62 protein-coding genes and 1 pseudogene (1 of these 63 running past the window's edge) are annotated in these 57,671 nt (G+C 32.9%); 35 read left to right on the top strand and 28 right to left on the bottom strand.

The window, feature by feature from the left end; translation table 11 throughout:
- Positions 1–531: the final stretch of an AAA family ATPase gene (locus tag ACW9W3_RS09905; RefSeq protein WP_457765983.1), read on the top strand. Its footprint begins 2,994 nt before the window's first position; only the last 531 of its 3,525 coding nucleotides appear in the window; its start codon lies off the left edge, out of view; it ends in the stop codon at positions 529–531.
- Here ACW9W3_RS09905 and ACW9W3_RS09900 read toward each other — a convergent pair.
- Positions 528–1,493: an ABC transporter ATP-binding protein gene (locus ACW9W3_RS09900; protein WP_457765982.1), complete on the bottom strand. Its 966-nt coding sequence runs from the start codon at positions 1,491–1,493 to the stop codon at positions 528–530. The two genes, ACW9W3_RS09905 and ACW9W3_RS09900, sit on opposite strands and share 4 nt — an antisense overlap.
- A gap of 95 nt (positions 1,494–1,588) precedes the next feature.
- On the opposite strand from ACW9W3_RS09900, the gene egtD reads away from it, so the two are divergent.
- Entirely contained in the window at positions 1,589–2,638 is a 1,050-nt protein-coding gene (egtD, locus tag ACW9W3_RS09895) for an L-histidine N(alpha)-methyltransferase (protein ID WP_457765981.1), read from the top strand.
- Here the strand turns inward: egtD and egtB are convergent.
- The 3 genes from egtB to ACW9W3_RS09880 all read right to left on the bottom strand — a co-directional run bounded on the left by egtB (position 2,609) and on the right by ACW9W3_RS09880 (position 5,927).
- The gene (egtB, locus tag ACW9W3_RS09890) at positions 2,609–3,916 is read right to left on the bottom strand and encodes an ergothioneine biosynthesis protein EgtB (RefSeq protein WP_457765980.1); all 1,308 of its coding nucleotides are present in this window, start codon (positions 3,914–3,916) and stop codon (positions 2,609–2,611) included. The two genes, egtD and egtB, sit on opposite strands and share 30 nt — an antisense overlap.
- A gap of 208 nt (positions 3,917–4,124) precedes the next feature.
- On the bottom strand, positions 4,125–5,567 hold the full coding sequence (gene proS, locus ACW9W3_RS09885) for a proline--tRNA ligase (RefSeq protein WP_457765979.1): 1,443 nt from the start codon (positions 5,565–5,567) through the stop codon (positions 4,125–4,127).
- A 75-nt stretch (positions 5,568–5,642) separates the two neighbouring features.
- Positions 5,643–5,927: a hypothetical protein gene (locus tag ACW9W3_RS09880; protein WP_457765978.1), complete on the bottom strand. Its 285-nt coding sequence runs from the start codon at positions 5,925–5,927 to the stop codon at positions 5,643–5,645.
- A 118-nt stretch (positions 5,928–6,045) separates the two neighbouring features.
- Between ACW9W3_RS09880 and ACW9W3_RS09875 the strand changes: the two genes are divergently transcribed.
- Positions 6,046–7,173 carry a tyrosine-type recombinase/integrase gene (locus tag ACW9W3_RS09875; RefSeq protein ID WP_457765977.1) on the top strand — a complete coding sequence of 376 codons (1,128 nt, stop codon included), beginning with the start codon at positions 6,046–6,048 and terminating at the stop codon, positions 7,171–7,173.
- Here the strand turns inward: ACW9W3_RS09875 and ACW9W3_RS09870 are convergent.
- On the bottom strand, positions 7,170–7,637 hold the full coding sequence (locus tag ACW9W3_RS09870) for a hypothetical protein (RefSeq protein ID WP_457765976.1): 468 nt from the start codon (positions 7,635–7,637) through the stop codon (positions 7,170–7,172). The genes ACW9W3_RS09875 and ACW9W3_RS09870 overlap by 4 nt on opposite strands.
- A gap of 201 nt (positions 7,638–7,838) precedes the next feature.
- Here ACW9W3_RS09870 and ACW9W3_RS09865 point away from each other — a divergent pair, with 201 nt between their 5' ends.
- The 3 genes from ACW9W3_RS09865 (at position 7,839) to ACW9W3_RS09855 (ending at position 9,976) form a co-directional block, all read left to right on the top strand.
- Entirely contained in the window at positions 7,839–8,027 is a 189-nt protein-coding gene (locus ACW9W3_RS09865; protein ID WP_457765975.1) for a hypothetical protein, read from the top strand.
- A gap of 12 nt (positions 8,028–8,039) precedes the next feature.
- Positions 8,040–8,915 carry a hypothetical protein gene (locus ACW9W3_RS09860; RefSeq protein ID WP_457765974.1) on the top strand — a complete coding sequence of 292 codons (876 nt, stop codon included), beginning with the start codon at positions 8,040–8,042 and terminating at the stop codon, positions 8,913–8,915.
- A gap of 626 nt (positions 8,916–9,541) precedes the next feature.
- Positions 9,542–9,976 (top strand): hypothetical protein, encoded by a 435-nt coding sequence (locus ACW9W3_RS09855; RefSeq protein WP_457765973.1) that lies wholly within the window; start codon positions 9,542–9,544, stop codon positions 9,974–9,976.
- A 351-nt stretch (positions 9,977–10,327) separates the two neighbouring features.
- Here ACW9W3_RS09855 and ACW9W3_RS09850 read toward each other — a convergent pair whose 3' ends face one another.
- Entirely contained in the window at positions 10,328–10,471 is a 144-nt protein-coding gene (locus ACW9W3_RS09850) for a hypothetical protein (protein WP_457765972.1), read from the bottom strand.
- A 135-nt stretch (positions 10,472–10,606) separates the two neighbouring features.
- Between ACW9W3_RS09850 and ACW9W3_RS09845 the strand changes: the two genes are divergently transcribed.
- The 10 genes from ACW9W3_RS09845 (at position 10,607) to ACW9W3_RS09800 (ending at position 19,227) form a co-directional block, all read left to right on the top strand.
- Positions 10,607–12,109, top strand: a complete 1,503-nt coding sequence (locus ACW9W3_RS09845) for an anti-phage dCTP deaminase (RefSeq protein ID WP_457765971.1) — start codon at positions 10,607–10,609, stop codon at positions 12,107–12,109.
- Positions 12,110–12,370: 261 nt separating this feature from the next.
- Positions 12,371–13,072 carry a matrixin family metalloprotease gene (locus tag ACW9W3_RS09840; RefSeq protein ID WP_457765970.1) on the top strand — a complete coding sequence of 234 codons (702 nt, stop codon included), beginning with the start codon at positions 12,371–12,373 and terminating at the stop codon, positions 13,070–13,072.
- Between the two features lie 73 nt (positions 13,073–13,145).
- Positions 13,146–13,583, top strand: a complete 438-nt coding sequence (locus ACW9W3_RS09835; RefSeq protein WP_457765969.1) for a hypothetical protein — start codon at positions 13,146–13,148, stop codon at positions 13,581–13,583.
- Positions 13,584–14,124: 541 nt separating this feature from the next.
- A complete protein-coding gene (locus ACW9W3_RS09830) occupies positions 14,125–14,418 on the top strand; it encodes a hypothetical protein (RefSeq protein WP_457765968.1) in 294 nt (97 codons plus the stop codon).
- Between the two features lie 41 nt (positions 14,419–14,459).
- On the top strand, positions 14,460–15,428 hold the full coding sequence (locus ACW9W3_RS09825; RefSeq protein WP_457765967.1) for a hypothetical protein: 969 nt from the start codon (positions 14,460–14,462) through the stop codon (positions 15,426–15,428).
- Between the two features lie 114 nt (positions 15,429–15,542).
- Positions 15,543–16,193, top strand: coding sequence for a phosphoserine phosphatase SerB (gene serB, locus ACW9W3_RS09820; protein WP_457765966.1), 651 nt, complete (start codon positions 15,543–15,545; stop codon positions 16,191–16,193).
- A gap of 34 nt (positions 16,194–16,227) precedes the next feature.
- Complete coding sequence (cofE, locus tag ACW9W3_RS09815) at positions 16,228–16,953, top strand: coenzyme F420-0:L-glutamate ligase (RefSeq protein ID WP_457765965.1); 726 nt, start codon at positions 16,228–16,230, stop codon at positions 16,951–16,953.
- A gap of 51 nt (positions 16,954–17,004) precedes the next feature.
- A complete protein-coding gene (locus tag ACW9W3_RS09810; RefSeq protein ID WP_457765964.1) occupies positions 17,005–17,919 on the top strand; it encodes a PHP-associated domain-containing protein in 915 nt (304 codons plus the stop codon).
- A 70-nt stretch (positions 17,920–17,989) separates the two neighbouring features.
- A complete protein-coding gene (locus ACW9W3_RS09805) occupies positions 17,990–18,226 on the top strand; it encodes a sulfurtransferase TusA family protein (RefSeq protein ID WP_048116584.1) in 237 nt (78 codons plus the stop codon).
- 8 nt (positions 18,227–18,234) lie between these two features.
- A complete protein-coding gene (locus ACW9W3_RS09800) occupies positions 18,235–19,227 on the top strand; it encodes a cysteine synthase family protein (protein ID WP_457765963.1) in 993 nt (330 codons plus the stop codon).
- On the opposite strand, the gene ACW9W3_RS09795 is transcribed toward ACW9W3_RS09800, so the two are convergent.
- The 3 genes from ACW9W3_RS09795 to ACW9W3_RS09785 form a co-directional block, all read right to left on the bottom strand.
- Positions 19,224–19,697 carry a hypothetical protein gene (locus ACW9W3_RS09795; protein ID WP_457765962.1) on the bottom strand — a complete coding sequence of 158 codons (474 nt, stop codon included), beginning with the start codon at positions 19,695–19,697 and terminating at the stop codon, positions 19,224–19,226. The genes ACW9W3_RS09800 and ACW9W3_RS09795 overlap by 4 nt on opposite strands.
- A 241-nt stretch (positions 19,698–19,938) precedes the next feature.
- On the bottom strand, positions 19,939–20,943 hold the full coding sequence (gene trxB / locus ACW9W3_RS09790; protein WP_457765961.1) for a thioredoxin-disulfide reductase: 1,005 nt from the start codon (positions 20,941–20,943) through the stop codon (positions 19,939–19,941).
- Between the two features lie 48 nt (positions 20,944–20,991).
- Positions 20,992–21,429, bottom strand: coding sequence for a CBS domain-containing protein (locus tag ACW9W3_RS09785; protein ID WP_457765960.1), 438 nt, complete (start codon positions 21,427–21,429; stop codon positions 20,992–20,994).
- A 111-nt stretch (positions 21,430–21,540) separates the two neighbouring features.
- Here ACW9W3_RS09785 and ACW9W3_RS09780 point away from each other — a divergent pair, with 111 nt between their 5' ends.
- Positions 21,541–21,972: a universal stress protein gene (locus tag ACW9W3_RS09780; RefSeq protein ID WP_457765959.1), complete on the top strand. Its 432-nt coding sequence runs from the start codon at positions 21,541–21,543 to the stop codon at positions 21,970–21,972.
- The gene (locus tag ACW9W3_RS09775) at positions 21,969–22,391 is read left to right on the top strand and encodes a universal stress protein (protein WP_457765958.1); all 423 of its coding nucleotides are present in this window, start codon (positions 21,969–21,971) and stop codon (positions 22,389–22,391) included. The genes ACW9W3_RS09780 and ACW9W3_RS09775 overlap by 4 nt, the downstream gene beginning before the upstream one ends.
- Positions 22,392–22,406: 15 nt before the next feature.
- Here ACW9W3_RS09775 and ACW9W3_RS09770 read toward each other — a convergent pair whose 3' ends face one another.
- Positions 22,407–23,264, bottom strand: a complete 858-nt coding sequence (locus ACW9W3_RS09770) for a CBS domain-containing protein (RefSeq protein ID WP_457765957.1) — start codon at positions 23,262–23,264, stop codon at positions 22,407–22,409.
- A 103-nt stretch (positions 23,265–23,367) separates the two neighbouring features.
- On the opposite strand from ACW9W3_RS09770, the gene ACW9W3_RS09765 reads away from it, so the two are divergent.
- Together ACW9W3_RS09765 and ACW9W3_RS09760 are read left to right on the top strand one after the other, a co-directional pair.
- A complete protein-coding gene (locus ACW9W3_RS09765) occupies positions 23,368–23,709 on the top strand; it encodes an HPF/RaiA family ribosome-associated protein (RefSeq protein ID WP_457765956.1) in 342 nt (113 codons plus the stop codon).
- 155 nt (positions 23,710–23,864) lie between these two features.
- Entirely contained in the window at positions 23,865–24,767 is a 903-nt protein-coding gene (locus ACW9W3_RS09760; RefSeq protein WP_457765955.1) for a lactate/malate family dehydrogenase, read from the top strand.
- Here ACW9W3_RS09760 and ACW9W3_RS09755 read toward each other — a convergent pair.
- Both ACW9W3_RS09755 and ACW9W3_RS09750 read right to left on the bottom strand, forming a co-directional pair.
- Entirely contained in the window at positions 24,754–25,524 is a 771-nt protein-coding gene (locus tag ACW9W3_RS09755; RefSeq protein ID WP_457765954.1) for a DUF6775 family putative metallopeptidase, read from the bottom strand. The two genes, ACW9W3_RS09760 and ACW9W3_RS09755, sit on opposite strands and share 14 nt — an antisense overlap.
- A 321-nt stretch (positions 25,525–25,845) precedes the next feature.
- Positions 25,846–26,181: pseudogene (locus tag ACW9W3_RS09750) on the bottom strand (metal-dependent transcriptional regulator); the annotation flags it as partial.
- Positions 26,182–26,799: 618 nt separating this feature from the next.
- Here ACW9W3_RS09750 and ACW9W3_RS09745 point away from each other — a divergent pair.
- A complete protein-coding gene (locus ACW9W3_RS09745; protein ID WP_457765953.1) occupies positions 26,800–27,678 on the top strand; it encodes a Fic family protein in 879 nt (292 codons plus the stop codon).
- A 66-nt stretch (positions 27,679–27,744) separates the two neighbouring features.
- On the opposite strand, the gene ACW9W3_RS09740 is transcribed toward ACW9W3_RS09745, so the two are convergent.
- Complete coding sequence (locus tag ACW9W3_RS09740; RefSeq protein ID WP_457765952.1) at positions 27,745–28,563, bottom strand: sulfide-dependent adenosine diphosphate thiazole synthase; 819 nt, start codon at positions 28,561–28,563, stop codon at positions 27,745–27,747.
- Between the two features lie 176 nt (positions 28,564–28,739).
- Between ACW9W3_RS09740 and ACW9W3_RS09735 the strand changes: the two genes are divergently transcribed.
- Together ACW9W3_RS09735 and ACW9W3_RS09730 are read left to right on the top strand one after the other, a co-directional pair.
- The gene (locus tag ACW9W3_RS09735; protein ID WP_457765951.1) at positions 28,740–30,548 is read left to right on the top strand and encodes a nitrite/sulfite reductase; all 1,809 of its coding nucleotides are present in this window, start codon (positions 28,740–28,742) and stop codon (positions 30,546–30,548) included.
- Positions 30,545–31,342: a sulfurtransferase gene (locus tag ACW9W3_RS09730; protein ID WP_457765950.1), complete on the top strand. Its 798-nt coding sequence runs from the start codon at positions 30,545–30,547 to the stop codon at positions 31,340–31,342. Before ACW9W3_RS09735 ends, ACW9W3_RS09730 begins: the two co-directional genes overlap by 4 nt.
- On the opposite strand, the gene ACW9W3_RS09725 is transcribed toward ACW9W3_RS09730, so the two are convergent.
- Entirely contained in the window at positions 31,318–32,460 is a 1,143-nt protein-coding gene (locus ACW9W3_RS09725) for a tetratricopeptide repeat protein (protein WP_457765949.1), read from the bottom strand. The two genes, ACW9W3_RS09730 and ACW9W3_RS09725, sit on opposite strands and share 25 nt — an antisense overlap.
- A 122-nt stretch (positions 32,461–32,582) precedes the next feature.
- On the opposite strand from ACW9W3_RS09725, the gene ACW9W3_RS09720 reads away from it, so the two are divergent.
- Positions 32,583–34,220 (top strand): collagen-like protein, encoded by a 1,638-nt coding sequence (locus ACW9W3_RS09720; protein ID WP_457765948.1) that lies wholly within the window; start codon positions 32,583–32,585, stop codon positions 34,218–34,220.
- 295 nt (positions 34,221–34,515) lie between these two features.
- Here ACW9W3_RS09720 and ACW9W3_RS09715 read toward each other — a convergent pair whose 3' ends face one another.
- The 3 genes from ACW9W3_RS09715 to ACW9W3_RS09705 form a co-directional block, all read right to left on the bottom strand.
- Positions 34,516–34,767 carry a hypothetical protein gene (locus ACW9W3_RS09715; protein WP_457765947.1) on the bottom strand — a complete coding sequence of 84 codons (252 nt, stop codon included), beginning with the start codon at positions 34,765–34,767 and terminating at the stop codon, positions 34,516–34,518.
- A 292-nt stretch (positions 34,768–35,059) separates the two neighbouring features.
- Entirely contained in the window at positions 35,060–36,163 is a 1,104-nt protein-coding gene (locus ACW9W3_RS09710; protein WP_457765946.1) for an OBG GTPase family GTP-binding protein, read from the bottom strand.
- Positions 36,164–36,174: 11 nt separating this feature from the next.
- Positions 36,175–36,381, bottom strand: coding sequence for a DUF504 domain-containing protein (locus ACW9W3_RS09705; protein WP_457765945.1), 207 nt, complete (start codon positions 36,379–36,381; stop codon positions 36,175–36,177).
- Between the two features lie 91 nt (positions 36,382–36,472).
- On the opposite strand from ACW9W3_RS09705, the gene ACW9W3_RS09700 reads away from it, so the two are divergent.
- The 4 genes from ACW9W3_RS09700 to ACW9W3_RS09685 are packed head-to-tail and all read left to right on the top strand — an operon-like array spanning position 36,473 to position 40,795.
- A complete protein-coding gene (locus ACW9W3_RS09700) occupies positions 36,473–37,054 on the top strand; it encodes a hypothetical protein (protein WP_457765944.1) in 582 nt (193 codons plus the stop codon).
- Between the two features lie 25 nt (positions 37,055–37,079).
- Entirely contained in the window at positions 37,080–38,165 is a 1,086-nt protein-coding gene (locus ACW9W3_RS09695; RefSeq protein ID WP_457765943.1) for a hypothetical protein, read from the top strand.
- 46 nt (positions 38,166–38,211) lie between these two features.
- The gene (locus ACW9W3_RS09690; protein WP_457765942.1) at positions 38,212–38,907 is read left to right on the top strand and encodes a phosphoglycolate phosphatase; all 696 of its coding nucleotides are present in this window, start codon (positions 38,212–38,214) and stop codon (positions 38,905–38,907) included.
- 1 nt (position 38,908) lies between these two features.
- Complete coding sequence (locus ACW9W3_RS09685) at positions 38,909–40,795, top strand: arginine--tRNA ligase (RefSeq protein ID WP_457765941.1); 1,887 nt, start codon at positions 38,909–38,911, stop codon at positions 40,793–40,795.
- Positions 40,796–40,917: 122 nt separating this feature from the next.
- On the opposite strand, the gene ACW9W3_RS09680 is transcribed toward ACW9W3_RS09685, so the two are convergent.
- Positions 40,918–42,078: an NAD(P)-dependent malic enzyme gene (locus tag ACW9W3_RS09680; RefSeq protein ID WP_457765940.1), complete on the bottom strand. Its 1,161-nt coding sequence runs from the start codon at positions 42,076–42,078 to the stop codon at positions 40,918–40,920.
- Between the two features lie 134 nt (positions 42,079–42,212).
- Between ACW9W3_RS09680 and ACW9W3_RS09675 the strand changes: the two genes are divergently transcribed.
- On the top strand, positions 42,213–44,360 hold the full coding sequence (locus ACW9W3_RS09675; protein ID WP_457765939.1) for a methyl-accepting chemotaxis protein: 2,148 nt from the start codon (positions 42,213–42,215) through the stop codon (positions 44,358–44,360).
- 303 nt (positions 44,361–44,663) lie between these two features.
- On the opposite strand, the gene ACW9W3_RS09670 is transcribed toward ACW9W3_RS09675, so the two are convergent.
- From ACW9W3_RS09670 to ACW9W3_RS09655, 4 genes are all read right to left on the bottom strand, one after another.
- Positions 44,664–45,350 carry a hypothetical protein gene (locus tag ACW9W3_RS09670; RefSeq protein ID WP_457765938.1) on the bottom strand — a complete coding sequence of 229 codons (687 nt, stop codon included), beginning with the start codon at positions 45,348–45,350 and terminating at the stop codon, positions 44,664–44,666.
- Between the two features lie 291 nt (positions 45,351–45,641).
- Positions 45,642–46,151, bottom strand: a complete 510-nt coding sequence (locus ACW9W3_RS09665; RefSeq protein ID WP_457765937.1) for a hypothetical protein — start codon at positions 46,149–46,151, stop codon at positions 45,642–45,644.
- A gap of 49 nt (positions 46,152–46,200) precedes the next feature.
- Positions 46,201–46,338, bottom strand: coding sequence for a hypothetical protein (locus tag ACW9W3_RS09660; protein ID WP_192828305.1), 138 nt, complete (start codon positions 46,336–46,338; stop codon positions 46,201–46,203).
- An 84-nt stretch (positions 46,339–46,422) separates the two neighbouring features.
- Positions 46,423–46,746: a hypothetical protein gene (locus ACW9W3_RS09655; RefSeq protein WP_457765936.1), complete on the bottom strand. Its 324-nt coding sequence runs from the start codon at positions 46,744–46,746 to the stop codon at positions 46,423–46,425.
- Positions 46,747–47,197: 451 nt separating this feature from the next.
- Between ACW9W3_RS09655 and ACW9W3_RS09650 the strand changes: the two genes are divergently transcribed.
- Genes ACW9W3_RS09650 through ACW9W3_RS09640 form a run of 3 tightly spaced genes read left to right on the top strand, consistent with a single transcriptional unit; the run spans position 47,198 to position 50,370 of the window.
- Positions 47,198–48,094, top strand: a complete 897-nt coding sequence (locus ACW9W3_RS09650; protein ID WP_457765935.1) for a tRNA (adenine-N1)-methyltransferase — start codon at positions 47,198–47,200, stop codon at positions 48,092–48,094.
- 54 nt (positions 48,095–48,148) lie between these two features.
- A complete protein-coding gene (locus ACW9W3_RS09645) occupies positions 48,149–49,012 on the top strand; it encodes an NAD(P)H-hydrate dehydratase (RefSeq protein WP_457765934.1) in 864 nt (287 codons plus the stop codon).
- 5 nt (positions 49,013–49,017) lie between these two features.
- A complete protein-coding gene (locus ACW9W3_RS09640; protein ID WP_457765933.1) occupies positions 49,018–50,370 on the top strand; it encodes a M20/M25/M40 family metallo-hydrolase in 1,353 nt (450 codons plus the stop codon).
- On the opposite strand, the gene ACW9W3_RS09635 is transcribed toward ACW9W3_RS09640, so the two are convergent.
- Entirely contained in the window at positions 50,367–50,783 is a 417-nt protein-coding gene (locus ACW9W3_RS09635) for a DoxX family protein (RefSeq protein WP_457765932.1), read from the bottom strand. The genes ACW9W3_RS09640 and ACW9W3_RS09635 overlap by 4 nt on opposite strands.
- Before the next feature lie 95 nt (positions 50,784–50,878).
- Here ACW9W3_RS09635 and ACW9W3_RS09630 point away from each other — a divergent pair, with 95 nt between their 5' ends.
- The gene (locus ACW9W3_RS09630) at positions 50,879–51,478 is read left to right on the top strand and encodes a proteasome subunit beta (RefSeq protein WP_457765931.1); all 600 of its coding nucleotides are present in this window, start codon (positions 50,879–50,881) and stop codon (positions 51,476–51,478) included.
- Between the two features lie 9 nt (positions 51,479–51,487).
- On the opposite strand, the gene ACW9W3_RS09625 is transcribed toward ACW9W3_RS09630, so the two are convergent.
- From ACW9W3_RS09625 to ACW9W3_RS09605, 5 genes are all read right to left on the bottom strand, one after another.
- The gene (locus ACW9W3_RS09625) at positions 51,488–51,964 is read right to left on the bottom strand and encodes a PUA domain-containing protein (RefSeq protein WP_457765930.1); all 477 of its coding nucleotides are present in this window, start codon (positions 51,962–51,964) and stop codon (positions 51,488–51,490) included.
- Complete coding sequence (locus tag ACW9W3_RS09620; protein WP_457765929.1) at positions 51,961–52,971, bottom strand: homoserine dehydrogenase; 1,011 nt, start codon at positions 52,969–52,971, stop codon at positions 51,961–51,963. The genes ACW9W3_RS09625 and ACW9W3_RS09620 overlap by 4 nt, the downstream gene beginning before the upstream one ends.
- Positions 52,972–53,309: 338 nt before the next feature.
- Positions 53,310–53,711 (bottom strand): peptide-methionine (R)-S-oxide reductase MsrB, encoded by a 402-nt coding sequence (gene msrB, locus ACW9W3_RS09615; RefSeq protein WP_457765928.1) that lies wholly within the window; start codon positions 53,709–53,711, stop codon positions 53,310–53,312.
- A gap of 36 nt (positions 53,712–53,747) precedes the next feature.
- The gene (locus ACW9W3_RS09610) at positions 53,748–55,367 is read right to left on the bottom strand and encodes an FAD-dependent thymidylate synthase (protein WP_457765927.1); all 1,620 of its coding nucleotides are present in this window, start codon (positions 55,365–55,367) and stop codon (positions 53,748–53,750) included.
- Between the two features lie 32 nt (positions 55,368–55,399).
- Positions 55,400–55,693, bottom strand: a complete 294-nt coding sequence (locus ACW9W3_RS09605) for a hypothetical protein (RefSeq protein ID WP_457765926.1) — start codon at positions 55,691–55,693, stop codon at positions 55,400–55,402.
- Between the two features lie 132 nt (positions 55,694–55,825).
- On the opposite strand from ACW9W3_RS09605, the gene ACW9W3_RS09600 reads away from it, so the two are divergent.
- Both ACW9W3_RS09600 and ACW9W3_RS09595 read left to right on the top strand, forming a co-directional pair.
- Complete coding sequence (locus ACW9W3_RS09600; RefSeq protein ID WP_457765925.1) at positions 55,826–56,704, top strand: CdvA-like protein; 879 nt, start codon at positions 55,826–55,828, stop codon at positions 56,702–56,704.
- A 54-nt stretch (positions 56,705–56,758) separates the two neighbouring features.
- On the top strand, positions 56,759–57,671 hold a 913-nt coding region (locus tag ACW9W3_RS09595), incomplete at its 3' end, for an AMP-binding protein (RefSeq protein ID WP_457765924.1).

Raw genomic sequence — 57,671 nt, 5'->3', positions numbered from 1 at the left:
TCTCTTGAGGAAGAAAGAAATTCTATTGTTAAATTTATTGAGGATATTGAGAAAGATAAACGACAAACATTCTTGGATGCATTTGATAAGGTCGATAAAGAAATCCGTTTAATTTTCAATAAAATGACTGAGGGCAATGCTTGGTTAGAATTACAAAATGAAGATGATATCTTCAATTCTGGAATTTCTTATCTAATCCAATTCCCTAACAAACCAAAAAGAGAATCAACATCGATTAGCGGTGGTGAAAAAACGTTGGCAGCTATTGTATTTGTTCTTGCATTACAAAAACTAAAACCATCTCCATTTTACTTATTTGATGAAGTTGATGCTCATCTTGATGCTCCAAACTCTGAAAGACTAGCAAAAATTTTAGAAGAAAGATCCAAAGAAAGCCAATTCATTATGGTTTCACTCAAAGATTCTGTGATTCAGAAAGCTAAATTGATCTACGGCGTATTTCCAAAGAACGGCGTTTCAAATGTTGTTACTTACAAAGACAAACGAATGCCATCTGTCCAAACTTCTTAGTCTAGCTTTATGTGACATGCAGAATATTGACCCTCACTAATTTCTAATAACTCTGGCTCTACAATACATTTTTCTATTACATATGGACATCTTGCTCTAAATCTACACCCTTGAAAAACATCTTCATCAGTGGCTTCTTTGATTCTGATCTTTTTCACTCTCTTTAAATTATCTGGATCCGGTTCTGAAATTGCGTCAATTAATGCTTGAGTGTATGGGTGCTTTGGTTTTAGCAAAACTTGGTTAATTGGACCTCTTTCTACAATTTTTCCATGATACAAGATTGCTATTTTTTGCCCAAAATATCTGGCAGTTGCCAAATCATGTGTAATATAGATAAATGAAATATTGTATTTTTTCTGTAATTCGTGCATCAATTCAAGCATTTCAGCTCTAATTGAAACATCTAACATTGAAACTGGCTCATCAGCAATGATGATCTTCGGTTTTAATGATAGTGCTCGTGCCAGAACTATTCTTTGTCTTTGTCCTCCAGATAACATATGGGGGTATTTTTTTATTATTTCATCAGCAGGTTCTAGTTTTACTTCCTGCAACACTTCGATTACTCTCTCCACTCTGTCTTGTTTATTGCCAATTTTGTGTATTTCTAAAGGCTCTGCTATAATATCTCCAATTTTCATTCTTGGATTAATGGAATCATATGGATCTTGATGAATCATTTGACAATTCATTCTGATTTTTTCCAAATTCTTTTTTCCATTATCTATCTCACGTTCTTCAAAAAAGATTTTTCCTGAATCTGGTTCAATTGATCTGAGAATTAATTTAGCTATGGTTGATTTTCCAGAGCCTGATTCCCCTGCTATTACTAGAACTTCTCCTTTTTGAAGTGAAAAAGAAATATCATCTGTCGCCCTAACTGTTACTGTTTTTCCACTAAACATACCTTTTTTAATAAAATATTTTTTTAAATGCTCTACTTTTAGAATTTCAGTCAATGATTATCTTTGAATAAAGAAGTATATCAAGAAATATAATTTAGGCGTAAAATTTATGATAACGAATTTATGTTAAATAATATCTGAATTAATACTTGAATAACACTTTACAAAAAAATCTAGATTATAAGAAATTCATAGTTGATGATAGACTACAATATTTCAAACCTCATGCAAGTAAAATAGAAAAAACCTTTGCTGAAGAGATTTCTTTTAGTTTGAATAGAAATGGTAAATTCATTTCTCCTAAATTCTTTTATGATAAAAAAGGCTCAGATTTGTTTGAAAAAATTTGTACTTTGCCTGAATACTATCCTACTAAGACTGAAATTATGATTTTAAATAAACTCAAAAATGAATTACCTTCATATCTCGATCAAACTTTTAGGGTTGTTGAATTAGGCAGTGGTGCTTCAATCAAGACACGAATAATTCTTGATATTTTTTCAAAATTATGTGAACATGTCGAATATTTTCCTATCGATATATCTGAGATTCTTGCAGAAAGCTCTGAGGATTTATTGAGAGATTATGAAAATTTGCATATTACTGGAATAATCGATACCTATGAGGGTGGTTTAGAATTTCTAAAAAATTATGATAATAAAAAAAATTTAATTTTATTTTTGGGTTCTAGTTTTGGAAATTTCTCGCCCAATGATGGTCATGAATTTTTACAAAAAATAAACTCTACAATGAAAAAAGGCGACCTCTTTCTAATTGGACTTGATTTGGTAAAGGATAAGCAGATTTTAGAATCTGCCTATGATGATTCACAGGGAGTCACTGCCGAATTTAACTTGAATGTTCTTTCGAGAATAAATGATGAACTAGATGCAGATTTTAACTTGAATAATTTTTCACATCATTCACTTTACAACGAAACTGATCAAAGAATTGAGATGTATCTAAAATCTCTAGTTGATCAATCTGTAGTGATCTCAAAATCCAATCTTTTATTAAATTTAGACAAAGATGAATTAATTCATACTGAATATTCTCACAAGTATAGGTTGTCTCAAATTCAAAAACTTCTTGATGATGTTGGATTTGAAATTAAACATACATGGTTAGATGATAAGAGCCACTTTTCACTAACTTTGGTATCTAAAACTTTAGATGTATTCTGCACATCTAAAACCTGAAAATAACCAACGTTCATCCAATCTGAAAAAATTCCTATAACTTCCTCTAATTGACATTTCTGGAGTGGCAAAAGACCCTCCTCGCAAAACTTTTTGATTTGTAAACCATTTGTCATTGTACTCATCGAATCCTGATTTGAATCCTGGATATCCTGTAAACTCTGATGAAGTCCACTCCCAGACATCTCCAATCATCTGTTGACATCCGTATTGACTTGCACTATTAGGATATGTGCCAATCTCTGAGCATCCCCAAATATACGATTCAAGTAAATTACATTTTCCATTTGTTGGTTTGTCGTTTCCCCAAGGATAGATTGTTTTTTGATTTTTCCCCTCATTCCAACATGCAGCTTTTTCCCATTCTGCCTCAGTAGGTAGTCTTTTACCTGCCCACTTACAATATGCATCTGCTTCATAATAACTGACATGGCATACAGGTTCATTTGGATTGATTTTTCTTATTCCTAAAAAGTCTCTGACATTCCATTCGTCATTAATTTTCTCCCAATACATTGGTGACTCCCAACCATTTTCCTTTACTTTCTCCCATCCATCTGATAGCCAAAATTTGTATGTCTTATATCCTCCATCCTCTACAAATTTTAGATATTCTTCATTTGTAATTGGAAAGATATCTATCTTGAAATCCTTTAGATACACTTTGTGTTCTGGAAGTTCAATATCATAACAGAAATCATTACCATTGTAGCCCATAGAGTACAGCCCTCCATCAATTCTAACTGATCTCTTATCCTGTTTGCTTTGTTTTGGTATTTTATTTTTCTTGACTGGATGATATTGTTCTGCTAACAGATGTTGCAAGTCATATACTAGAAGCTCTTGATGTTGACACTCATGATGAAATCCCATAATTATTAATCTCATTTCCTCAGAACTGAGATTTTTTGATTCGATAAAGCGCTCTACTCTTTGATTAACTGTGTTAAAGTATTGAAATATCTGATCAACTGTGGGTCTTGATACCACGCCCCTTAATCCTTTATCATGTGGAACTCCAAATTGTTGATAGTATGAATTAAGATATTCTGAAAATTCTTTTGAATAAAACTCATAATTTTTGTCCAATTTACTCATTATTGCCTCATAAATCCAACTTACATGACCAATGTGCCACTTTGGTGGGCTCATAAATGATGCAGTCTGAACTCCAAAATCATCTTTTTCTAAAGTTTTCACAAGTTCCAAAGTCCTACTTCTAATTTCTCGGAATTGATCTAGTGGCTGCTTTTCTTGTAATTCTTGATTACTGGTCAATATTTTTGATTTATTTTTTCTACTATTATACCTGACCCTGATTTCAATGATGAAAGTCTTGTAACTTATGCTGCTGCAAGAAGGAAATATGTTGTTATTTTGATTTTTTTCATGGATGACAAAGTCCTCTTTGTTTCAGTAGATCCTAATGTAGAAATTGACAAAACTCCTACAAACTTCTGGATATTTGTTCCTAAAGAAAAGTTGCCTAATATCCTCTTGCAAAAATTGGAATTGAAACACTCTGCTCTTGGCAATACATGCATTTTTCATTTGAATTTTCACTATCAAATGGAATTACTCGAATATCTGCCCCTGTCTCTTCTTTGATTTTCTCCTCACATTCTAATTTTCCACACCAAGGAGCATTGAAAAATCCACCCTTCTCAATTTTTGATTTAAATTTAGAATAATCTGAAATATCCATGGTATTTTTTTTCGCCTGTTCTTTGGCGTTTTTTAACATCTCATTTTGAATTTCCTTCAATATTGTGAAAACATTTTCAATTTCATTAAAACTCAAAGTTGATTTTTCCCTATTGTATCTTTTTGCAATTACAATGCTTTGTTTTTCAATATCTTTTGGTCCTATCTCAATTCTTAATGGAACTCCTTTTAATTCCCAATCATTAAATTTGTAACCCGGAGATAATTCGCTTCTATCATCTACATGTACTCTGATTTCTTTTGTTTCTAATTCTTTTTTAATTTCCTCTACTTTGGATAGGACTTTTTCTTTTCCTTCTTCATTTTTGTAAATTGGTATAATCACAACTTGAGTTGGTGCTACATTAGGCGGTAACACTAACCCTTTGTCATCACCGTGTGCCATTATCATGGCCCCAATTAATCTCCATGAGACTCCCCATGAAGTCTGCCAAGCAAAATGCTCTACATTATCTTTATCTGCAAATTTAACTTCAAATGGTTTTGAAAAATTTTGTCCTAGAAAATGAGATGTTCCCATCTGCAATGCCTTTCCATCTGGCATGATTGATTCCATTGTAGTTGTATATACTGCACCTACAAACTTCTCTTTTTCGCTTTTCTTTCCTACTGTTACTGGAATTGCTAATTCTTCTTCAACAGTGTTTTTGTAAATCTCTAAAATTTTCATTACTTCTTTTTCAGCTTCTTCTTGAGTTGTGTGAACTGTGTGACCTTCTTGCCACAAAAATTCTGAGGTTCTTAGAAATGGTTTTGTTGCTTTAATTTCTGCCCTTAATGCTGTATTCCAAAAATTTATTTTTAATGGTAAATCTCTCCAACTTTGAATCCATTTGGCATACATAGTATATGCCAAAGTCTCCGATGTTGGCCTTAGAGCAAGTTTATCTCCAATTTCATTTGTGCCTGAATGGGTTACCCAAAATACTTCTGGATTAAATCCTGCAAAATGTTTTTGCTCTTTTCCTAACAATGATTCTGGGATTAATATTGGTAAAAATCCATTCCTTATTCCATTTTTTCCAAATTTTTTATCAAATGTACTTCTCAATGATTCCCATATGGAGTACCCATCAGGTCTTAGAACAATTAATCCTTTAACAGGTGCATAATCTGCCAGTTTTGCTTTTAGAACAACTTGAGTATACCATTCACTAAAATCTTCATTTTTTGAAACTGTAATTCCTACATCCTCTTTACTCAAACTAAAAGTCCAAGAATTAATTTAACTAATGAGCCTTTCGTGAGAATTATACTACTGTAAATTTATTTCATAATTTTAAAGTGCGTCCCCTTTACAGAGAACTTTACCCATTACTCTACTTTGGAAATTTGGACACACAAAGCACTGGATAAATTGAATTTCTTCTTTTAAAACTGGACAGTCTACATATTCCTGTTTCATTTTTTTGAGCATTTTTGGACTAACTCCTTTAAGCTTCAATTTCCCTTTTTCATCCATCATGCCTGATGCTTTTAATTCATCTTTAACTTCTTGAGGCAGTTTCTGTCTTCCTTCTTTCTCGTTGATCTCAACTTCGTATTTGTGTTCTAATTCTGCCATGTTATGCCATAAAACAAACGGTGATTTATTACTAGCGTTTTTTTGATCTCAAAAAAGTTTAAACTTTAATACTGTTGATCATTTCGATATTAAATACCATAATTCTATTTAATAACACATGAACAAGAGCAGAACAATTACCATCTTTGAGGAATACCTACAATCTGAAAAGACGATAGAGCATTATGCATATCATATCAATCGATTTGCAAAATATTATAATCTTGACTCTTGGGATTCAGTTTTAAGTCTAGAATCTACGGATTTAAAGGAAAAAATTGAGGATTATATCATTAATTACAAGAATCAGGGTAAGAGTGCCAACTACATCAGAGTAATTACATTTGCACTACAATCCCTATGTGATTCAAATGAGAAAATGGGGATTAATTGGAAAAAGATTAGAAAACTATTAGGCAAAAAAACACGGCCAAAGAAATCAAGACCATACACTACAGATGAAATTAAACGTATGCTGGGTGGTGTTAAGGGTTTAAGAAATAAGGCACTGATTCTATTATTATCTTCAAGTGGTGTTAGACGTGGAGCGATTCCTAGCATGCGAATTAAAGATTTGAAACAAATGCCACATGGTTGTCTAGCCATGACAGTTTATCCTGATACTGATGAAGAATATACCACATTTATCAACAAAGAAGCAAGTGAATTTCTTTCACGATACCACGAACAAAGAAAACATGATGGTGAAGAACTAACAACAAATTCCCTTGTCTTTCGTTCAATTTACAAAAATGCAAAATCCAAAGTAAAACTATTAGATGAAAAATCAATCTCTAATCTTATTCTTAGAGCAAAACATAATGCAGGAATTGACGTAGACGATGCCCCAAATCTTCTAGTTCACGCATTTAGACGTAGATTCAATACAGTTCTAAAGCTTCAATCTAATGCAAATCCTACACTAATAGAACGATTGATGGGTCACGACCAAAAACTAGACAATTCCTATTTTCAACCAACAATAGACCAATTATTTGAGGAATATCAAAAAGGAATGGCAGATCTTACAATAGATGATAGTGAAAGATTGTTAGTAGAAAGACAGGAAATGCAAGAGGAAATTAACCGATTAGAGCAAGAAAAATCAAAGAATAGAGAATTAGAGAACAGAATATCTGAAAATGAGGCACAAATGAAAGAGCTATTCAAAATGATTAGTTCTGGAAAGGCAGGCATAATCAAAAGTGAAGATAATGAGATTCATGTTAAACTAAATCAAGATTAAATGTATTTTTGCCAAACAAAACCTTTCCGAATAATACAAAGTTGGGCATTTCTAATGGTCGAAAATATACCATCAACATATTCAGGTTTTAAGGATTTGAGGTTGATCTCTTCGGCCTCTTTAATTGCATCATCTATCCAAAACTTTATGTCTGTTTGGACTTTCTCGCTTTGAAAGTTTTTGTCATCTTCAATCATTGTTTGAATTTTTTTTAATTTTTTTAGAGATCCATCAAAATTTCCTAGATAACAGAATTTTGATTTTCTTTTTCCGTTCTCATAGACGTAATGATGGACTCTGTAATATTGGCCTCTAGGCCTTCCCGAAGTGTCATAATCCTTGTGTTTTTGATTTGCATTTCGCCTACTCCTTCTGCGTTGTTTCTTTCTAGGTGATTCTAAGACTAAGTGGCCTTTTTTGCCACACTGCTTTCCATCTTTCATCCAAGGACAATCTACTAGCATCTTATTTGACCCTCATTTGACTACTCATCATATTTGACTACTCAACTAATAATAGTTCTCTATACCTAAATCGTGTAACTTATTGTAAGATGTTGGGACAAATTACAATAATCTACTATTGTGGAAAATGTGGCAATAAACTAGATTCTAACCGATATTGTGTTTCTTGCAAGTATCAATTCGATAATGGAGGAATTAACCATGAGTAGTATGTGTCGTGGTGAATGTGAAACAAACAGAGAGGGTATTCATTTTGTAGCAATTAGACAAGTTCGTTATGACAAAGGAATGGGTTCTTGTATCAAATGTCAAAAGGCATGGACTACTAATCAAAGATATTGTCATTGTTGTAAATCGAAAATGAGATACAATAGACGAGATAAAAATTAAGAAATTTTAGACATGAATCTCCTCAAAGATAATCCAAATGAGCATCTTAACCCCGATTTTAACACCGCATTAACACAGTGGACTAACACGTTAGGACATGTATTAACACAAAAAGAAACTAAAGTGGTTAAACTTGGATACAAGATCAATGTACTCAGTGGTAGGGTGTTTGATTACACTGACTTTAAAGATATTGTAAATCATAATTATTTTCGAGTTATAGTTTGCAAACTTAAACCGATATTTATTCTTGAAAATAAATCGGACAAGGCCTACTATAGACTTCAAGGACTATACACAGACAAAAAACTAACACAGTGGTACACGGATACCTCAGAAAATAATAGGATCTTTGGAACTCTTGATCAATTACTATCATTAATAAAACATCGACCAGCAATGATTCATGATATTCACATAGATACTAAAACATCAAATCTCTACAATTCACTATTGCAATCAGGACATAAACCAAATCCTGACAACAAGAAAATAATCATTCCTCTAAAGAATAATCCGTTAGTTGATTCTCACGTACGACTTACTCTTATTGTTACTTCTAAAGATACTCTTACCTTTACTATTGGCTGTACTTTTAATCCAATTCCTTATGATGCTTCAGGATTTGCAAAACTCTTTGATATACTTGGCCAGATGAAAACTATTCTCAAGATTAATGCTGGTAATAATTTTCAAATTTGTCCTGTATATGATTATCATATGAGATATTTTCATTTTAACAAAGATTCTTTAGAATATAATTTCCCGCCTGGATTTACTCTTAATTTGGTCTATAATCATGTGCAAATCTACCAAAAAAAATTGGATACTGGAAAATCTGTTATCCGATATGAGGAAAAGAAAAAAGATGTATTTCTTGTCAAATAATCAAAAACAAAATTAAGTCAAACGTATACGTAAAAAATGAGAATTATAAAATTAATTTCCAAAATTAGGCATGAACTATGAAATCATTACCCCCTCAGGCACAGTTTAGGCGTAAAAAAGAGCAAATTTAGGCAGGCCTAGTCGTCAAAAATGGGAATTTAAAAAATTAGGCATGAATAGGCGTCAAAAAAGGCTGTTTATTCATGGTTTATGTGTAATTTCAAACCATTTTGAGTTTATTTTTTAGTGATAATTTTCTAATTTTATAAATAAGATTATGAAAACATGATAATTCTAGTAATTATCATAATCGTATTTGTTTTGTTTTTTATTCCAACATCGATTATGGGAAATATTGAAGTTGATGAAATAAATAAAAAACTGTTCTATACTTGGAACCTTTCTATTTTCAGTAACATTGGATGTAATAGAATCTGAATTTTCATATACATATTTGATTGAAAACGTTCAATCAAGTTGTAATGCTCTCAAAAACACCATTATTTACTAATGTTCGGAGCTCCACCAATTGGGATTTTGGGGTATTTTCTGCGCCAAAAGGAAAATAATGGATTGATTTTTAGTTTCTAAGAAATGTTTATACTCCAATAAACCACTAAATTACCATGTCCCTTGGCTCTTATACAAATTTCATAGAACCTACACAGATTCCATCAAACATCATTTGGATGTTATTGGGAATACCTGTGAATTATATTCTAAAACGATTGTGGGAAAGACATCCAATCAAGTTCAATCGTGCAACAATTAAAAAATTATTCCAGATGATGAATCTATTTGGCAGAATATTCCATTTTATGGGAATTATGTATTTCAATAGTTTTATGAATAAATTACATATTAAGAGATTCGATAAATGGTGCAGTAAGCAAGGTATTGCTGATTTATTCAAAGGGTTCTTAATATTTCGTAAAATAGAGCCAGAAGCTGCGGATACAATGTTAAGAATTATTAAAAGATTTGAGGAACAATATCGAGTAAACAAAATAACAGGATTAAACACAAAACCAGATTTATCAGATATTGAAAAAGAAAAATAAAAAAATTCAAGATTTGGAGTTACACAGTATTGAAATACTAGGATTTTTATTTTTTAATGATGCTGGGAATTTTCATAGGATTAGGAATAGTGGCTTTGATTTTACTCGGTCTTACGATTGCCTCGATGAGCAATTCTTTTGTGAATCCATAAGTATTTTTTAAAACCAAGGCATACACTTGTAAAAGATATCAAATTATTTGAACCCAAGCATAAAATCCATAATTAAGAGAGATTTTGCATTCTATGAAAAAGAGGTTTTCAGGCATGTCTGAAAGACACTCATCCAAAGTTCTCATTTGACTCATCTATGAAAATCTAATGTGTTTTCGAATATTAATAACCGCTGTGTTTAGAAAATAGATTCGATTAATTGAGTACAAGCTTGCGACGCTTGTGCAAGTAATGTATTCAAGGTAGTTCCAATCCCGATCAAAGTTCCCATTCCAGTACCTCCTCCAAAAAATGCTATGTGGTGTTTATGATGTTTCTTCACAAAACCCTTCACTCTTTTTTGTATTTATTTAGAAGTTATGTCATAATACCCATGTGTTTTTTAAATAATGTTGTAGATTTACCTTGAAAAATTGAAATAGCCTTATACCAAAGTATTTTTTAAAAATATTACTTTATGACAAAACGAGAAGAACAACAGAAAGATCAAGAACTGTTTTTTGGAATCATCAGCCCTGTTGGAGCTCTTAAAACAAAAGTCACTAACTCTCTTGAAACCAAACTAATCAATTCAAATTATCAAATTAAGAATGTGAAAATCAGTGAACTTCTAAAATCCATTGATGGGTTACCCATTAATGTTATCGAAACAAACACAAGTTTAAGAATTAACTCCTTAATGGATAGAGGAAACAAGATACGAGAAAAACTTGAAAATGGTTCTGCATTGGCACAAGCAGCTATATGGAAAATTAGGGGTATTCGAGAAAGTGTGGTGAATCAAGAAACACCAATTCCTAGAACTGCATACATAATTGATTCGTTAAAACATCCTGATGAAGTTGAGTTGTTAAGAAAAACTTATGGAAAAAGTTTTTGGGCCATCTCTGTTTACACACCATACCAAGAAAGAAAAAATGAGTTGGTAGAGAGCCTAAAAAACACTCACTATGATGAAAATTACGAAAATGCAGCAGTTGATTTGTTAGATAGAGACCAAGAAGAGAGTGGTGATTACGGTCAAAACATTCGTAAAACATTTCCTTTAGGCGATGTATTTGTCGACACCGATCCTCATAAATTAGATTCATCAATGGAACGAATCTTAAAATTAATTTTTGGTTATCAATATTCTAGTCCTACGATTGATGAATATGGCATGTTTCTTGCACAAGCAAGTGCGTTCATGTCTGCTTCTTTATCGAGACAAGTTGGTGCTTCTATATTGACTCAACGTGGGGAAATTATTTCAACAGGAACTAACGAGGTTCCAAATCAAGATGGTGGCGTATGTGGTGAATTTTTTTGTGATGATAAACGTGAACATGCAAAAGGTAAGGATTACAATACGCAAAGACGTAATTTTATTTTGGGTGAATTTCTTAAGATTTTAAAAACTGAAGAATGGTTGAGTCCTAATAAACCTGAAGATGCGAATCAATTATTAAAAGAAGCATTGGACAATAAAGAGATTAAAAATTCAGAATTAATGGACTTGACAGAATTTGGTAGAGAAACACATGCAGAGATGACCGCTTTGCTTGAGGCTGCAAGAAAATCCATTGGCGTAAAAAATTGCCATCTTTATTGTACTACTTTTCCTTGTCATAATTGTGCAAAACACATCATTACTGCAGGCTTGAAAAAAGTATTCTATATAGAACCATACCCAAAAAGTATGGCTGAAGAAATGTTTGGAGATTTTATTGTGATTGATGGTGCAGATTCCGAAAAAATTGAATTTAATCCATTTGTGGGAATCTCTCCCAGACGATTTATGGATGTATTCCAATGGCGTAAACGTAAGAATGATGATGGGACAAAACTCCCCTGGGCACAATCTAATTCGAATCCTAGATTTTCTGATGATCCTACTGCGATCATAAGAAAGGAATCTAATGAAGTTTATTGGTTAGATAAAGACATGAGATCGGCAGGATTGAAATGGTGTCCATCATAATTTTGAAAATGTTGACAAGAATGTTAATAATATCTTAAAATTCTTGGTAGCACATGGTCACTGAAAATTTTAAAAAAGTTATTGATGATATCAAAAATAGTATTGAACAACGCCCAAAATGGGAGCAAGATTACTTAAACCATAATTCAGAAACCGATTAATTCTCTTCTTTTATTTTTACCTGATCTGTGTTTAGCAAAATTTTGGTTGCTACTCTGATCTATACAATACGCTTAAGTTCATAATTTTTTTAGTCAAATCATGAAAATTTCAATTGGCGTGTTTATTGTAATTATGATAATTCTGGCAATTGGAATTATTGCCTTAATTGATGACGATGACGGAATAACATCATATTATGTTGAACCATTCCCATCACTGCAAAGTTATGCAGTGATTTATGATGAAAATTCCAACATCATTAATGAAATTACCCATGATTCGTTTGTTGAATGGTCAAAGATAAATCCAGATCTCATATATGAACAAGTATTTGATGAGTCTAAAGCAGACATTAGAATACATTGGACAAAAGATACAAAATACAAAAGTCAAGAACAATTTGTTCCTAGATTAGATAGTGTATTCACAACTTCAAAGACATTGGGATATACGGAGCCGAACTTTGGCAAATATGATATTTTTTTGGATTATGTTGATCTTAACTGTGAACGAGGAGATGCATTCATTTCAAAAGAAACTCTGAAATATACACTAACGCATGAAATCGGTCACACATTAGGTTTAGACCATTCATCAGATGAATCAAACATTATGTATGGCACTGACAATCCGGACTCTTTTGATAATTTGGGTTATGAAATTCCAACAAATGGTGGAGAAAATTTTTGGCATGTAGGAGAAAAAAAAGCAAGTGAGTTATATGATTCAACAGGAGAAAAAATATACTTAGACCAAATCTATTGCATGCATGGGTTTAAACTCACAAATATTCCAGAATGACATGTCCATTTTGGATTCTAAACTCTTTTGAGAATAGACAGTAGGCTTAAGTTGATACAAAAACCATGCTTGTATGGGAAACTGTTTTTCTTGTAACAAAAGAATGATTGGATTTCTTAGTTATGGAAGTAGAAAAGATGTTTTGAGAAATGGGTATCAACCACCTAACGAAATGAAAAATAGTGATAAATTGTGTAAATCTTGTCTTTTGGAAATTAAACATAATCAAACTCAGGGCAGAACGTATAACAATTCAGTTAACATGATAGGACAAATGATCTTAACAGTATTTGCTCCAGGATTATCTGCTTTACGAATTGAAAAATGGTGGAGGTTTGCAGGCATTAGTTTTTTACTTGATATTGCAATTATTGGTAGTGCTATTACTATTGGTGCCATGACAGAAAATTCCTTTTTCTATGTTTTAGCTTTGATATTTTATTTCGTTTCTCCTTTTGATTTTTATTTTATTCATAAATGGACTAAAGAATGGAATGAAAATGCAATTTAGATTCTAAACTCTTTTCAAAAGAAATTATCCAGTCTAACCAAATGAGCAATATGCCAAACACACCTTCTATGATACCAATTTTCATGTCTTATTCGTGCCTCATCAAATGGCAGTTGTTTGTTGCAACATGAGCAAAGTATTATCATTATTTCTGAATAATTTTTTGAATTAAAGAGAGTTGGTTATTCTAAAATCTAACTTTTACAGCTAAAGATTATAAAATAACCTATACTTTTAGGCTCAAAATTTCCTAGATTCACTCTTATGATTTGTAATATGCTTGGATGTTATAGCGAGGCCTTTACTCAGGTAATGCATTATTATTTTGAGGAGGGGGTTAGACAACCTTTTGCAAAGTGTATCATGCGGTTTTGCAGTATTCACGCAAAGATGATCAGTGAAGATGATGTAACAACAAGGGTTCAGGTGTTAAATTGAAAAAGATAGATATTGATATCAAGGACAAGGACTATCTTGACTTTTTGTCAATAGCAATTGAAGACCAGTTATCAGTTGAAGAAAAACTCAAGGCTATAATCCGATGGCACATCATAACTTATCGAAACAGACAGAAATTGAAAAATCAGAAATTGAACATCTAGATACGATAGAAAAAGATGAAAATCTGTATCAAGTCATGAAAGTGCTAAAATTCAATAGATTAAGAACTGCCATTTTGAGTAATTCTATTGAAGAGATTGGAAAATTCAAGATAGTAGAGAGACGGGTGAATCTGAATGCGGATAGAAAGAGATTATGGTTTGAGGATTTGAGAGATGTTAATGATGGTGTAATGATTGATTCGCTACCGATATCACTGAATTATTTTGCTTAGATAAACACTAGTCTTATTTACTTATATCAAAAAATTTGGTTATGGGTAAACATAAAAAATCAACTTTTAAAAAAACAAGTTTACCTTCACATGAAAAAAGTTCAATAAAAAAAATATATTGGTTTTTTCTTGGATTATGCATAGTTGTAATATTCATAGGTGCAATTCAATCAATTTATGCACTGACCGGAGGGTATGTAGAAGAAATTTTAAAGCCATTTCCACTATGGAAACAATATCAGGTAGGTTTCACCACGGTAGATTTACCTGGCAAATATGTAACTCACTATGAATATCTTCATGGGTTGGCTAATGTGAGAGGAGATCTAAATCTTTCAAGTACAAATTTTAGTGTAAAAAATAAAATCCATGTAGACATAATTTTAAGACCTGAACTTAGAGAGATGGGATATGAGACAGCTAAATTCACTGTTGAAAACCCGCCTTTTAAAAATTCAACAATAGTAGTATATGATGGACATAAATTTCAAAAATTAATGGATACTTTCCCACAACCATTTTTCATTGTGTTTATAGGTGCAGAAAACATTGAAAATATTGAAAAAGATAATGATCGATTTGCAATAATTAACGTAACAAGAAATTATGATAAAGTGTATTTTGAGGGCTCTGGAGATATTAAGTATGAATTAGATGGTGAAAGAACTATTCTCTTTCTGGATCCGACCCAATTAAACGAATACATGGCATTACGAAAAGAATTCACATCAGACATTATTTCATTTGATATTATTTCTGCTCCTAAACAACCTGATTTTCCAAATGTATCGTCAAATTCTACAATTTATGCATTCAAACATAGAGAGTCATACTCCAATCTTCTCGATGGAAAAACCATTCAATCTATCGACATTAAATCAGAAGACGCATTTGACGAAATTAACTTAAAAAATATTGCCTATGCAACACCTGGTTTTTTTATAATTCCAATAGGATTAGCTTTTCTTGTAATGAGTTTTAATAAAATCAAAAATCAAAATAGGTCATAATTTCCAACAAACAATCAATCCATCACTGATTGGCTATGAGATCGGGGTTTAATTACGAAAAGTTTACCCTCAACTTTAATATAATTAGCAATTTTTTTCCAATTCAGAAATCCATTGCTTGCAATTTTTGATGTTGAAGGTGTTTTATATGATGAAGAATATCTTCCTATTCTTGCAGAAAAACTCAACAAAGAAGATGAGATTTGGGAAATAACCAAGCAAGGAATTCAAGGTAAAATTAACTGGGAAGAAGGTTTGAAAACAAGGGTTGCTGCACTTAAAGGTCTTGATGAAAAAACATGCCAGGAAGTTGCTGACGCATTGCCTATAATGACTGGTGCAAAAGAACTATGTAGAGTTTTAAAATCCGCTGGATGGAAACTCATGGCAGTTTCTGGAGGATTTACATTAATGATGGATAGATTACAAAAAGAATTGGATCTTGATTATGTTTATTCAAATGAGTTGAAATTCAAAGATGGGAAATTGGATGATGTTGTAATTCATGTTGATTCTGATAAATCAAAGTCTGCTAAAATAAAAATTAAAGAGTGGGGTGAGAAAAAAGAGAATATTGTTTGTGTTGTTGATGGGGCAAATGATGTAAAATTATTTGACATTTGTGGATTGGGTGTTGCTTATCGGGCTCAGGATTTGGTGAAAGACTTGGCTACCACTACCTTGGAAGAAAAAGATCTCTCAAAAGTTTTAGATATTATCAACAAACATTACAAAATGGAACTAGAAACAATTACTCCTGCCTAAACAATTTTTTAGTCCATTTTTTTAGTACTTTTACTTGGAAATTATTCCTATTCTAATTGAAAAAGAAATTGAACCCTCTGATGATATATCTGAATTGATATTGAAATCTTGTCAATTACATGATGGTGATATTTTAGTAATTGCACAAAAAATAATATCAAAGCAAGAAGGAAGAACTGTCAAATTATCAACTGTCAAGCCCTCTATATTATCCCAAGGAATTGGTTCTCAATATCAAAAAGATCCTCGTTTAATTGAATTGATTTTATCTGAAACAAAACGAATTGTGCGAATGAAAAATGGGATATTGATTGTTGAAACAAATAATGGATTTATCTGCGCAAATGCAGGTATAGATGAAAGTAATGTGCAAGATGGACATGCAACTTTATTGCCCATAAATTCTGATATTTCTGCAGAATCAATTCGTTACAATATTCTAAAACAAACTAACAAAAATGTGGCAGTAATTATTTCTGATACTTTTGGACGTCCTTTTAGAATGGGTCAAACTAACTGTGCCATAGGTATTTCTGGATTAAATCCGATAATTGATTATGCTGGAATGCGTGATACATTTCAAAAGATTCTACGTGTAACTGCAATTGCTATAGCTGATGAACTTTCATCTGCAGCAGAACTAGTAATGGGTAAATCATTAAAAATCCCAATCACTATAATTCGGAATTACTCGTTTAAAATTGAAGACCATATCATAGATGAATTAATTCGGCCTGAAAATGAGGACCTTTTTCGATAGTTCATTTTTTCAATAGGGTTAATAATCAAAAGAAGCCTATGTTATGTGAAAATGTCAATTACTGCTGAACTACATTGTCACAATTCATTTTCAAATTTTCATGTGGGTGAAGGTGAGCCATCACATGATTGTGATGTTTCAATACGTGATCAGCTTGAACGTTCATTAAATTTGGGATTGAATGCAATTTTTGTAACAAATCACAATACCCTTGATGGTTACCGTCAATTACTTGAATACAAAAATGATCACGAGAAATTCAAAAAAATTAATGTTTATCCTGCCGAAGAAATAACAATTGATAATGGGGCACATGTCTTGGCCTATGGAATTCATGATGAAATCCCTGCTGGAATACCTCTTGAAGAACTAATTGATAAAGTACGAGATCAGGGAGGTGTATCATCAGCACCACACCCATTTGGTCTAATTAACGCATTACGTGATAATGCAAAAAAATGTGATATGGTCGAAGTCTTCAATAGTAATAACGTTGATATTTTATCTAACGCTCGAGCAACTCGATTTGCTTTAGATAATAATATGACTCAAGTTGCTGGTAGTGATTCACATGTTTTGTCAACTCTTGGAAGATGTGTTAATTTAATTGATTCAGAAAATAACCTTGATGATATTTTACACGCAATGAAATGTGGACACATTGGTGTTTCTCAAACAGGCTATACGTTACAATCAGAAACACTAGATCATTTAAAATACAAAATTAATAATTCTAAAGAATATATTTTTGATTATATTTCAGAACATTACCCAAACACAAAATGGCTTTTCACATTATTACTGCAACTATATGATTCAAATCAGAATAGTCCTGTGTGGCCTTTATTCTACAGAATAGCAATTTATTCGATGAAACGAATTTCACAAAAAATCAATTTTCAAAATCAGGATCCTAGTTTTTTGAAAGATAGAAATCTTGCGACTATATTCAAAATGGCATTGTAACATAAAGTAGGACAAGCTAAACTCGAATAGATTTTAATATGACAAAACGCCTTTGTTGAATTAGATAACAATGTCTGATTCTACTGAAAAAAAATTAGATGCAACTGGATTGTTTTGTCCTGAACCTGTGTTTCGAACAAAAATTGAGATTGAAAGAATGCAAGTTGGTGAAACTTTAACTGTATCTGCAGATGATCCTGCTGCTGAAGATGATATTTCCAGATGGGTTACAAGAAACGGTCATGAGTTATTAGATTTATCAAAAGATGGAAATGTAATTACATTTCAAATTAAAAAGGTGAAATAACCAGAATAATGACTACTGTCACTGATACAGATGTCTTGAGCAGAGTTGGGAATACTCCTATCGTAAAATTAAATTCACTATCTCATGATGATGTGGAATATTTTGCAAAATTAGAAGGTCATAATCCATTTGGTTCTGTAAAGGACAGAGCTGCTTATTGGATGATTAAGGATGGTGAAGAGCGAGGAATTTTAACTAAAGGAAAAAGCATAATCATCGAACCTACCTCTGGTAATACTGGAATTGCATTAACTGGTATTGCAAATGTATTGGGCTATAAAGTGGAGATTGTAATTCCTGAAAAAGCCAGTAATGAGACCAAAGATATCATTAGAAATCTTGGCGCTAAAGTGTTTGAAACAAGTGATGATTTATGCCCTAAAGTTGGGGCTGGTACAGATCAAAGTATTGCATTGGCAACTTCTATTGCATCATCAAGACCTGACACATATTATTCTCCAAACCAGTATGCAAACGAGGCAAATTTCAAAGGTCATTATGTTGGGACTGGTCCTGAAATTTGGAAACAAACTGAAGGGAAAGTAACTCATTTCTTTACAGGTGTTGGCACTGGTGGGACTATTACTGGAATTGGTACTTTTCTTAAAGAAAAAAATCCTGGAATTAAGATAATTGGTTGCCAACCACAACAAAATCATTTGATTCAAGGGTGGAGAAACTTTGAAGAATCTGCAAAACCTGATTTATTTTTAAAACGTGAAAATGTTGTTGATGATTGGGTTTCTGTTGACAATAAAGAAGCATTTGCTGTTGTAAAAGACGTTTTTGAAAAAGATCAACTTTTAATCAGTCCATCATCTGCAGCAGTTTATGCATGTATGAAAAAATATCCTATTGATGGTAATGCTTGTGTAGTAGGAATTTTTGCTGATGATGGACGAAAGTTCAAGAGTGTTTATGCTGAACAAAATGTCATGACTGAAGAAGAATTTGAAAATTCTTTGAAAGAGGCAAAATACATGTCTGATTTGGCATACTAGGAATCTAAAATTTGCTTTAATTGATTTTGATAAAAATCTCTAAATATTTTATTCATCTCTTTTTCATGATTTAGGCATTTACTGCTTTGTTCGTTTAGGCTATTTTTAATTTCCTTACTCCATTGACTTTGTTGTTTGTCTTTAGGATCTGTAATTGATGGATTATCTTTGATTTTTTGCATGATTTCTAATAACTCTAATCCTAGTTGTCTAAATTTGCTTATGCGTAAAAGAAACATTTGTGATTCTTCCTTGTTAATTAAATTCATCATGGTATGAACTTGATTATAATATTCTAATGATTTATCATTATGATTCTTGAATTCATTCATTCTTTTCTCCCAATAATTCTTGGATGATTTTTCTTCTACCTTGTAACTGAACTTGATATCTGCTAACTCCGTTCCTAATTTTGCAAGCTTTCCACTAGTCTCCTTAATTGAATTTTTTAGATTATCTGTATCATTCATAACCTGTTCCTATTTGCCTGTAAAATTGTTTAAACTTTTAATTTGTCCCATTCGTCTTTGGATTTTTTAGAATAATCTGTTATGCATTTTTCACAGAACGAATCCCATTCATTAATTCCTAACTTTTTAAAATAATTCCGAGACCAGTTGTACGTGGGAATTTTTCTATATTGGAGTTGCTGAATTGTAAAGATTTCTTTTTGTTGAAATTTTTTTAGGCACTTTTTGCATTGTGCATTTTTCATTCTTTTTTATCTGCACTTTCTGTTAGATATTTGTCAACATCAATTGCTGCCATACACCCAAATCCTGCAGCAGTAATTGCTTGCCTATAACTTCTATCGTGAACATCCCCTGCTGCAAAAACACCTTCAATGTTAGTATGGGTTTTATTTTTTAAGATAACATATCCTTCATCATCTAAATCTACTTGCCCTTTGAATAATTTTGTATTTGGTTCATGACCTATTGCAACAAAAAGACCTCCTGCATTAATTGTTGATTCTTCATTTGTTTTTAGATTTTTTAGAATTACTTGTTGCATTTTTTGATCTCCTTTGATATCTGTTACAGCCGAGTCCCAATGAAATTTTATTTTTTCATTATTTAATGCACGTTCTTGCATTACTTTACTTGCACGTAATTCATCTCTTCGATGAACAATGTGAACAGTTGTAGCAAATTTTGTGAGAAATGTTGCTTCTTCTATGGCAGAATCTCCACCTCCAACAACAACAATTTCTTGATTCCTAAAAAATGGCCCATCACATGTAGCACAATACGAAACGCCTTTTCCTGCAAATGTTTGTTCTCCTGACAATCCCATTTTTCTTGGATTGGCGCCAGTAGCAATGATTACTGCACGACCTTCGTATTCTTCTGAGGCTGTTAAAACTTTGAATGGACTTCGTCTAAAATCAACATCAACGGCTTCATCATCAATAATCGTTGTTCCCATTCTTTGAGATTGTTTTCTCATATCAATCATTAAATCTGGACCCATTATCCCGTTTTCAAATCCTGGATAATTCTCTACTTCTGTTGTGTTTACTAATTGACCTCCTGGAAGTATGCCTGATAAAATCAAAGTGTCATAACCTGCTCTGGAACAATAAATTCCTGCAGTATACCCTGATGGTCCTGCGCCAATAATAATTACATCAAATTTTGTTTTAGTTTTATCTGGTTTCATAGGATCGCTATCATTTGTTTCAAGTACGGTTGCACCTGCATCAGCTGCCATCAAGATATTTGATAACTTTGTTTCAATAATTTAAGTGAATATCCTTTTTGATTATTCGTCTTTCATTCTCAAAATTATCTGATCACATATTCTACGCATTTCCGAGTCTGATCCAACGCTGGAAATTTTCACAATATCTGTAGTGGTCACAATTCCTATAATCTGATCATTTTCTTTGACAGGTAACTTATGAATCAATTTCTCTTTCATTATTTCTGAAGCCTCCCAAATCGTATCTTCAGGTTTTATCGTAATTAGCGGTGATGACATCACTTCTGAGATCTCTGTAAATAAGGGCCTACCTTCAGCAGCTACTTTTGTAACAAAATCTCTTTCAGTGACAATTCCTATTGGTTTGGAATTCTTAGTGATGATTATACATCCTATGTTCAACTCTTTCATTTTTTGAGCTGCATCTTGTATTGACACTGATTTATCTGCAGTTAAGACCGTTTTAGTCATTATCTGATTAACAAAAGTACTTTCCATGGTAAAATTACAATTTTCAATTATATGATATGAATTCTAAATTATCATACTTGAAAATCATTGTGGGAAATCATTGAATGGTTTTAAGTTGCTAATTGAGGTAATTTCTATATGGTTCTTAAAACAAAAAAAATTCTAGTTCCTTTGGATGGCTCAAAAAACTCTTTTCGTGGATTGGACATGGCTATTCATATTGCAAGACAATCAAATGGAACAATAACGGCTCTGGCAGTAAAATCGGTACCTGGCATATATGCACTTCACCCACTTGGATTCTTAGATTTTGATTCTATGAATGAAGTAAAAAAAATCCTTGGGCAGGCAAAAGTTCGTGCAGCCAAAAAAGGAATAAAATTAACTGGTAAAGCACTTGCAGGTGATCCTGGATATGATATTGCAAGGTTTGCAAATAATAGTAAAAATGGATTTGATTTGGTTGTGATTGGAGCAAGAGGAAGAGGCAGTGTAAAAGAAATGTTTTTGGGAAGTGTTTCAAATTACGTACTACACAAATCCAAAAAACCAGTGTTGATTGTAAAATGAATAATTTTAAAAAAATTCTAGTTCCTTTGGATGGCTCAAAATATTCTAAAAAATCTCTTCAAAGGGCATGTGAAATGGTACATGCATTTGACTCACAAATTATTTTAATTTATGTTGTTGAAAAATCCGCACCTGTGAATTTTTTAGATCGTAAAGAATATTTGCAACTTTTACGAAAATACGGGAAAAAAACTTTGAGTGATGCAAATGATTTTCTTTCTAAAAATGGAATTATTGGAAAATCATTGATCAGAGAAGGCAACATTGTAAATGAAATTGATAAAGTCATCAAAGAAGAAAAATGTAATTTAGTTATCGTAGGCAACAAAGGTCTGGGAACTGTTGCACGATTTTTACTTGGTAGTATTTCAAATAAGCTTGCCCAATCCTCCTCATGTTCATTAATGATTGTGAAATGATTTTTTTCTCTAAAATTATTTTGTTAAGGAATTCACAATGTCTGATTTTGTAATTATGCCTACTAATTTTGATTTTTTGACTACTGGTAGTCCACTAATATTGTGCTTTATCATTAAAGTTACTGCAACCTTGACATCATCATTTACATCTATAGTAATTGGGTTGGGGGACATGATATCTGTAGCATGAAATGGAAACAGATAACTCATTTGATTTGAATGAATTTCTTCCAAACCTTTTTTGAATTTATATTCTTGAACTTCTTTTGGATCTGCTGATTCTGCAATCCATTGAGGTATCTTTGCAGGCACAAAATCCCTGAATGTAATTACTCCTACAGGATTTTGATTCTTTTTAATAATTACTCTGGAAATACTGTATTTTAGTAACAGGCTTTCAATGTGTAATATTGGGTCACTTGGTAGTGCCGTGATTATCTCTTTTTTCATAATTTCTGAAACTTTGAATGGTGCTGATTTTTTTGTAAGGATTGCCTTTACAAGATCTGTTTCGGTTACAATCCCTTGCAATGTGTTGTCTTTATTTGTAATGATTACTAGACTGATTCTGTATTTCTTCATCATCATTGCACATTCAGTTACAGTATTGTCTTGAGTCAATGTGAATAATTTCTTAGGAATAAACTCTTTTGCTACTACTGAACTGATTGGTTTTGAACCTAACTCATAGATTTTTTTTGCAATATCTTTTTCAGTAATTACTCCTACAGGTTTTTTCTTGTCTACAATAACTACGCGCTTTACTTTATTTTTTAATAGGCTCTCTCTGGTTTTTAATAATGTTGTATTTGGATTGACTGTAATTGGTTTTGAAATTAATTCTGATAATTTTATATTTTTAACATCTAACATCTCTGTCTTTCAATTCTTTGCAATGACTAATACATTCATCATTGAATTTCATATTTGGAAATTACTGAGAAAGTTATTTACTTCTAGGTGATACCAATAGCGTATGGTAACTATTCCTTTGTATGTGATTGGTTTATCTAAAGATGAGCCTGCAAATGAAATACTTTCTTTAAAATTTGGATCTGCCCTAGAAAAAGTTCAACAAGTATTATCGAATATCATTGAGGCAAAAATTGCAGTAGAATTTCAAAACCCTGAAGGCTCAAGAACTCATTATGATGCTACTGCATCTGTTAAAACTTCGAAAAAAACATTGATTTACACTGCATCTGGCTGGGATATTCTAAAAATTGCTGATGAATTAAGTAGGAAATTGGAAGGAGAATACTCTGATCGTGATAATAAGCGTCAGAGGGATAGTATTCGTAAAAAGAAGGATTTTTGAAATGTCACAAAATACTCTCGTTCTATTTGAATTTTCTAATCAATTAGAAAGATCTTTTAACATGCAAATAGATGTGGCAACAAAATATCAGTCGATAAAAACTCAAAAAATTTGCTGCCCCGTTTTCATTGTAAAATAAGCAGGTTGTGTTCTACTTGATTTCAATAGTTGGTAGCGGCAGAGTTGGGGCATCAATTGCATTTCTTTGTGTTTCAAATGAATTGGATAATGTATTGTTGATTAATCGTAGTAAAGACAAAGCTATCGGCGAATCCTTAGATATTGCAAATGCTATTCCATCAACTTCAAAATTTTCTATACATGGAACAGATGATTATACTAAATTATTAGGTTCAGACATTGTAGTTATTGCTGCAAGTACAGTTTCATATACGAACTCTAGGACCGAAAACAAAAATCCTCAAATAAATATGGTAAAAGAAATTGCAAAAAAAATTAAACAGTATTGCCCTTCTGCAATAATTTTAATGGTTTCAAATCCCACTGATGTTTTGACATATTTTTTTCAAAAAGAATCTGGTTTTTCTAGATTCAAAGTGATTGGCATTGCATCAAGCCTTGATTCAAGCCGATTTCGTTATTTCATCTCAGAAAAATTGTCTGTACCTCAATCCTCCATATCTAATGCTTTAGTTCTTGGGGAACATGGTGATTCCATGGTTCCTATTTTCTCTAATGTGATAATTGATGGAAATTCTCTAACTTCTATGATTAATGATATTGAAAAAAAATACATCACTTATGATATTCGAAACTATTGGAAGACTTTGAGAAATTATAAGAGTAGATCTCAGTTTGGCGTAGCAAAAAATGTCTATGATGTAATTGATGCTGTCATCAATGCAAAAGAACTATTCGTCTCAGCATCTGTGGTTCTTGAAGGTGAATATGGTGAAAATAACGTGGCAATGGGTGTTCCGGTAAAAATTAATCAAAATGGTGTTTCTGAAATACAAACAATTGACCTTGATGAATCTGAATCATTCCTGTTGAAAGAATCTTCTAAAAAAATTCATGATGATATTAAATCTGTTTGAATTGAGTTAGTATTTCTTGATGTTTTTTACACAGTTTTTTGGTATCTACTTGTGAATGAAGAAGATCTTTTTGCCAGTGAGAATTAAACATCCTGCAGTCTACATCTTTACAAAATGCTTCTCCTGTTTCAAAATATATGATAGTTTGTAATAGGTACCCTTCTGTAATTTCTGATAAGCGTGAATCATGATATTCTAAAAATTGACCTTTGTATTTTTTTCTAATTTCGTCTATCCCTTCTTCTGAAAAGTTTGTCATTAGATCTAAATAGTATTGCTTTGGTTTTGCAGGTGCCTCTATCATACCTGTAGTTGAAATTATTGTGGGATTGGAGCTAATCAAAGCTCTTGCATGATATTTAAAATCACTTTCATCAAATGTACATGTAATTTTATTTGTAAACACTACATTTAGTGTAGTTGTTGTATTTTGATTTCTTGGAATTATATCTGAAATGATCTTTTGTAATTCAATCCCATCATATATTGGAGAATCTTCTTTTTGAGACATGTCTTTACATTCTTTTTCAACTAAAATGTCTTCATGTGAAGCATTGTGTTTCTGAAATGGTTTTTTAATATCTGAAATTCTGATACTTGCAATTTTTTCATATGTTTTATCATCTAAATTATTGAACAAATTATTTCTTGTTTCAATTTTTATTTGAAATGTTTCTTTGAGAAATTTTGCTAATCTGTCTAATTGGATTTCAGGAACTGTGGGTTCATCATATAGAATGATTTTAGATATTTTCAATAAAAAAGATATGTCTTGATGACTTATCTTTCTAACGTCTAATTTTTTTAAAGGATTACACGTATTTTGTATATAAATGACTTAGAATTTCACAGAAAATAACCTCTACGATACTATTCTAAAAATTTGCATTCCTGTGAATTTTGTTCATTTGAACAAACATCAAAATTGTGCGTTCATTTGAACAAACATTTCTAAAAACTCCTCTCAAAGAGAGGAATCACAAAAAAGGTTGCGACATCCCAATGAGAGTCATTGATGACAATATTAATTGGCTCATTTAGTTAATTGATTATTGTATGTGTAGAACGTTCACTCTGTTTAGATTTTTGAGCAACATTCACCAATTGGAATTTCATTGTCGTGTGGACATTTTCTTGGATGATTTAACATTGTACACAAAGCATCTGTAAATTGTTTCTTCATATGATGTTCTATACCGCATACCATTTCTTCATCAATATCCACTTTAAGTGCACTATCCATAAGAACTTCCAATAGTCTGCTATTTCTCATCATACTTGTCCCAATCATTTGACCTTCTTCAGTTAATTTTACCCCTGCTTTGTTATATGAAACAAATTTTTTACCATCAAGTTTCTTTAACATCTGAACAACACTTGGCTGTCTGATGTTGAGCATTTTAGCAATTGTATTTTCATTGTCAAACCAACCTAATTGAGACTTTTAGAGAAATATATCCTGAATTGACGTATGAAGGAAACAGGGCTATCATATTTAGTGAAACAGAGAAGATTCCCATTAGTAAAATCAAGCATTGTATTTTGTTGGCATTAACTTACAATCTAAAAAAATGATCAACATCAAAAACATAACTGCATCAAATAATGTTCTTGGTGAAGAAATCATTGTAATTAGATTCGTTACTAAAAATGCTGGATTGATCATCTAGTCCTATCGCATAAACTGTCATCATTAGTTTTGATAACAGTTCAAATCTATTGAGATTTTACTTTAGACTGTAAGAGTAAAAAGTTCGAGCCTTAACCCTTTAATTTTTCTAATTTTTTGGTTCAAACCCTAACAGGTTTGAACTCTAGTTTTCAATTAATCAAGCTAAAGTTATGATATTCATAAATACTCTGAATCATTTACAGACATAATCAAAATAGCATTTTTGTTAGACGGGCCAAAAATCTTAACCTGATTCTGTACTATGGTCAGTCAACACACACTTCATAAATCATGACTGATTACCCACTGTTTTTTCATAAAATTAACAATCTTTATTAAATTACAGTGGGTACTAAAACCATGGTATCTGTCATTACAAGGGAGAAAAACGACAAAAAGTACTACTATCTTAAACATACCACGGGAGACCGACAAAAAGAAAAGTATCTTGGATTGAGAATCCCGAAAAACATTGAGGGGATAAAAAAAGAATTCTTGCTGGAATTCTACCATGAGCAATGGAATAAGCAAATAGAAACAATAGCAAAAAATTACCAAAAAGAGGCAAAAAACAAACCCCCGTCAATAAAGCAAAAAGACTTTGAGAGTTTTGGAATATCGTTTACATACAACACACAGAGAATGGAGGGTTCAAGTCTAACTGAGGCAGACACTAGGGACTTGCTGATACATGGAGTAACACCTACCAAAAAACCCCAGATTGATAGCATAGAGACAAAAAAGCACTATGATCTGTTTATGAAACTTGTAACATCAAAGAGTACAAAGATTACAAAGAAGACGGTGATGGATTGGCACAAAGAAATTTTTGGTCAGACAAAGATTGGTGAGGCAGGAAGCATCAGAACGTATCGTGTCGGTGTAATTACAAATGACAAGATAGAGTTTGCCCCAGTATATGAGATTCCAGAAAGACTGGATGAGTTTTTTAAATGGCTAAACAAAAACAAAACGACAAACTTTGTAGATCTAGCAGCACTTGCTCATTATTACTTTGTATCAATCCATCCATTTGGAGATGGAAACGGAAGAATATCGAGGCTGATAATGAACTACATCCTGTTAATCCATGGATGCCCCCTCATGCAGATTAAAAACACTGACAGACGCGCATACTTTAAGGCATTAGAGAAATCTCAGCTTGAAAAAGATGAGATTCATTTTCTAAAGTGGTTTATGAAATATTATATTAAATCAAACAGGAAATATCTGCAATAATCTGCGTTGTTTTGTGTTATCTGTCAAGAAAGCCTTGACCGTGTAATAATTTAGAAAATTATTTTACTATCTTTCTAACTCTTTGATCTTTGCTGCAGTTATTTCTGCTGCTTTTTTACCTGAGAATAGCATTGAACCAAATGTTGGGCCCATCCTTGCTAATCCATGTGTTTCAGTAACTGACATTCCTGCTGCAATTAATCCTGGATAAACTTCTCCTGTTTTATGTACAACATGCTCTTCTCCATCATTTACATGCATTGGCTCCATTCCTTTCCATTTAGCTAATCCTCTGTCTACTAGTCTTTTTACTGCAACAGAATCATGACCTGATGCATCGATAATTATTTTTGCCTCTAATGCGACTGGATCTACACAAGTAATGTTTCGTGGTAAAGCTGAAACTGGCATCCAATTAACAACAATTCCTGCAACTCTTCCGTTCTTCAATACTAGGTCATCGAATTTTGTCAACTGCAAGAATTTGACTCCTGCATCGCATGCTGCTGCAATTAATTTTGATACTGCATGTGGTCCTGGAGTTAGATATAGTCCATCTGCAACTTTTTTGTATGGTACTCCTAATTCGTCCCAAATTTTCTGGGCTGGTTCTCTTACAGTTACAGGATTCATCATATATCCTCCTAACCAATAACCTCCACCTAGGTAGTTATTTTGTTCAATTACGAGAACTTTGAAACCCATATTGGATAGTTCTCTACTGGCTGTTAATCCTGCTGGACCAGCTCCTATAATTATGACATCTGAATCTGCTCTATCGATTAATACATCATGAAATTCATTTGCTATTGCACGAGTAATTTCAACTTCCCTTACATCGGTAAAAATTTTATTAGATTGTTCTGCTACTGTTGCTTCTTGCATGAGATGAATTCGTTCTCTGAACAATTAATACTTTCCCACATCTCTAAAAATTAGGTTCAACTAATTCTGATGTTGTTTTAGAAAAGCAGGAAAATAATGTATATCCTCAAAATCTTCTCTACTAAAACATCCCTATATCAAAAATTTATAACCAAACTAAATGAAATTTCTTTGTATTGACAATATCTGATCTTAAACAATCTTCTCCTGATTCTGTAAAGCCTAAAATTAATTGGGCTAGGATCGAGGAGGCCGATAATTTTGCCAAAACAGTAAAACTATTCCGTCAAGGAAAATACGATGAGGATAGCTTTAGACGATTTAGACTTCAACATGGTGCATATGGTACCAGAATGACTAGTGATTATGCAATGGTTAGAATCAAACTTCCTGCAGGGGAAATCTATCCTCATCAATTTGAAAAAATATCTCAATTAAGTGAACAGTACTCTATTGGCAGTGCACATTTTTCGACTAGAGAAAACATTCAATTGCATTGGGTAATTCTTGAAGATGTATCTGAAATTTTTAGAGGTCTTGCTGAAGTTGGCTTGACATCTAGAGAAGCATGCGGTAACTCTGTTCGTAATGTAATGTGTAGTCCGTTGTCTGGAGTTTGTCCTGATGAAAAATTTGATTCAACTCCTTATGCTCTCGCAACTGCCCGATTCTTTTTAAGAAATCCAATGGCTCAAAATCTTCCACGCAAATTTAAATTCAATTTTACATGTTGTGAAAAACATGGAATGGTAAGGATGGTTGATGTTGGATTAATTCCACAGATAAGAGAAATTGACGGTTCTTCTCAAAGAGGGTTCAAAATATTCCTTGGTGGTGGATTGGGAAACAAATCATATGTTGGACATCAATTAGAAGAATTCACTCCTGAAGAAGATTTACTTTATACCTCGATTGCAGTAATGAGAATATTTGATAGACTAGGTGATAGAAAAAATCTTGCAAGAAATAGAATGCGTTATCTAGTTAACGATATGGGTTGGGAAAAATTCCAAAACCTTGTATTCAAAGAAAGAGCAATTGTGAGAGCTACTCAATCTGTTGTTACACAACTTGATGTTGACATAACGCCTGATGAAATAAAACGACCAATTAGAATTACAAACGAAAGTGGTAATTCAATTCCTGATGGGTATGCTAGATGGCTAAAAACAAACACTGTGAAACAAAAACAATCAGATTATAGTTCTGTGTTTATTACTCTGGAAGCTGGTGACATAACTTCAAATCAATTAAATGCCTTGGGTGATATCATCCGTAACTTTTCATCTGAAGGCAAGGCACGATGTGGATTTGTGCAAAATGTTGCATTGCGTTATGTACTGGAAGATGATTTGCCTCAATTATATTCTAAATTACTTGAGGTTGGACTCGCAAAGTCTGGCGCTTTAACCATGACTGCTCCTATTGGATGTTCTGGTACTACTTCCTGTAATCTTGCTTTGACAAATTCACATAGATTAGCAAAAGAAATACAGAGAAAATTCCTGGAATTAAAATTCGATGAGGATGATGATCTTAGCGATGCCTCAATTAAGATAAGTGGATGCCCTAATTCTTGTGGGCAACATGGTATTGCAACAATTGGTTTCTTTGGAGGAGGTGGACGCGTTGGAAAAGACATGTATCCAAATTATCAAATGTCTCTGGGAGGCCGTTCTGATGGTGACACAATGCTTGGCGAAACTTGTGTTAGGGTACCTGCAAAACGAGTGATACCTGTAATTCTAAAAATTATTGAACTGTTTAAAGAAAAAAAGAAATCTGATGATACTCTCAAATCCTGGATTCATAGGGTTGTAAATGGTAATGAGGATTCTGATATCACATCCATTGGTGATATCAAAAAAATTATTGAACCTTTGATTATACCCCCAACAATTCAAGAAGATCCTGATTTCTATCTTGATTATGGCAGCGATACAAATTATCACACAAAAACTGGAAAGGGTGAATGTGCTGCTTGACAGATTCTGGTAAAATTACAACCGATGTTGATTCTCTACGTTCAGAAATACGAGACAAAAGTGTTCGAGTAATTGATGTCAGACGTGAAGGTGACTATAAACAAGATCATATTCCTTCTGCAGTAAATTTGCCCTTGGCCAATCTTTTGTCTGATGATAGTCCTGAACGTGTTTTAAAACTCATAAACTCTATGGGGATTGATGATGAAACTAATGTTGTAGTTTATGATGACACATTTGGTGCGTTGGCATCAAGGGTTGCATGGACATTGGAATATCTTGGACATTCAAATGTAACGCTACTTGAAACAACTTATAGTCATTGGAAATCACTTGGACTAGAAAATGATTCTGAATCTCCTGAAATACAAACCAAAGAACATTCAATGCACTTGCGACCTGAAATTTTAGCTACATCTGATTATCTAGAAAGTGCAAAAAATCGTGATGATGTTATATTGATTGATAATCGAGAACGATTAAATTTCCTTGAACAACATATTCCTGGTGCGATTAGCCTTCCTTATAGGACTCTTGCAAGTAATGAGCATATTTTGCGCTCAAAAGATGATATGAAAAGACTACTTGATAATCGTGGAATCACTGGTGATTCTGAAATTATAACTTATTGTGGAAGTGTAGGTACTCTTTCTGGTTTGGCATATTATGCACTAAAATCAGCTGGTTTATCTAATGCAAAATTATATGTTCGCTCATTTAAGGAATGGAAAAGTCTTCAAAAACCTACACAAAAACAAGAAGATGCAAACTATTGGGATTTATCTGCTGAATAATTAATTTCATTTCTAAGCTTTTTAGTGATAGTTACTTCTACGTTGTCAAGAAGGTTTAGCATTTTTTCCTTATTTTCAATTAGATAATCTTCTCCTCTATCTTTTAATCTGATTGTCCATAATCTCATTTCTCTATGTTCATCAAAGAAATTCTCGATCATCTGTTCACCTGATTTTGATGGGTTGATGAAAATATCAAAAACATCTATTGTTTTTTCAACATCTTCTTCTTCTATAGCTTCTCTAACTGATTGAATTGCATGACTTAGTTCTTTCAAATTCTTTACTGGTTTTGGCAAAGTTTTTCTTGTAATTCCAAATAATCCCTTCTTTTCTTTCCCCATTTTTTCTGCGATGTTTGGTGCAAGGTCATAAATTGGAATTTTACTTAGACCGTCACGTTTTTCATTTTGTACAATTAATCCTTTTTCTAATAGTTTTCTCAAAGATGATTCTGCATCAGCTTTATCTAGAAATGTTGTCCATACTATGGCGCCCAATGTATGATAACCTTGTCTGATTGATTCTAAAACTACTACTTCTTGAATTCTTTTGAAACCTTCTTCGATTCTAACATTTGCAAAATCTTTGTCTCTAATTGATCTTCTTGCATTTTTAACATCAATTTCAATTGAACGTTTCAGTGCTTCTAATGCTTCTGGTACCTGATTAAGTAATGACAAGAAACAAGCTTTGTTATACCATGCCATTGCATAGGTTGGATCTGATTCAAGTGCTTTATCAACTGAATCAAGAGCTTTTGAAAAATTCTTTTGCTCATAATGCACTAGTCCCTTTAGATTCCAGGCTTCTGGATTTGTAACATCTACTTCAAGAATTTTATCATATACTTTTAGCGCTTCACCATGATCATCTATGTGAAATCTTGCATATCCTAATTTCATCAAAGTCTCGATATTATCTGGTTCAATTCGTAATGCTTGTTCAAATACAACTATTGCCTCTTCTAATTTTTCATCTGCCATCAAATTGACTCCTTTTTTGAATAATTTCTTACGATTATAGTCTGAATCAACTAGGCTGGTCTCTTCGACTTTGTCTTTTTTTAGAGATGATTCGTCAACTTCCTTTGATTTTTTCCCGAAAGGTTTCTTCACTAGCTCAAATTGGCATTTTATCTAGATAAATACCATCCTTAATTGATTATACTCTCATTTTTTATTCATATTCTGATTCAAGCATCTAAATACAGAAATACTTGAAAAATACAGAAACGAATGTGTCATCTCAATCACGATTAGAAGTTCAAGGCAAGTCACCTTTTAAGCAATCAGGTGTATTTGAAGTTCAAATTTCAATTACTGATAGTAGGCCTTCTGATGAGGCTCTATTTACTAAAAAATTCCCTTCTTTATGGAGAGGAAATTTCCATCTAAGAGTTAAGGATGGAATGTTCTCTGAGAAACTTGGCTCTTCTGATAATCCCCTTCCATCATCAATTGAATCACTTGATACTATTTGGATAGTTGTTGTAGATCTCTTTTCTTCACTGCATTCTGTATTTGATATTAAATTAAAACAAACTTCTACACCGTCATCTAATACAAATGAACCTAAGCCCGAACCTAAATCTGATTCCACATCATCTGAAAATAAAAAAGATATGTCAGAATCAAAATCAAACGTTCGTTCTACAAGAACCTCAAGTTTATCTGGAAATAAAGGACCTGATGGTCCTCCTGGTCCTCCAGGTGATAAAGGTCCACCTGGTCCTCCCGGTCCACCTGGCCCTGTTGGAAATAAAGGACCTGATGGTCCTATTGGTCCTACTGGAGACAAAGGTGCAACTGGAGACAAAGGTGCAACTGGCGACAAAGGATTATCTGGCGACAAAGGTGTTACTGGCGACAAAGGTTCTACTGGAGACAAAGGTGATAAAGGTGATAAAGGAATTGTTGGTCCTCCCGGTGATAAAGGGGATAAGGGTGCAACAGGTCCAATTGGAGAAAAAGGATCTACTGGATTAAAAGGTCCAACTGGTGATAAAGGTGAAACAGGTCCAACTGGACCTTCTGGCGATAAAGGACTTTCTGGATTAAGGGGTGCTCCTGGAGAAAAAGGAGACAAGGGTCAACAAGGTCCAACTGGTGATAAAGGATTAACAGGTCCAACTGGTCCTCCTGGTGAGAAAGGCCCAACCGGTTTATCTGGAGTGCAAGGAGAAAAAGGTCTTCAAGGTCCGTCTGGACCAATTGGAGAAAAAGGACCCGCTGGACCACTTGGTGATAAAGGACCTAATGGTCCACCTGGACCACTTGGTGATAAAGGATTAACAGGTCCAACTGGACCACTTGGTGATAAAGGACCTAATGGTCCACCTGGACCAATCGGAGAAAAAGGCAACAAAGGTGTTGAAGGTCCAATTGGAGAAAAAGGACCACAAGGACCACAAGGACCTGCTGGTTCTAAAGGACTCACAGGAGTTCCAGGTCCTCAGGGTGATAAAGGAGAAAAAGGCCCTACAGGTCTGATTGGAGAAAAAGGCCCTACAGGTCCCATTGGTGCTACTGGAGAAAAGGGACCACAAGGACCACAAGGTTCTCAAGGTGAACGAGGTACTACAGGTCCTTCTGGAGAAAAGGGACCACAAGGACCACAAGGAATTCAAGGACCTCAAGGTGAACGAGGCCCTACAGGTCCAATAGGTTCTATTGGTGAACAAGGTCCAGTAGGAGGACAAGGCCCAGTAGGCCCTGCAGGTCCAAGAGGTCCGCCAGGACCACCTGGAGAAAAGGGACCATCCGGTGGAATGTCTTCTGAACAAAAAGCATTGTTTAAAGATCTGTTGGAAATTTTGACAAACAAAAATGTAATTTCCACTGAAGAACAAATCAAATTGATGAGTTATCTTTATTGATTATTTTAAAATTCATCATCTTGAAATTTTTGAAAGTATGATTGAACGTAAAATTGATTTGTACAATATATTTTTTCAATTTTTTACGGTATCATATTCGTGATTGAATACTTGCAAAATAATATTTTGTTTTTATAAATTCTGATAATCTATCGATATACATTCACGGTTTGGTGAATATTTCTTAAAATTATTTATGAAAACAATATTCAAAAATTTGTTTAAAGTCTCCACTAGTAAATTTAGAAAAATGAAAACAATTCGTCTCTAAATGACGATTGTTAGTTTGACGATATTATCGTCTTTTTGCTGCTTTTCTCTTTGGAGCGGCTTTGCGTTTAGGTGCTGCCTTTCTCTTTGGAGCTGCTTTTTTAGCTGCAGTTCTTTTTGCTGCTTTTCTCTTTGGAGCGGCTTTGCGTTTAGGTGCTGCCTTTCTCTTTGGAGCTGCTTTTTTAGCTGCAGTTCTTTTTGCTGCTTTTCTCTTTGGAGCGGCTTTGCGTTTAGGTGCTGCCTTTCTCTTTGGAGCTGCTTTTCGTTTAGCTGCCATACTGAATCGCCATTTTCATTGTTTTTCAGTGGTTAAACTAAAGAAATTTACACAATTTGATTACAATTTCTCAAGTAATTATATTGCAAAATTTTTTCTTGATCGTATAATTATCAAAAATATTTTCTAATGAGAAATTTTTCTCTTTGAATTTTTCTATTTATCACAATCATTCTCTATTTTATGCACATAATGTGATGATTCTACAAAAAATGATATTTTTGTTTTGTTTTTATTAAACAATTAATTATTTTTCTATTGTTTGTTGGTTTAATCGTTCGTTTTTAAAATCTTAACGTCTTTTAATTATTGTCAAGACGTCTTCATCAAGTAAAATATGATTTAATCCCACTCTCTGCCCTCCAAATTTTACGCTCTTGCCCCATACAAGACCATATCTGAATTCTCGCTTCAATCTACGGTGTAATTTGTTACAAATATCTTCAACCGTGTCTCCTTCTCTTGCAATTAGTGGTTCTTTGAAATCTGTTTCTCCGCCTTTTGGCCTCATGTATATTCTGATAAATTTTAATTTTTCATAGATCTTTTCTTTAAGCAAATCAATATTGATATCTGAATTTGCAGAAACTTCAATAACATCTGATTTTATTTTTGTCTTTAAATTTGCTAGAAATCCTTTATCAACTAAATCAATTTTATTTAAAATAGTAAGTGCCCTTGAATAACTAATGTTTCCAGCAATATGATCTGCTAATTGTTCTGATGTAAGATCTTCTCGTACAACAACACGTGCGCTAACTATTCCGTAAAGATGTAGAATATCTTTGAGATGCTTTTCTGTAATTTTTGTTAATTTTACTTGCTGTGCAATTGCAATGCCTCCCATTGATGCTTTCTCGATTGTAATGTTTGGTGGCAATTGATTAAGTCTAATTCCTATGTTTCCTAATTCTGTAGTAAGTACGTCTTCATGAAATGGTTGAAAAACATCCAATACTAATAATACTAGATCTGCGGTTCTTGCTACGGATAAAATTCTCTTTCCTAATCCTTTTCCTGTGGATGCCCCTTTGATAATTCCTGGAAGGTCTAAGACTTGGATTTTTGCTCCTCTATACTCCATCATTCCTGGAACTACTGTTAATGTTGTGAATTGAAAAGCTCCGACAGTTGATTTTGCACTAGTCATTTTATTTAGTAATGTTGATTTTCCAACACTGGGCAATCCAATAAACACCACTGTTGCATCCCCGCTTCTCCTTACATCAAACCCATCTTGCTTCATTCCTGATTTTTTGGTAACGTCTGCCTCTTGCTCTCTTTTCAGTTTTGCAATCTTTGCTTTTAGTAGACCAATATGATGTTCTGTAGCTTTATTGATCTGCGTTTTTGCCATCTCATCTTGAATGGCTTTAATTTTTTCAGGAATTCCCAATACTATTCAACTCATACTACAATCTTTTCAAATAAAATCCTATTACTCTTCCCCGTTTTTCCTGTAGGGATAATTTGAAAATTATTTGATTGAGTTAAAAATTCTGTAAACGATGATTGTCTTATTCTTTTAAAATTTCTACAATCTATATCCCATTCATATCCATTTGTATGTGGGGATTTATTGAATATCTCATCAATTACACATTTCTTTGTCATGATTTGATTTTCATTTCTCTTCTAATAAGATGTCTTTGATTTTGGATTGTTTTTCTTATCGTTTTTTAACAGTGATTGTTTTTCAGTCCATATGAGAAAAATCCTAATTTATTCGATAATTGGTATTTTTATTATTGTTTATTTTAGTTTGACAATTTTTATCTTGCCTGAGAAATATCTTTCCAATGAGCAACTTATTCCTCAGCCCTATTTTGAAGTAGTTTTATCTGATTCAGATATTTCCTTAGGTGAATCTTTTAGATTGAGTATAGTTTCAGAAAACCGAGGTGATTACGGTGATATTCATATTCTTTCAACCTCATTTCCAACTCTTTCTAAAATTGATGATATTGTAGAGATTGCCACATATGATTTCACACAATCATCAGTTCGTGTTGAAGTGGGTGATGACATAGGTGCCAAATATAGCGGTGGGTTGGAATCCACTGTTGCAAAATATCCTTCCATTGAAGCAATGAATAGACCAATTTTACATGGTGCGAACAATCATCTGGAATTGATAATTACTCCTGAAAAAACAGGCATCTTTACGATCTATGTAAAATCTATTGATATTCCACATACTAGTAGTATGTCTCATTACCCTCATTCGGGGATTTTAGATCATCAAGATGAATATGTTTTAGATTTTTCAGTAAATGTAAATCCCTAATATTTTATGGAATAATATCATAATCATGCCTCTTTCTCAATCTGATCTTCCAAAGAAGTTTTTAGAAACTTATTCTGAAAAAATTTTCCTTTTTGGAAGTATATTTACGAGTTTTGGGATATTACTAGTGACAGTGGGTGGAAGCTGGGATATTACAAATCATCTGCTAAACCGACCTGAGTCTTTTTTCTCTCCACCACATGCTTTGATGTATACTGGAGTTGCCATATCTCTGATTGGTGTAGTTCTTTCTTTTTTTGGTTGGCATAATTTACCGCATTCTAAAGGCTACTATTTTCTATCTCTAAAAATCAAATTAATTGGAATTGGATTGCTTGTTGGGGCTGGTCCTTTTGATTTTGTTTGGCATTCAAATTTTGGTTTAGATGGTTTACTTAGTCCGCCTCACTTAACTTTGATACTTGGAATGTTTCTGTGTAGTATTGGTGGAATGATTGGTATTTCAAGATACTTGAAAAAGAGTAATTCTAAACCTGTATTTTCTTACTTGCTAATCTTGGCTGTCATACCAATCTGGTTATCTGGTTCTGGAATCATCTCTTCACTAACATTGCCTTTTTCTAACACTAATTATTTTCAATTAAATCCTGAACCTACATTTGCTTTTTTTGTTGCAAGTCTGGCTTTTCCATTTTTAATTTCATTTTCAATGCTGTTAATTTTTCGATTGTCTAATCTCAAATTTGGCATGATGAGCCTACTTGGAGCCTTGTTTTTGTTAATTTACAGTTCTACTGCAATTATACCAAATTTTGCTTTGTTTGATTCAATCCAATTTTACTCGTTAAATTTGATCCCTTTTGTAATTCCTGACATTTTTTTGACAGTCAATAAATCTAGAAAATCTTTAATTTTTGTAGGCGGATTGTTAGGTTCTGTATTTTACATGATTTATTATCCATATGTCATGTATACTTTTAATGAGATTCTGCTAGGGAAATTGGTTTCACCTAGCTTGATCTATTTTGTATATTTTGAATTAATTGAAACCGTTTTAGTTTATACTATTTTTCCTGCAATAATAATGGGAATAATTGCCGTATTTGTATCGGAAAAATTTGCAGAAAAGATTTTGATGTCAAATTCTTAGATTCACCTTACGGAGCAAATATTATTCGGTTCAAAAAATGAATTTTATGAAAAAGAAGACATTTGCAGTAGATATTGATGGAACAATTACTGAAAATGGTGGGGGTAGAATCCATTTAGATGCTCTTGATGCACTTAGACGTTTGACCAATATGGGACACAATGTAATTTTTGTTACTGGCAGATCATCTGTTGAGGGATATTTACTTTCGGTGTTTGGCGGAACTACAAAAATTACTGTTGGGGAAAATGGTGGATGCCTTACTTTTGATTCAAATGATCATGTTCTACTGGGAAATATAGAAGAATGTAAAACTGCATTAAAAATAATAAAAAATAATGTTAACACTGTTAAAGAAAAACCTGTTTTTCCTAGAATGACTGAAGTTGTTTTAGAGAGAACATTTGATTTAGATGTTGCAAAAAAAATACTTTCTGAAAATAAAATTAATGTTGAATTATCTGATAGCCAATATGCTTTTCACATAAATTCCTCGGGTATTGACAAAGGTTTTGGATTTTCAAAAATTATGGAAAAATACTCTATCTTACGGGATGATGTCATAGCGATTGGTGATAGCGCAACAGATATTCCTTTATTCAAAGTGGCTAAAACTAGCATTGCCCTAGGAAATGCCTCTGATCTAGTAAAATCTGAGGCTACAATGACAGTGTCTGCAAATGCAGGAGATGGCGTTATTGAGGCATTAGATAAATTAGCACCTAAATTATTTGAGATGTAGCATGACTTTCAAATCAATACTTGATGAAATTGAAAATAATCTCGATAAGATACTTGATGAACTCTCAATATCTGATGTAAAATTTACTGTAGAGCCTGCAAAACCTGGATTTGGTGATGTCAGTTCCAATGTTTCATTTTTACTTGCAAAATCACTCCAAAAAAGTCCAAAAGAAATTGCTCAAATGTTATCTGATAAATTTCAGAATTACACTAACACACTTGTATTGAAATCTGAGGCACATCCATCTGGTTATTTGAATTTCTTTGCAGACTGGGAAAAATTAACCCAATTAATTTTGTCTGAATCTTATCTTGAGGAATTTGGTGATGTTGATATTGGAAAAAATTCCGCAATTGTAGTTGAACATACTAGTGTAAATCCTAACAAAGCTCTTCACATAGGGCATATTAGAAATATTATAATCGGCGACACTGTATCTAGAATTTTAAAAAAATCAAATTACAAAGTTAATGTACTAAACTACATTGATGATTCGGGTCTTCAAGTAGCTGATATTATAGTTGGTTTCAAACACTTTGGATTTGCTGAGGAGCCCCCTGATGGAAAAAAGTTTGATCATTACTGTGGTGATGATGTTTATGTCAAAACTACTGAAAGATATGAGAAAGATCCTAGTCTTGAAGAAATAAGAAAAAATATTCTCAAAGAACTTGAAGATGGGGATTCTGAAACTGCAAAATTTGCAGATAAAATTACACGCAAAGTTTTAGCAGGCCAACTTGAAACATGTTGGAATTTGGATGTTTCATATGATTGTCTAAATTTTGAATCTCAAATCATTCGTTCTGGACTCTGGGATGAGATATTTGAAAAACTCAAAGAGATGTCTCTAATAGAATTTGAAAAAGATGGAAAGAATACTGGTTGCTGGGTAATTAGAGGTGAAGATAAAGAAGATGATAAGGTGATTGTCAGAAGTAATGGGACTGCAACATACATTGCAAAGGATATACCATATGCTGCATGGAAACTAGGATTGCTTGATGACCCATTTAATTACGAAAAATATGAAAAGAAACAGCCTAATTCTCGAGAACTTTGGCAAACCACTTTGAACAAAAGTCATATTATATCTCAAAATTTTTCTGGTGAAAAAGTAGTTACTGTAATTGATTCTCGTCAGGCAAGACTGCAAAAAATCATTACATCTCTAATGGGTAAATTCAAATCTGTTACTGACGCATACGTTCATCTTGGATATGAGTCAGTAACGCTTAGTTCAGAAACAGCAAAAACTCTTGGATTGGATACTGAAGGGAAGCAAGCTCAAATGTCTGGCCGAAAGGGATTGTATGTGAATGCTGATTCTGTATGTCAATTACTAAAAGAGAAGACAAAAGAAGAAACAAAAAAGCGACATCCTGAAATGAATGTCTCTGAAATTGAAAAAATTGCCCACAATGTCTCTGTTGCAACTCTGCGTTATGAAATGATAAAACAGGATTTGGACAAAATTATCACATTTGATTTAACAAAATCTCTTAGCTTGGAAGGTGATACTGCACCATACATACAATATACTCATGCTAGAGCCTCTAGAATTTTGGAAAAATCAAATCATACTCCAACAATTGATGTTGATTTTTCATTGCTCAAAGAGAAATCTGAAATTGATTTGATTAAAAATATTGGTCTTTTCAATTTACAAGTTCGTGATGCTGTAAATAATTTATCCCCTAAAGTAATTGCAAGATATTGTCATGATTTGGCAGTTTCGTTTAATTCTTTTTATGAGCATTCTAAGGTTTTGGAACTGGGAGATGTAAATCTTGAAAATTCACGTTTATGTTTGGTTAACTCATTCAAAATGACCATTGAAAAGGCATTGGATCTTTTAGGAATCACTGCTCCTGATAGAATGTAATATCCTAGAGCGACAATAATATTGTCACTCTAGGCTTTGTTGGCGTGCAAACCAATTAGCGTTTCTCAAATATTGACCCATAAAGATTTTGTGACTGAAATTATTTTTGCAATCTATTTTTACTATGACTCCACTTTGATTTTTTCAAGAGCACTGGTGATTCTTTTCTGAAGTGTTTTTTCATTAATAGATGGAATTATGCATTTTTCTGAGAGTTTTTTATTTGATACAGCTCCGGCAATGGCTAACGCAGTAGCATATAGTATTTCCAGAGTGATTTTTTGTATTTTCAAGTCTAAAATGGCTCTCATCAAATATGGAAAAACTATTGCATTGTTTACTTTATTTTCATATCTGAAACTCCCTGTTGCAATTATTCTGACCCCTGATTTTTTTGCAAGAATTGGATCAATTTCAGGATAAGGATTAGTAAGTGCAAAAACTATTGGATTTTGATTCATTTCTTTTACCATTTCGGGTTTTAGGATGTTTTTAATTCCAGACACTCCGATGAATACATCTGCGTTTTTAATTGTCTCTGCAAGCTGTCCTTTCTCAATTTTATTTGTGAATCTAGTTAACTCTATCTTGTATTCATTCATGTTTACTTTTCTATTCTTGTATATTGCACCTTTAGAATCAAGAATGATGATGTTTTTACATCCAGAATAATGTAGTAATTTTGCAATGCAATAACCAGCTGATCCTGCTCCTGCAATTACTACTTTGATCTCAGATATTTTCTTCTTCACAATCTTTAATGAATTTAAAAGTCCAGCTAATGTTACAACTGCTGTACCATGTCTATCATCATGAAAAACAGGTATGTGTATTTTTTTTACTATCTCTTTTGAAATGTCTAATACTTTGGGTGATTCTATATCTTCAAGATTAATTGCTCCAAATACTGGCTCTATTGCCATTATTGTTTCAATAATTTTTTGCTTGTTTTTTGTAGCAAGACATATTGGAAATGCGTTTATTTTTCCATATTTTCTATACAATACTGCTTTTCCCTCCATCACTGGTAATGCTGCATCTGGTCCAATGTCTCCCAGCCCTAAAATCCTCGTACCATCCGTAATGATTGCAACATTGTTTCCTTTACCTGTTAATTGGTATTTTGATTTTGGATTTTTAAAAATTTCAGTACATACTTCTGCAACACCTGGGGTGTAAATTAACTGAAGATTTTCATTTGTTATCTTTGATATTTTACTTTCGATGTATATTTTTCCGTTTAGTTTTTTATGTAATGAAATTGCATCATTTTTTGATGTCATAACTGTCTCTTGTTGTTTAGGTTTGACTGTATAATATGCTATGCAGGATTATTTTCTTAATTTGGTAAAATATGCAGTGTTTGTTCATTTTACCTAAACTTGTAATTATGTCTATCTGATAGTATTTCTCGATATTGAGCACATCTCAAAATATTGTCACTGAAGAGATTGAAGATGCTAAAGATAATTTTTTCAAGCAAGTTGTAGATCAAACTACGGATATTGGAAATGAGATAAGCCGTGCTCTAAAATCAACTAAGGAAATCACACGACGAGCTAGCATGCTATCGACTACGGCAAAAATTGAAGCCAATCGTGCAGGTGATGCTGGACGAAATTTTTTGGTAGTATCAGAATCAATTGATGAATTAAGTAGGAAAACAGATGATGTCTTAAATAAAATGGAGAAAGAAACCGTTCAAGAAATAGAGGATATTTCTAAAGTCATTAAAACAAAATCAATCAGTATACAAGGAAATAGATTAGCTAATCTTGCTTTGACTAATATTCGAATTGTTGATAGGAATTTGTTTGAACGTGCAGCTGATGTACGCTGGTGGGCAACTGATGATATATTGGTAAATGCTCTTCTTGAAGAAAATAATTCACAATCTAATGAAGCAAAACATAGACTAGGTGTAATTTTAAAATCATACACCGTATACTATGATCTTGTTTTATGCAATACAAATGGGCTATGTATTGCATCAGCAGAAGATAAATTTCGTCTTACTGGTAGAAATTTTTCTGATAAGCCTTGGTTTACATCTGCAATGAACACAAAAAATGGTGAGGATTTTGGATTTGATACTGTACACAAATCTCCTGCAATTAATGATGATTTTACTCTGGTGTATTCTTGTAAGGTTCATGAAGATGGTGATCCTGATAAAAGAGTAATTGGTGTTATAGGCGCTGTATTCAAATGGAAAGAATTCATTCAAAGAATAGTTCGTGAGACTCCGTTATTGCCTGAAGAAATCGAAAAAACAAGAATTTTGATTTGTGATGATGATGGAAATGTAATTGCTGATACCAAAGATCGAATTCTTCAACAAAATATTCAGTTTACTGGAAGAGATGAATTGTTCAAAAAAGAAAAAGGATTTGAAATTGTGGAAAAAAACTGGCATAAAAAATTGGTTTGTCATGCACTCTCCCCTGGATTTGAAGGATACCAATCAGAAAAATGGCATTCATTAATTATTCAAGATATGGATGATGATTCTCAAATTCATAATTTTACTAACAATAACAATGAATCTCTAGAAACTGTAATTGAATTGATTTCAAATCTTTCAGAAGAAACAAAAAAAGCAATATGTGAAATTGAAAAAATTAATGATGATACTCATGTGTTGTCTCTTAACGCAGCAATAGAATCTGCCAAAGTCGGAGATGCCGGAAGAGGTTTTGGAGTAATCTCTACATTCATGGGTGATCTCTCTAAAACTACCTCTAAAATCACATCTATGATGGATTCGAATACTGAGAAAAAACTTTCTGAACTTTATTCGTTTATCTCATTAAATTCTAAAATAATTCGAGGCAATAGACTAGCTAATCTTTCATTTACTAATATTGATTTAATTGATAGGGCATTGTATGAGCGCACAGCTGATGTTCGTTGGTGGTCAACTGAAAGTAGCATCATTCAAGCATTAAATGAAAAAACAAATCATAGTAAGGATTTTCTTGCATCCCGATTGGCAACTATTTTAAAGTTTTACACTGTATATGATAATCTAATTGTCTGTGATACATCTGGAAATGTTGTTGCAAAGGGTTCATCTAATGACGTTGCCAAAGGAAATGTTAAAGATGCATTATGGTTTCAAAATATGTTAAAAAATAACGAGAAAGAATATGGATTTGATATAATTCACAATACCCAAGCATCTGGAATCTCTACAAATTTGGTATTTTCATCCAAGATTCACAAAAATGGGGATGTCTCAGATAAGGTAATAGGAATTCTTGGAATTGTGTTTGGCTGGGAACGATTTACTAAGACTATTTTTGATCAAACTCCTCTTCGTGAAAATGAAATCAATTCTACTGATTTACTTATTCTGGATTCCAATGGAAATACATTATCTGAAAATAAAAAAATTAAAGATTTTACTTTTGAAAATGATTTATTATCTTCCATTGATGGTGCAAAGAATTACCAAATAATACCTTCAGGGAATTCTGAGGTAATTCTATCTAATTGCAAATCTAAGGGTTATGAGGGGTTCTCTACTGGATGGCATTCAGTAATTATTCAATCAATACAGTAATGGAATTTTCACGATAATTGCTTGATGGATCAAAAGTGAATCTATACAAAATATTTATACTAGTATTATTCTGCATCAATATGAAATGCCAATGCACCGATGACTCTATGTGTATGTTTCACTATTCTGTAAAAAACCCAGATTCAATTAAACCAAAAAACTAAATTCCAAGAATTTCTATTTTGAGGAATTTATTTTTTATTCATTAAACAGTAGTCTTTGATAGACACAAAGTTTAGAATAACTGTGACTAAATCAGAAACTCTGTCATCTATGTTTCATTGAAGATATCTGCAGAAAATTTTACAGTTTCAGAAATCCTGGATTTGGAATTCTTCCTGCAAAACGTCTTTGAAGAATAATGATTTCATTTGATTTTCGTTCACTGATGACTTTTTCATTTGTTTGTTCTAGGGTTTCTTTAATTTCTGAATGGCACATCTTTAGATTCTTTTTTAATCCTTCATCTTTACTTGCTTTATTGACTAATTCTATTGCAGATGCTAACTCTGTCAAATTTGAAAATGCTTGCAGTAGGACTTCATAATTTTTTTTACTTTGATTTGCTATTTTATATGAATTCAGATCTTTAGATATGTCTACAAATATTTTCTTAAATTCTAATTTTTTCAAAGATTCTTTTATTTTTGATTCATTAGTGAACATTATATCATTTACAAATCCAACATAATCATTTGAATCTAAATAGGATAATTTGGTATAATGTATATCTGTGCCTGAGATTTTGGTTTTTTTGATGAAACCTAATGTTTCTAATTTTTTTAAAGAGTTACTGATATCTTTTCTTCTGTATCTTTTTCCTTTCTCATCTAAACATGTTCTCCATATATCGTCTTCATAGTTATTCTCCTGATTCATATTTTTCAATAATAGTTCTATGGATATTTCTTTCATGTGATTGTATTTTTTGTGAACTATTTTATCGTTGGTAAGATTTATTTTTTGTTTTATAGTGCTTCCGTTAGTCATGAAATCTTTTTTGTATTATCAAAATTCAAACGAAACTTTGATTTTCTTGTTATTTGTTTGTCCAGTTTGAAAACATTTTGATTTAATTCAAATTATTCTTCAATCTTTCTGATGGTTTTACTATGGATTGGAATTGCGCTTGGCGTACTTTATTCGTAGTATTGTCTATAAAATACACTAAAACCTCGAAATTTGATTATGTCAAAATAAGCCTTCATTGTGAATATTGTGGTGATAAAACAAATGGATTCAAATGTCCAAATTGTGAAATGTTAAAAAAACACTAGAAGTTTAACCGTACATTGATTTGTCTATTGTATCATCAGTAGTGTTCGGTGTTGGAAAACCACTAAAATTTGCACGTAGTATTTTTTGTGCATGTCCTGATACTCTGGCAACATTGTCCCAAGTATTGTGAAATGAAATTCTATCTAAAATTTGTTCATCTACATGTGAGAAAATTGCCAATCCTATGATGTCTTCTTTATCTTTCATCCATTGATGACCCACTCCACATGTTGTGCATATCTCACTAATCTCCATTATTGCTTTTGAAAATGATGGGTTTTTCAAAACCAATAATTTTGCATCTTCTGGAGGAAATCTCATGTTTACATTAACTTGAATTCTATCGTCTCTGTTTGCATTTTTACTGACAATTACATTTGCTCCTATGTGAAATTGCCATTCTACCATCTTGCTTTTCTCTCTTACCTTCTCTGTCTGATCTTCATATTTGATATTGGTAATTTTGATATAATCTTCTACAAGCCTTTTCATCTCTTCAGAAGTTTTGACCATGAATAAAATCATCTATTGTACAATATATGCGTGTAATAGAAAAAAGGAATTAATGGCTGTGTCCACAACCACAGGAATCATGACCTTCATGACCTTGAGATTCTTTACCTGAACATTTGGAACATTTGTCTGAACCCGTTGGGGAAAAGAAACCTATTCCACATGATACGCATTTTTGATTTGCCATGTTGTTTCTTGAAAATTGCTTTATTTAATGAATACGCATTATTTGCTATTTTAAAAATGATGAAATAGTTTGAACTATTTTTGATTATTCTTCTTTTTTCTGAAATACTCTGTATTCTCCGATGATTGAATTGCATTTATGACATGTGTATTGACCTCTTTCAATCAAGGTTAATCCATCAGCTACTGTCTCATTTGGTTGCTCTTCAATTTGAATCTGCGTAGGACCGTCAAATTCAGAGTCACATTGTTTACAAAAATGTTTTAACATTTTGGATGTGTCGAGTTTTTCAAGTGATGCCAAAAAATGCTTGTCTATATTTGGAACAAGTTTTGATTTGGTAATTTGCTCATCTGTCAGATCTGCATTTACCCATCCACCAGAACCTGCTAATTGAATTTCAGTCATCATTCTATTGTGCCTTGCTTGGTATTAAAATACTGATTGATCTCTCTACGGAAAAAAAGTCAGTCTCCTTTACATTGGAGACTCTGAAATGTATTAACTAGTTTATGTGAGCATTGGGCTCTTCCAGCTAACACCGCGAGATGTCTCTGACTCAATGATTATGTTAGTATCATGTTTTTGTTAAAAAATCGGGGCCAAAAAGTATTACTTTTAGGTTAATTTTCTAAACGTACGATCAATTTGCATATTTGAATGTCTAATTGGTTTTATTTAGAAATGTTATTTTTTGATAAATAGAAAAAAGCTTCATAATTCGGCAAGATTCATCAAATTTGAGGAAATCAGAGAGAACCCGTTGACATAATCATCAGCACAATTACTAACTTTTTCAAGTAGATAAGACTTTGAATTAACCAGTAGATTCTTATCTAAAATTTTTGGGGAAAATTATATGGCAAAAATAAAACAAAATTCTCCCGTCTTGTTTTACTATAATCATTCTAAAAAGTGGCTTGCAAAAATTTCAAAAAAAGAATCATTTCATACTCATATAGGTGTCATAAAACACTCTGACGCAATTGGAAAAGAATACGGCTCCAGATTAATCACAAACAAAGACAAGTACGTCTACCTTCTGGAACCTACAATGTTTGATTATGTGATGAAAATCCAACATGGTACACAGATAGTATACCCAAAAGATTTAGGCTACATTGTGGCAAGAGCCGGAATTGGTGATGGTCAAAAGATTTTAGAGATTGGTACTGGTAGTGGCTCCCTTACTTCATTTGTTGCAAATATTGTAAAACCCCGTGGACATGTTTACACTTTTGATGTTGATGAAAACTTTATGAGAATTGCAGAAAAGAATATCAAAAAAGCCGGTGTTTCAAAATATGTTACACAGCATAACTTGGATCTAAAAACTGCAAAAAAATTACCACTAGAAGATATGGATGTAGCTTTAATTGATTTAGGTGATCCTTGGGTTGTTATCCCTCAAGTTAGAAAGATGTTAAAAGGTAGTGGAAGTGTTTTTGCAATTTGTCCTACTATGAATCAATTAGAGAAATTGACTATGGCATTAGTTGATAATGAATTTACTGATATAGAATCAACTGAACATATCTTACGAACTATTGAAGCAAGAGAGGGAAAAACTCGTCATTCTTTTCAGGGTATTGGGCATACTACATACCTGTGTTTTGCCCGAAAAGCATTTTTTGATAGAGAATCAAGAAAAGTCTCTGAAAAATCTAATTCTGTAAAACCCGTTAAAAAATCAACAAAACTTATCAAGAAAACTACAAAAAAACCTGCCAAGAAAACAAGTAAAAAATCATCCTAGCCGTTAATTTATTTGAAACAAGTTTTATTCATCTATTTTTTATGATATGTTATAATGGTTGCAAAAAATCTCACACTATCAATAGTAAAAAAATTCATTCCAGCAAGAAAAGCAAAATCTCGTAAAGGTGAAAATGGGATAGTTCTGGTAATTGGCGGCAGCTACATCTATCATGGTGCTCCTATACTGTCTTCAATTGCTGCACTTAGATGTGGAACTGATTTAGTTTACACCTCTGTTCCAAACATCAATGTGACTCCAACTCGGGCAATATCTCCAAATCTTATTGTCATTCCTCTAGTTGATCAAAAATTAACCCGTGGGGCAGTAAACAAACTGTTAGGGGCATTACCTAGGAATCTTGATTCTGCTACTATTGGAATGGGTCTAGCAATACAAGAACGAAATGCTTTACTGCATCTTGTAAAATCCCTTTTAGATCGAGATGTAAGGTTATCCCTTGATGCTAGTGCATTGATTCCTGAAGTATTACCTTTACTTCCAAACAAAAATGTTGTAGTGACACCCCATGCTGGTGAATTTAAGAGACTATTTGGAGAAGCACCACCCAACTCGAAAAATGAACGAATAAAACTCGTAGAGAAAAAAGCCAAGGAAAATGGAATCACTGTTTTGCTCAAAGGTGCAACTGATGTTATCTCAAATGGAACTATGACTTTTCTTTACGAGAAAAAAATCCCGGCAATGACTGTTGGGGGAACAGGTGATGTTCTTTCAGGATTGGTTGCAGGATTGCTCTCAAAGAATAGAAATCCTTTGGAATCTGCAGCTGCTGCTACTTTCATTAATGGTTTGGCAGGAAAAGCAGTTCAAAAGAAGTTGGGATTGCACATGACCTCCATGGATCTGCTAAATGAAATACCTGCAGCTATGAAGCCATTTGACAAAATTGTGTGACTAGTATGAATCCTTTAAAATATGTGGACTCTAATGTGGAAAATCTAATATCAGATCTCCAAACCCTGATTAGACAGCCTAGTGTTTCTGCAAAAAATGAGGGTATTGAAGACTGCGCAATACTTGTTTCAAAGATGCTGAAAAAATCTGGAATACCTTCTGAAATCTTGAGATTAAAAAAAGGTGTTACCCCACTAGTCTATGGAGAAATAAAATCAAAACAAAATCCTTCAAAAACTTTGATGTTTTACAATCATTATGATGTTCAACCTGCTGAGCCCTTTGATTTATGGGATGATCCTCCATTTAGTGGAAAAAGAAAAGGAAACAAAATTTTTGGTAGGGGTGCAACAGATGATAAGGGTGAATTAATTACTAGAATCAAAGCTGTAGAGGCCTGCTTGAAAGTAACTGGGGATGTTCCATGTAATATCAAATTTGTAATTGAGGGTGAAGAAGAGACAGGAAGTGCTCATATTGAAGAGTACTTGAAAAAATACAAAAAGAAATTTTCTTGTGATGGTGTGATTTGGGAATTTGGATATGTCGATTCAAAAAATAGACCAATCATTGGTCTTGGGATGAAAGGATTACTATTTGTAGAATTATCTGTAACGGAATCTAACATAGATGCGCACTCTAGTTTGGCTGTTTTAATAAAAAATCCTGCATGGCGATTGATTGAATCTGTCAAAACATTGCGTGATTCTGATGGTAAAATTCTTATAAAAGATTGGTACAAAGAGGTCACCGCATTTTCAAAAAAAGATTTACAAATTATTAGAAATGAGCCATTTGATGAAAAAGTATTCAAAAATGAATTTGGAATAAAATCTTTTTTGGCTAATAAGACTGGTTTGAATGCAAAAAAGGCTTTAGTTGGAGGGGCTACGTGCAATATTGCTGGATTTGTATCTGGATATACTGGCGATGGTGCAAAAACTGTTCTTCCTGGAAATGCGTTAGTGAAAATTGATTTTAGATTAGTGCCTAAAATGGACCCAAAAAAACAGGTTATGAGATTAAAAAATCACCTAAAATCAAAAGGTTTCTCTGATGTCAAAATGAAAATTTACCATGGCGAGGTAGCAGCTAGAACTGATTCGTCTGACCCATTTGTATCTCAAGTAAAAGATGCTGCAGACAAAGTCTTTGGAAAATCAATTCTAAATGTGTCAAATGCTGGGACTGGTCCTATGTTTCCATTTGTAAATATTTTAAACGCTCCGTGTATTTCCATTGGAAGCACATACATGTTTTCAAAGATTCATTCTCCAAATGAATTTGCTAGAGTAGATTTGTTAAAAAAGACTACAAAATGCCTTTGTTTGATTATGCAAAATTTTGGAAAACTCTAGTGTAGACATCTGGGTATTTTTTTAATTGCATGTGCAATTGAAATTCTTCCTGGTCCTACAATCATAATTACTAATGCTGATGCTAAAATAATAAGATCGATTTCTACTCCTTTATCTCCTGTTAAACTTTGAGCTCCTTTGACTAAGAATATTGCTCCTAACATTATGATTGAAATTAGTACTGCAGAAAATCTACTAAGAACTCCTAAAACTAGCAAGATGCCTGGAACTAATTCTGCTAATGCAATTGGAATTTGCATCTCTATTGGAATTCCCAAATTTGTCAAAAAATTTGAAAAGCCTGGGTTGAATTTTCCTACTCCGTGAACAATAAAGATCACACCTAAGGCAGATCTTAACCCCATGAAGACTACGTCATTTAGAAATTTACCGTTAATTTCAGCTGTAGTCATCGCAATAATCTGAAATCTTCACTATAATTATTTTGCCTATTTGTTGAGCGTAAAATGTAGAAAGCCCTTTATTATGCGGCAAAATTATTTGAAATATGTCAATGTATATGCCAGGAGCAACTGCTGTTGGAATTACTTTTGATGGTGGCGTAGTTTTTGCAAGCGAAAAAAGGATTGCCTTTGGTAATTTCCTCGTAAGTAAATCTACAAAGAAAACTTTTCCTATTACGAATAAAGTTGGTGCAACATGTGCTGGACTTGTAGCCGATATGCAAATTCTAACTCTGCAAATCGCGGCTCTTACCAAAATTAGAAAAATGGAACTTAAGCGAGATATCCCTCCAAACACCGTGGCAAAAATGATGTCAAATATGATGTATGAACGAAGATATTTCCCATTACTTACTCAGGTAATAGTTGGTGGTGTTGTAGACAAACCAATAATGTATACGCTAGATCCACTTGGCTCTGTTCTTCCTGATGAATATGCAGCAGTTGGAACAGGTGCAGAAATGGCATTGGGTGTGTTAGATCCTCAATTCAAACCAAACATGACAAAAGATGAGGCCATTGATTTGGCAAAACGTGCAGTTCGTTCAGCAGCATTACGAGATTCTGCAAGCGGTGATGGTTTAGATATTCTTGTAATCACAAAAGATGGTACTGAAGAATTTACTGATTCAATAAACAAGTAAAACTATTTTTTAATCGTAAATTGTTTTTCCAGTTTCCCAAAACTTGTCAGAGACATAATGAATATTTTTTATAATTTCACCTTTCTCCATGCCTTCTAATTCTGAGCTAGACACCATTGCTTTCCCAACAGCTAAAAACTTATGTTGTGATTCTTCTACTATGCATACAAGTTGATCTTTTTCAAATTCAGAATATTTTTTAATTCCGGGCCTCATTACATTTGCACCTTTACACATAAATTTTACAGCTCCCATGTCAACCATCACACTGGGAAATCTTTCTAGCATTTTAGTTTCTGATAAAAATGGCAGATAATCTTCATCTACTTTGAGAATCTTTAATCCATTACCTGTAATTATTTGTGCATCATCTAAAATTTGATGCACTTTGAGGTTTTTAATTTTGGGAAACTCCATATTCCATTTTTCAGAGACTGTTTTTAGAAGTGCAGTAGTTTCACTCTTTGAAATTAGATTGGATTTCAAGTTCTAGATATCTCTTGTCTGATGTCAAGTAAATCTCTTAGAATGGAACTAGCAGTTTCCATCCCTCCTGCGCCTCTACCGATAATTGTTTGAGTACCTGAGTGTTCTGATGTAAAAGCAATTGCATTTAGCGTTCCATTAACACATAATGGATCCTCGTTTGATATTTCTTTAGGACCTACAACAAGATCTTTGTCACACGATGCAATTAATTTAACTGAGCAATTATTTTTATCTGCTTTTTTAATATCCTCTGTTGTAACTTTACGTATGCCAGTACAATTAATGTCTGGTAGTGTAACCTTCATTCCCATAATCCAGTTTGCAAGAATTACTAATTTTGCAGCAGCATCTAATCCATCTAAATCCAATGACTCATCAGCTTCAACATATCCTTTATTCTTAGCATCCTTTAGTGCATCATCAAATGATAATCCTGTTGCCATATTTGATAAAATGTAATTTGTAGTTCCATTCAGAATTCCTGCAAATGATGTAATCCTCTCTCCACTTAAACTGTTTTTTGCATAATCTAAAATTGGTGTTCCGCCACCAACAGTACCGCTAAACTTGAACATTACTTGATTGTATGTCGCAAGTTCCATTAGGGATGGAAATGCCAATGCTAGAGGTCCTTTATTTACAGAAATAACGTGCATCCTTTTTTTCATTGCAGTAGTAATGTGGGTCATTCCTGGCTCTGCATCTTTGTAATTGCTGGCCGTAGTCTCAATTAGTACATCAGCTTCGACATTTTTTAGCATTTCAACTCCTGTCATTGGATTTTTTTTATCTGAATATTTTTTTACAGTACCAAATTTTTTCTTTACTTCAATTAGCTTGTTGAAATCTAATCCTGATGAATCAACTGCACTTCCTTTACTATCAAAAACTCCAACTATTCTTGGTTTTAATCCGTATTTTGAATAGAGATCATCGGATCTTGACTCAAATAATTTTACAAGACTTTGACCAACAACGCCAAATCCGCATAGGATTATTCTCAATTCATTTCATCCCTGATAGTATGTGATAAATCATAATTTTTCCAATGTCTATTTACCAATGTTTGTATCATAGACTGGATTGCTTTTGTGCTTTCATAAATATTCTTAGTCAAATCCTTTTTGTTTTTAATGAATTTTGAGGCTAGATGGATTTTGAAAAATTTGTTCAAGGATTGTGGTGATTTGTTGCTCTGTTGATATCTGCGCCACAATGAATGCAAAAATACGATCCATTCTGAGTCCAATAATGATCACACTTTGTATTACTCATATTTTTTAAAATGAATAAATCACTTCATAATTTGTTGTTTGTTCAAAAAACACACTGTTTTGATTGATTATTCTTGATCTTTTTCATGCTTCAATGAAATTGAGTTGATGCAGTATCTTTGATTTGTAGGCTTGGGACCATCATCAAAGACATGGCCTAGATGGGCGCCACATTTTTTACAATTCACTTCAGTTCTGACCATTCCGTATGCAGAATCTGAAACATATTCTATTTTTTCTTCAGAAACTGGCTCCCAAAAACTTGGCCAACCAGAACCAGAATCAAATTTTGCATCTGAGGAAAATAATTCTTCTCCACAGCAAACACACTTGAAATACCCTTCAAGTTTTGTACTGTTGTATTTTCCAGAAAATGGAGGCTCTGTTCCATGATTGACACATATTTCATATTGATCCGGTGTCAATCTCTCTTTCCATTCTTGAGGATTTTCAGAAATCTTTTCTGTCATAATTTTATTAGTATTTTTCAATATTAGAAGATTGTCTTATTTTTTCATCTTCTTTCTTTTTTCTTCAGTTCTTTTTTCTGATTCAAATCTCTCCAAGTCATATTCCTTTAAATCTACAAAATTCATTATTTTACTCAAAACTGGATGTACTCTGTTAATTTCATGAAACATCTGTTGTGCAACACGTCGATAATCAATATGTCCTTGTGGTACAGTTCTCAATTCAATTAAATGACAAGCTTCTCGAAGATTAAATTTCATATAGTATGGATAGTTGTATGCAAAGTTTACGACATATTGTGCTTGTTCAGGATATTTTGTTTTAATTTTATCAAAAGTATTTTTTGTATTTTCCATACACTCCTTGAAATCCTTTTCAATTCCAAGAATTTTAATCTCATTTGGAATACTGTATCCATGATTTGTGGTAAGAAGTTGTCTTTCAAGTGTTAATGCTCTATGTCTGTGAAAATCCCTAAACATTCCAAAATTATTGCATAAATCAAATGTATAATACACTGATTCGAAGGCCCTTGATGGTCTGTGTCGCCTATTTTTTCGTAGTTTTGCAAACTTTTTGATAATATTGTTTTTTTCTTGAGTTGAAATCTTCTTCACTTGCATCATTATATTTTGGTAAGATGTGCTTGGAGATTGCTCATAAATTATGCTGGTAATGATTTTATCTATTGCCTTTTTTTCTGGCTCATAATCTACAAGTTTGGTGATTCCACCTACTGTAGGATTTGATTTTATCTGCTTTTTTGTTATTGCTTTTGATTTTATTTTAATGTCTTTGAGATATTTTTGAAATGCTTTTCCATATTTGTCATCTGCCCTTCTGACAAATGATTTGATTGTTGTGTCAAGCTCTTTTTTGATTTTTGAGGCTAAATCTTGCTCTTCTTTTAGTTCAGACGCTCCTAATACTGTTAGGAGGTATTCAAATGCTCTACCATTTCCTGTAATGCCAACATTTGTTAAAGTTGATGCAGGAAGTAAACCTCTGAGTATGTCTAATGCTTTAGCTTTTGTAGAACCTCTATAGATCATGTTAGCTGATTTTATGTCTGATTCACTTTTTAATTTAGAAAATATTTTTTCTTTTCCATCACTTGAATCTTTAAAACTATATTTTTCTATCGGGTATTTCTCTCTAACATAATTTATCATTGGCTCTATATTTTTTGAATAAACATCAAATGAAAAATTACATGTTTCTTCATACATGTCGGCATATTTTGATTTTACAATTTCTGAATCTCTGTAAAATCTATACTTTCCATTTTCTTTTTTATTCCATGCAACATACCTTGATGATTTTTCTAAATATGATAAACCGATTCTTCTATCTTCAATTTTTTTTACTGCAATGTTAGACAATCCTTCAATTGCAATTTGAGCTTCGCCTAATTCTGCAACAGAATCGTCTCCATATTCTAAAAGTACTCTATTGTAAAACTCCTCTCCTCTGTTTTTATTTTTTAAAAACTCATCCAAAAATATTCTTCGCATACTTTTGTCAGTTCTACTGTATCGTGACATCAGAGCTCCACGATCTACTTGTCTTGGAGTAATTATTGCAAAAACATTTCCATCTGTATTAGAAAAATGATCTGATAAAATCTTTTTTTCACTTGATGAGAATTCTGGCAATACTCAACTCTATGATTTCAATTATTAATAGTCTATTTCTTTTTACCAATTTGAATTAGATCGGGACCTTTGTCTCTGTTTTTATCTTGACCTTTTGCTTGCCATCTCAATAACACTTCTTTGAAAGACGCTGCATCAGCTTCATTTTCAGTGTACATCAATGTTGTAACCCAGAATCCCTTTTTTGCTGTTTTTCCGCCAATTGAATTCATCCAGAAATCATCTGGGAGACTTTGCATAGCTTTGTTGTCTGGATCCTTTGTAGTCTCAATCCATCTATTGGCAACAAAATTCAAAATTTGGTCCAGTTCTTCTTTTTGAATCATGAGGCTACTTTTTCATCTCTGAATTTTAAAATTACTAAATTCCTCACGAAGAAAGTTTGTGAATTTAATCTTACCAAAACCAAAAACATTACTTACACTTTGTCGGTTATACAAATCTCTAAACTATCTCACATGACCCACGACGATATCGAAATAATCGGTAAAAACGTCAAAGACATGTACGGAACATTCATGGGTAAAGTAGTAGGAACAATAACTGACATTGACGGAAGTATTCAATCCGTTGGCATTGACTGCGGTTCTCAAGGATTACAGCAAATCCAATATGAGCAACTTGTAGTACAAGGCGATGTTGTTATTTTTATTCCAAAATGGAGACTCGATTCTCAAAGACTCATTCGTGAAAAACAACTAACAATACGTCGTCTAAAGGCATTGATAGATATTGTTTCAGAAAATGATGATATGAAAGTGGATGCAGAAATCATTCACGAAAAATACAAGTCGAAACTTGCATCATTAGATGAAACCGAAAGAGAAATCAAAGCCAAACTTGAGGCAAGATTGACAGAGTTAGATGAACAAATGAAGTCTGCAAAAATGTTATCCTTTGATGCAAAAGTACAATTCAAGAGTAATGAAATCTCTGATACAACATTTGAGACCGTGAAAGCATGTACAACTGAAATAATTGAACATGTTACACACGAAACAGCTGAAATTTCAAATGTAAAGAGTAGAATTGCTGACCTTGAATTGGAAGTAACAGAGATAACTGCACCTCCTACACCAGACATCCAAGAATCTGCCGTTTCATATCTGGAGACACCTGAACCACAACAAGTAGTTCAGACAATTCTTCCAGAAGCACCAACCGAATCAATAATCACACATTCAGAACCTATTGAAGCAGGAGCAAATAAAATCCCTGAACCTCCTACAGAGTCTGAAACAACATTTGCATTTCCAGAACCACCTCAACAGGTGACAGCAGAAACATCAACAGACGACAACGATAACGATTGGCTTGCTAGAATGGAAGCACAATAATTTTTTTAATTATTTTTTTAACACTTAGAAAGATCCATGTTCATAGACTTTTTGATGGATAAAACATATGACATTGGTCTTGGAAATAATGATGTTAATTTAAGAAAAAAAGCTGAATCTGATTATGTCTCCTTTTGGGACGATCAGGCAAAAAACCTCTCATGGTTCTCCTCTTGGGAAAAAACTCTTGATTGGCAATCTCCTTTTGCAAAATGGTTTGTTGGAGGTACAATTAACGCCTCATATAACGCTCTAGATATACATCAAAAAACTAACTCTGAAAAACCTGCTATTTTGTGGGAAGGTGAGAATGGTGAATCTAGGAAAATCTCCTATGCTGAAATGCTCTCACAAGTCAAAAAATTCTCTAATGTCCTAAAATCACTTGGTGTGAAAAAAGGCGATCGTGTGACTATCTATCTTCCCATGGTCCCTGAATTACCCATTGTTATGCTGGCATGCGCTAGAATTGGGGCAATCCATACAGTAATTTTTTCAGGATTTAGTGCAGCATCCATTAAAGACCGAGTAAATGACTCTCAATCCAAAGTCATTGTAACTGCAGATGGTGGATATCGACGAGGAAAAATTGTCAAACTAAAGGATGTAATTGATGAAGCAATCAAAGATTCAGAGTTTGTGGAACATGTCGTCGTATTGGAAAGGACAAAAAATGAAATCTTGCTTTCCTCAAAAGACAAACTCTGGGATGATTTAATGAATAATGTTTCAGACGAATGTACTGCAGAAAAATTAGATAGCTCTCACCCACTTTACATCTTGTACACTTCAGGTACAACGGGAAAACCCAAAGGAGTTTTACATGGAACAGGCGGTTATCTGACACATTTGTATTCTACATTCAAGTGGGCATTTGACATTAAGGACTCTGATGTGTTTTTTTGTACTGCTGACATCGGGTGGGTTACAGGACACAGCTATGTGGTGTATGCTCCATTTTTGCATG

It is taken from the genome of Candidatus Nitrosopumilus sp. bin_68KS, assembly GCF_054095825.1.
This window is presented reverse-complemented; position numbering and strand designations above follow the sequence as displayed.

What these genes read in the sequence shown, in the direction of transcription:
- ACW9W3_RS09840 (WP_457765970.1), top strand. Translation starts at nt 12,371, where the DNA reads ATGAAAATTTCAATTGGCGTGTTTATTGTAATTATGATAATTCTGGCA.
- ACW9W3_RS09875 (WP_457765977.1), top strand. Translation starts at nt 6,046, where the DNA reads ATGAACAAGAGCAGAACAATTACCATCTTTGAGGAATACCTACAATCT.
- ACW9W3_RS09600 (WP_457765925.1), top strand. Translation starts at nt 55,826, where the DNA reads ATGACCCACGACGATATCGAAATAATCGGTAAAAACGTCAAAGACATG.
- ACW9W3_RS09805 (WP_048116584.1), top strand. Translation starts at nt 17,990, where the DNA reads ATGTCTGATTCTACTGAAAAAAAATTAGATGCAACTGGATTGTTTTGT.
- ACW9W3_RS09880 (WP_457765978.1), bottom strand. Translation starts at nt 5,927, where the DNA reads ATGGCAGAATTAGAACACAAATACGAAGTTGAGATCAACGAGAAAGAA.
- ACW9W3_RS09605 (WP_457765926.1), bottom strand. Translation starts at nt 55,693, where the DNA reads ATGATTCAAAAAGAAGAACTGGACCAAATTTTGAATTTTGTTGCCAAT.
- ACW9W3_RS09695 (WP_457765943.1), top strand. Translation starts at nt 37,080, where the DNA reads ATGCCTCTTTCTCAATCTGATCTTCCAAAGAAGTTTTTAGAAACTTAT.
- ACW9W3_RS09705 (WP_457765945.1), bottom strand. Translation starts at nt 36,381, where the DNA reads ATGACAAAGAAATGTGTAATTGATGAGATATTCAATAAATCCCCACAT.
- ACW9W3_RS09785 (WP_457765960.1), bottom strand. Translation starts at nt 21,429, where the DNA reads ATGGAAAGTACTTTTGTTAATCAGATAATGACTAAAACGGTCTTAACT.
- ACW9W3_RS09715 (WP_457765947.1), bottom strand. Translation starts at nt 34,767, where the DNA reads ATGGCAGCTAAACGAAAAGCAGCTCCAAAGAGAAAGGCAGCACCTAAA.
- msrB (WP_457765928.1), bottom strand. Translation starts at nt 53,711, where the DNA reads ATGACAGAAAAGATTTCTGAAAATCCTCAAGAATGGAAAGAGAGATTG.
- ACW9W3_RS09860 (WP_457765974.1), top strand. Translation starts at nt 8,040, where the DNA reads ATGAATCTCCTCAAAGATAATCCAAATGAGCATCTTAACCCCGATTTT.
- ACW9W3_RS09810 (WP_457765964.1), top strand. Translation starts at nt 17,005, where the DNA reads ATGTCAATTACTGCTGAACTACATTGTCACAATTCATTTTCAAATTTT.
- ACW9W3_RS09765 (WP_457765956.1), top strand. Translation starts at nt 23,368, where the DNA reads ATGGTAACTATTCCTTTGTATGTGATTGGTTTATCTAAAGATGAGCCT.
- ACW9W3_RS09645 (WP_457765934.1), top strand. Translation starts at nt 48,149, where the DNA reads ATGGTTGCAAAAAATCTCACACTATCAATAGTAAAAAAATTCATTCCA.
- ACW9W3_RS09800 (WP_457765963.1), top strand. Translation starts at nt 18,235, where the DNA reads ATGACTACTGTCACTGATACAGATGTCTTGAGCAGAGTTGGGAATACT.
- ACW9W3_RS09650 (WP_457765935.1), top strand. Translation starts at nt 47,198, where the DNA reads ATGGCAAAAATAAAACAAAATTCTCCCGTCTTGTTTTACTATAATCAT.
- ACW9W3_RS09865 (WP_457765975.1), top strand. Translation starts at nt 7,839, where the DNA reads ATGAGTAGTATGTGTCGTGGTGAATGTGAAACAAACAGAGAGGGTATT.
- ACW9W3_RS09640 (WP_457765933.1), top strand. Translation starts at nt 49,018, where the DNA reads ATGAATCCTTTAAAATATGTGGACTCTAATGTGGAAAATCTAATATCA.
- ACW9W3_RS09655 (WP_457765936.1), bottom strand. Translation starts at nt 46,746, where the DNA reads ATGACTGAAATTCAATTAGCAGGTTCTGGTGGATGGGTAAATGCAGAT.
- ACW9W3_RS09770 (WP_457765957.1), bottom strand. Translation starts at nt 23,264, where the DNA reads ATGTTAGATGTTAAAAATATAAAATTATCAGAATTAATTTCAAAACCA.
- ACW9W3_RS09700 (WP_457765944.1), top strand. Translation starts at nt 36,473, where the DNA reads ATGAGAAAAATCCTAATTTATTCGATAATTGGTATTTTTATTATTGTT.
- ACW9W3_RS09775 (WP_457765958.1), top strand. Translation starts at nt 21,969, where the DNA reads ATGAATAATTTTAAAAAAATTCTAGTTCCTTTGGATGGCTCAAAATAT.
- ACW9W3_RS09845 (WP_457765971.1), top strand. Translation starts at nt 10,607, where the DNA reads ATGACAAAACGAGAAGAACAACAGAAAGATCAAGAACTGTTTTTTGGA.
- ACW9W3_RS09690 (WP_457765942.1), top strand. Translation starts at nt 38,212, where the DNA reads ATGAAAAAGAAGACATTTGCAGTAGATATTGATGGAACAATTACTGAA.
- ACW9W3_RS09870 (WP_457765976.1), bottom strand. Translation starts at nt 7,637, where the DNA reads ATGCTAGTAGATTGTCCTTGGATGAAAGATGGAAAGCAGTGTGGCAAA.
- ACW9W3_RS09795 (WP_457765962.1), bottom strand. Translation starts at nt 19,697, where the DNA reads ATGAATGATACAGATAATCTAAAAAATTCAATTAAGGAGACTAGTGGA.
- ACW9W3_RS09680 (WP_457765940.1), bottom strand. Translation starts at nt 42,078, where the DNA reads ATGACATCAAAAAATGATGCAATTTCATTACATAAAAAACTAAACGGA.
- ACW9W3_RS09665 (WP_457765937.1), bottom strand. Translation starts at nt 46,151, where the DNA reads ATGGTCAAAACTTCTGAAGAGATGAAAAGGCTTGTAGAAGATTATATC.
- ACW9W3_RS09630 (WP_457765931.1), top strand. Translation starts at nt 50,879, where the DNA reads ATGTCAATGTATATGCCAGGAGCAACTGCTGTTGGAATTACTTTTGAT.
- ACW9W3_RS09660 (WP_192828305.1), bottom strand. Translation starts at nt 46,338, where the DNA reads ATGGCAAATCAAAAATGCGTATCATGTGGAATAGGTTTCTTTTCCCCA.
- ACW9W3_RS09835 (WP_457765969.1), top strand. Translation starts at nt 13,146, where the DNA reads ATGGGAAACTGTTTTTCTTGTAACAAAAGAATGATTGGATTTCTTAGT.
- ACW9W3_RS09740 (WP_457765952.1), bottom strand. Translation starts at nt 28,563, where the DNA reads ATGCAAGAAGCAACAGTAGCAGAACAATCTAATAAAATTTTTACCGAT.
- ACW9W3_RS09830 (WP_457765968.1), top strand. Translation starts at nt 14,125, where the DNA reads ATGGCACATCATAACTTATCGAAACAGACAGAAATTGAAAAATCAGAA.
- ACW9W3_RS09635 (WP_457765932.1), bottom strand. Translation starts at nt 50,783, where the DNA reads ATGACTACAGCTGAAATTAACGGTAAATTTCTAAATGACGTAGTCTTC.
- ACW9W3_RS09855 (WP_457765973.1), top strand. Translation starts at nt 9,542, where the DNA reads ATGTCCCTTGGCTCTTATACAAATTTCATAGAACCTACACAGATTCCA.
- ACW9W3_RS09670 (WP_457765938.1), bottom strand. Translation starts at nt 45,350, where the DNA reads ATGACTAACGGAAGCACTATAAAACAAAAAATAAATCTTACCAACGAT.
- ACW9W3_RS09780 (WP_457765959.1), top strand. Translation starts at nt 21,541, where the DNA reads ATGGTTCTTAAAACAAAAAAAATTCTAGTTCCTTTGGATGGCTCAAAA.
- ACW9W3_RS09745 (WP_457765953.1), top strand. Translation starts at nt 26,800, where the DNA reads ATGGTATCTGTCATTACAAGGGAGAAAAACGACAAAAAGTACTACTAT.
- ACW9W3_RS09685 (WP_457765941.1), top strand. Translation starts at nt 38,909, where the DNA reads ATGACTTTCAAATCAATACTTGATGAAATTGAAAATAATCTCGATAAG.
- ACW9W3_RS09825 (WP_457765967.1), top strand. Translation starts at nt 14,460, where the DNA reads ATGGGTAAACATAAAAAATCAACTTTTAAAAAAACAAGTTTACCTTCA.